The following is a 57,671-nucleotide window of genomic DNA, read 5'->3' as shown; positions in this document are numbered from 1 at the left end:
ACCGCGGTTCCGTTGAGCGGCCGGCCGACCTGGGGTTTCTGCACCAGGAGATGACGTTCCCGGGCTCGGCGACCGTCGCGGACGTGCTCGACGACGCGGTGGCCGAGGCGCGCGAGGACGTGGCGGAGCTGGAGCGTTTGGCCGGCCTGATCGCCGAGGGTGCCGATCTGCTCGCGGACTACGCGGAACGGCTGGAGCTGGCGCAACGGCACGAAGCGTGGGACGCGGACCGCCGCGCCGACATCGTCCTGGACGGACTCGGGCTCGGTGACGTCACGCGCGACCGCACGCTCGGGTCGTTGTCCGGTGGCGAGCGCCGCCGCCTCGCGCTGGCGGCGCTCGTGATTCGCAGGCCGTCGGCGTTGCTGCTGGACGAGCCGACCAACCACCTCGACGACGATGCCGCCGCGTTCCTGGAGGAGCAGCTGCGCGGCCTGCCCGGCACCGTCGTGCTGGCGAGCCACGACCGGGCGTTCCTCGACGCGGTCTGCACGGACCTGGTCGATCTCGATCCCGCGGTGGAGGGCCCGGTCCGGTTCGGTGGCACCTACAGCGAGTACGTGCGGCAGAAGCGCTTGGACCGCGACCGCTGGGAACGTCGTTACCTGGAAGAGCAGGAGGAACTGGCCTCGTTGCGGGACTCGCTCGGCCTGATCGCGGGGCGGGTGGCTCCGAACAGGACGATGCGCGACAGCGACAAGATGGGCTACGGCGTGCGGGCCAACCGCGTGCAGAGCCAGATCTCCCGCCGCGTCCGCAACGCGACCCGGCGTCTGGAGGAGCTCGAACGGCGCGCGGTGCCCGCTCCCCCGCGCCCGTTGAGCTTCGCCGCTCCTGGTTTGACGCTGTCCGCCGAGCATCTGGTGTCGCTGCGGAAGATCCGGGTACCCGGACGGCTCTCGTTGGACTTCCTCGACGTGCACGACGGTGATCGGCTGCTGGTGACCGGTCCCAACGGCGCCGGCAAGTCGACGTTGTTGCTCGCTCTGGCCGGCCGGGTGGAGGTGGCGGGCGTGCGACGGCACCCGGATCTGCGAGTCGGCCTGCTCGACCAGGACACGTCGTTCGCCAACCCGCGCCTCACCGCGCGGGGCACCTACGGCCGGGCTCTCGGCGCGGAACGGGTGGCCCAGGTGCCGCTGGAGTCGTTGGGACTGCTGCACCGGCAGGACCTGGGCAAGGCGGTGGGCACGCTGTCGGTGGGCCAGCAGCGGCGGCTCGCGCTCGCGTTGCTCGTGGCGTCGCCGCCGCACCTGCTGCTGCTCGACGAGCCGACCAACCACCTGTCGCCGACGTTGTGCGACGAGCTGGAGGACGCGTTGGGGCCGGGACCGGGCGCGATCGTGGTGGCGAGCCACGACCGGTGGTTGCGGAAGCGCTGGCAGGGCGCGGAGATCGGGCTCTGAACGAACAGCCGGTGCCGCCTGGAGGAATTCGGTTCCCGCGGTGATGTCGAGAACGCGGTTCTGGCTTCGACTCCGAGGTGAAAGGGAAGAAACCGCACCTCACGGAGGACGAAACCATGACCGGACGCCCACCCGTCGTCGACCTGGACACCTGGCAGAAGGCCCGCGACGAGCTCCTCGTTCGCGAGAAGGCCCACACCCGCGAGGGCGACGCGATCGCCGCCGCGCGCCGGCGGCTGCCGATGGTGGAGTTCGACGGCAAGGTCGAGATCGTCGGCGCCGCCGGCCCCGTGCCGTTCATCGACCTGTTCCAGGGCCGCGAGGAGCTCGTGGTCTACAAGCACATGTGGTGGGACGGCGCGCCGTTCCAGGGCCAGTGCGAGGGCTGCACGCACATGCCGTTCCACTTCGACAACGCCGCGTACCTCAACACCCGCGGGGTGTCGTTCGCCTACCTGACCACCGGCGCGTGGGACGAGGTCGCCCCGTTCGTCGAGTTCATGGGCTACTCCGAACCCTGGTACTCGGTGCGCGGGGTGGACGGCCCCGCCGGTGGGGAGATGGGCTACATCACCAGCTACCTGCGTGACGGCGACCGCACGTTCCTCACCTACTCGACGACGGGCCGCGGCACCGAACGGCCCAACGGGTCGCTGGGGTTGCTCGACATGACCGTGCGCGGCCGGGGTGAGGCGTGGGAGGACCACCCGGAGGGCTGGCCGGAGGGGCGTCCCGCGTGCTGGTTCTGGCGGACGGACGCGGAGGGGAACCCGACCTGGGACGGGACGAGCAGGCCGGTTCCGCAGTGGACTCGGCCGGGCGTGACGCCGGAGACGACGCTGGGGCGGCAGGGTCACTGCCACTGACGGGTCGTGGGCGCGGCGTGGGCAACCGGCCACGCCGCGCCCACGAGTATCAGCGGCAAGCGGTAGCGAACACCCGGCGCAGGTCGTCGAACTGGCCCAAGACCCGCCGCGCCTCGTCCTGCATCGACCGAATCGCCGGGTCGTCCGGCGCGTCGACGGCCAGCGCCTCGTCCCACATGCGCTTCTCGACGACCCGCCACTCCGGTTTCCCGACGACCTCGACGGCGGTGAACCCGGCCTCGGGCAGCAGCCTGGCGAGGTCCAGGTCCCGCATCAGCGGCGACACGCTCTCATCGCCCACCACAACAGCCTCCCAGCAGGTGATCACCAGCCGTCCACCCGGCCGGAGAACCCGGAAGCACTCCTCCAGCGCCGCCGGCTTGGAATCCGCGAACTGCAGAGCGTCGACGACGACCACGGCGTCCACAGAGGAGGACTCCAGGCCGGTCGCGGTGAGCGTGCCCACCCGGAAGTCCGCACGAGCGGAGCGCTGCCGGGCCTTCGAGATCGCGACGGCCGAGAAGTCCACGCCGATGAGCTGGCACCCGGTGCGTCGCGCGATCTCCAGCCCGTACCCGCCGCGGCCGCACGCCAGGTCCAGCAGCACCTCGCCGGGGCGCAGATCCAGGGCACGCACCACCTCGTCGAGTCCGGCGCCGCTCAGCAGGCTGGTCGACTCCAGGTCCGGCGGGAGGTCGAGCACGCGGCGAACGAGCTCGTCGGCGAGCGGCGACTCGGCGCGATCGGCGTACCACTGGTCGAATCCCTCGGCGGTCGGCACCCCTCCGACCATGCCACAACGGCGCGCGCACGTGTTTTGATCGACGTCTGGACCAAAGTATGACGGCGCGTTAGGCCCAGGTATGACGACGTGCGAGCGGCGGCGTCGTTATTGTCCGTTGCGGTGGTCATCATCGTGGTCACCTCATCCTTTCCGCCGAAGGGACAGCCGCGTCATGAGGGACGTTCTGCAGTCAGCGACCGACGTCAGGTCGCGCGTGACGGGATGGATGGGGCGGCGGTTCCTCGCGCACCTCAGCAAGTCCGGGTTCGACCTCGGGTCGTCGTGGTTCGTGCCGTCGAAGGTGCTGGCGCCGCTGCGCCGCAACGGGTTGAATCCGGTGCCGGAACTCGCGCGGATGCAGGCCCACGGGCCGGTGACGCGGCTGCCGCTGCCGGTGACGGTGTGGCTGGTGACCGGGTACGAGGCGTCGAAGCGGGTGCTGGCGGATGCCGAGGCGTTCAGCAACGACTTCAGCCACTTCCGGGAGATGGGCCTGTTCGCGGACGAGGCGCCGGGCGGACTGGGGTTCAGCGACCCGCCGGAGCACACGCGGCTGCGCAAGGTCCTGACGCCGGAGTTCACCATGCGGCGGCTCTCCCGGCTGATCCCGCGCATCGAGGCCATCGTGGCCGACCAGCTCGACCTCATGTCCATGAAGGACGGCCCGGTCGACCTCGTCGAGGACTTCGCGATGCAGGTGCCCGCCCTGACGATCTGCGAGCTGCTGGGAGTGCCCGCGGACCAGCGCGAGGAGTTCCAGCGGCGCAGCGTGGCGCGCTTCGACCTGGGCGGGGCGGCCACGGCGTCGTTGTCCGCCGTGTCGCAGTCGATCGTGTACTTCCGCGAGCTGGTGCGGGCCCAGCGCGAGGCGCCCAACGACGGGCTGCTCGGCGAGCTGATCCGCAAGCACGGTGACGAGCTGGACGACGACGAGCTCGCCGGTCTGGCCGACGGGTTGCTCACGGGCGGGTTCGAGACGACGGCGAGCATGATCTCGCTGGGCACGCTCGCGATGCTGCGCTCCCCCGATCTACTCGCCCGCGTGCGCGACGACGACGAGGCCGTGAGCGGGGTGATCGACGAGCTGCTGCGCCACCAGTCGGTCGTGCAGGTGGCGTTCCTGCGCATCGCGCGCAAGGACGTCGACATCGCCGGGACGAAGGTGCGGGCGGGCGACATCGTGGCGTGCTCGCTGTCGCAGGCGAACCGCGACCCGAGCGTGTACCCCTCGCCGGACGCGATCGACCCGGACCGGTCCGCGGGCCAGCACCTCGCGTTCGGCTACGGCGCGCACCGGTGCATCGGCGCGGAGCTCGCCAAGATGGAGCTGCGGATCGCCTACCCGGCCCTGGTGCGGAGGTTCCCGGAGATGCGGCTCGCGGTGCAGCCAGGCGACCTGTCGTTCCGCAAGCTCTCGATCGTCTACGGGCTGCACTCGCTGCCGATCCACCTCGGCAACCACACCAGCCCGATCCAGCCGGGTCTTTAACAGAGGCGTGTGGGGGATGGTCTGATACACCTAACTTTCGCGAGTCCGGGTTGAGGGCTCATCCCTCATGCCTCCACGTCTGCGCTCCGAGAGTCTTTACCTGCCAACGCAATCCGCGAACGGAAGGTAAGGACCATGATCCGCAAGGCCATCATCGCCGCCACCCTCTCGACCATCGCGCTCCCGGCCGTCGCCTCCGCAGACCCCGTCATCGGTCAGCCGGCGCCGTGCGTGCGGGTCACCGACCTGGCCGGACCCGACTTCGAGGTGAAGCAGTGCGGGATCAGCGACGTCGACCAGCACCGCGCGGGTCTGGAGAACAACGGCGGCGCCTATTGCGGCCCCGCGTCCCTGTACAACGTGCTGCACTACTGGGCCCACGAGAAGAACGCGCCGGTCGGCTGGCTCACCACGAAGGTGAAGAACCTCGACCCGAAGGACCAGGCCGACTACAACGTGATCACGAACTCGATCGGGCGGATCGGCGTGGACGCGAAGTACGACGGCGGCACCAGGATGAGCAACCTGCGCACCGCGTGGACCATCGCCACCAAACCGGCCCGCGACGTCGGCTGGACCGCGGTGACCGCCGGCGTGGACACCAACGGTGCCGCGGACTTCGGCGGTGACCTGGCCAAGAAGCTCGCCCGCGGTCCCGTCCAGATGGTCTACGGCCGTTACTCGGCCGGTCCCCAGAACAGCCTCCAGCGCGGCGGCGGCCACATCGTCACGCTGGTCTCGGTCGAGGGGTCGTTCGGCGGCAACACGCTGCAGGTCCGCTACATGGACCCCGGTCGTGCCGGTGACCACGGCGTCGGCGACTACCTGAAGACCCAGTCCGACTACCAGACGCTCAACGCCACGATGACGAAGAAGGCCGTCTACGAGTACACCCCGGTCAAGGACGACCCGGAGACGCCGATGGACGAGAGCCTCACGCCGGGCACGTACCGCTGGGTGACCCGCTGGCAGATCACCACGCCGGGCTCGACCGCGCCCACCACGCAGCTGGTGGAGGGCTACAACTGGTTCGAGATGGCGCCGCCCGTCGGCTGACCGCACGCGGAACAGGCCACCTGGATCTCCAAGTGGCCTGTTCGTCACTCGCGGATGCCTATCGTCTCGATGGGCTTGGTGCGCAACGACAACCGCGTGGGCACCGCGATCGACACCAGGCCGAGCAGCGCCGCTCCGGCGAGCACGCCCAGGTAGACCCAGATCGGCCCGGCGGGCACCGGGACGCCGGTGAGGCCGATCGCCAGCAACGCCAGCGGCACCGCGGCCACCGCCGAACCCAGCACCGCCGCGAGACCGACGGTCAGCACCGCCTCGGCCCGCATCATCCGGACCACCTGCCGTCGTCCGGTGCCGACCAGGCGCAGCAGGGCGAACTCGCGGCGCCGTGCCGCCGTCGTCATCACCAGCGTGTTCGACACCGAGATCGCGACGTAGCCGAGGATCACGCCCACCGCGACCAGGTTCAGCAGGAACTGCGTCCGCTGCTCGCCCTGCTCCTGCGCCGCCACCCCGCTGGTCACGGCAAGGCCCGGATACCGGCTGGTCAGGTCGTTCAGCGCGGTCACGTCCGCCGACTTCACGAGCACGGCGGTATCCGTCCCGGCCACCGTGTGGGCGCGGGCGTCCGCGGAGGACAGCACGTAGTCGCCGAACGCGAGGTCGTGCCGGTAGGTCGCGACCACCCGCAGGCTGGCCGGGCGGCCGTCGGCGAACCAGAAGTCGACCGTGTCGCCGACCTTCTTGTTCTCCCACTTCGCGTGCGCGTCGCCCAACGCCACCGTGCCCTCGGTGAGGTCGGTCAGGCTGCCGGACACGAGGCCGAGGTCGACCACGCCCGCGGCGGTCGGGTCGAGCCCGTTGGCCGGTCGGCTCTGCACGTCCACGCTGTCACCTGTCTTGGCGGCGGTGATCACCTGGGTGCGCACCAGCGAACTCGCCGTCACGCCGGGGATTTCGCGCACGGCCTTCGAGATCTCTGCGGGCACGCCCACCACGCCGGTGATGACGTGGTCCGCGGTGATCGACCGCGCGGTCTCCTGCTGCACGGCGGCGGTCATCGTCGTCTGGCTGTAGTAGTTCACGACGGCGAACCCGATCGCCAGCATCAACGGCGTCACCGCCGCCGCGAGCCGCCGGGAGTTCTTGACGACGTTCGCGGACGCCAGGTAGCCGGACAACCCAGGCAGCTTCGGTGCGACGACGCGGACCATCGCGCCCACCACCCGCGGGCCGGTCAGCGCCAGACCGATGATCATCACCAGCGCGGCCATCACCGACATCGCCGCACCGAGCGGACCGCGCAGGAACAACGGCAACGTCGTCGCGCCGAGCCCGATCGTCAGCAGGACCCAGCCGATGACCAACCTGACCCGTCCGACGTCCTTGCGTTGCACGGCGGCCTCGCCCAGCGCCTCGACCGGGTTGATCGACGACGGACGGCGGGCCGCGCTCCAGGCCGCGAGCCGTGCCGCGCCGATCCCGATCAGCAGGGCGGCGACCAGCGGAATCGGGCTGATCGAGAGTGCGAAGTCCGCGGGCACCACACCGATCCTCGCGAACGCCGCGCGCAGCCCGAGGCTCACCGCGATGCCCGCCACGCTCCCGAGCACGCCGGCCACGACGGAGACCACCGTCGTCTCGACGCTGATGAGCTTGCGGATCTGGCGCGGCGTCGCGCCGACGGCCTTGAGGAGCGCGAACTCGCGGCGGCGTTGCTCCACCGTCAACGCGAGCGTGCTGGCGACCACGAAGATCGCGACCAGGATCGCGTACCCGCCGAACGAGCCGGCCAGGATCGCGAGGATCGACTTGGTCTGGCTGACGTCGTCGAACTCGGCCGCGCTGCGGTCGGCACCCGACGAGACGGTGACGTGGTCGTTCGCGAGAACGTCGTCGAGGCGCTGGGCGAGGTCACCGCCGCCCTGCACGCCGATGGCGCTCACCTGGCCCGGACGTCCGGCGAGCTCGGAAGCCTTGGCGGAGCTGAAGAACAACGACGCCTGCCGATCTCCCCGGCCTTCCGCGACGCCGGCGACCCGATAGCTCACCGGCGCCGAACGGGTCGTGATCCGCACCTCGCCGCCCACCCAGACCTTCGCCTGAGCCGCGAGGCCCGAGTCGAGGACGACCTCGTTGTCCGCCGTGGGCGCGCGTCCTTCCACCAGCGTGAACGGCGCCAGCACGGCGGAGTCCCAGTTGTGGCCGAAGGACGGCTTGTCCGCGAGGACCTGCCCGTCCGGCCCGACCACGACGGCGGGGAAGGTCTGCTCGGGCACGGCGGCCTTCACACCGGGCACGGCCGCGATCTTGGCGACCAGGTCGGCGGGGATCGCCGGCTGCTCGGCGGCGTGCTCGAACGCCAGCACGTCACCACCGGGCGGCCGCACGATCCGGTCGCCGGTGACCACGACGTCGGCGGCGGCGTAGCGCTGGGTCGGCACGCCACCGCGCAGGCCGGACTCCATGAGGATCCCGCAGGCCGCGACGAGCGCGGTGCCGCACAGGACGGCGACGAACGCGCCGATGAAACCGCTGGTGCGGGATTTGACGGTCTGCCAGGCGAGGCTCAGCACGGCCTACCACTCCCCCAGGTGCGTCATGCGCTCCGCGACCTTCTCCGGCGTCGGCGAGACCAGTTCCCCCGCCAGCCGCCCGTCCGCCAGGAACAGCACGCTGTGCGCCGCGGACGCCGCCACCGGGTCGTGCGTCACCATCAGCACCGTCTGCCCCATCTCGTCCACAATGGACCGCAGCAGCACCAGCACCTGGTGCGCGGTCCGCGAGTCCAGCGCCCCGGTAGGTTCGTCCGCCAGCACCACCTCCGGTCGCGCCACCAGCGCCCGCGCGATCGCCACCCGTTGCTGCTGACCACCCGACAGCTCGGCCGGCTGCCGGTCGAGCCGCCCGTCCAGCCCCACCCGGCCGACGATCGTCCGCAGCCACTCCTGGTCGGCACGGCGACCCGCCAGCCTCAGCGGCAGAGTGATGTTCTGCTCCACCGTCAGCGACGGCAGCAGGTTGTAGGCCTGGAAGACGAACCCGATCCGGTCGCGGCGCACCGCGGTCAGCGCGGCCTCCTTCAACCCGCCCAGGTCGGTGTCGCCGAGCAGCACGCGGCCGGACGTCGGCCGGTCCATGCCCGACGCGCAGTGCAGGAACGTGCTCTTGCCCGAGCCGGACGGGCCCATCACCGCGGTGAACGTGCCCCGCCGGATGCCGACGGTCACCTCGTCCAGCGCGGTGACGGCACCGCCACCCGAGCCGTACACCTTCCGCACCGCCTGCAACGACAGCGCGTCTGCCCTCATCACGTTTTCTCCTTAGCGAGCAACAACTTCTGAGAAGAACGTAGGCAACCCGGACGTCAGGAACGATCACGCAGGCTGCCCGGACCGGGGTGGAGCCTGCTCTACCCCTCCTCGACAGGGTTCGTCGGGACGGACAGATCCGCGAGGCCAGATTCGTCGGGCACGACGAGGTGGCGGCAGGGGCGCCGACCCTAGCGTTGCCGGTGACCGGAGTCACGTCGAGGTGGATGAGGCGCGGATGTCCAAGCTGAGCGAGATCAACGACTGGCTGCAGGAGAACCTCCCGAAGCTGGCGGCGCAGTACCAGGTGCCGGGCGCGACCGCGGCCGTCACCGTCGGCGACGAGGTCGTCGAGGCGGCGGCGGGTGTGCTCAACAAGAACACCGGTGTGGAGACGACGACCGACTCGCTGTTCCAGATCGGGTCGATCACCAAGGTCTGGACGACGACGCTCGCCCTGCAGCTCGTCGACGAGAAGCTGCTGGACCTCGACTCGCCGGTGCGGACCTACCTGCCCGAGTTCCGCATCGCCGACGAGGACGCGGCCGCGCGGATCACCGTGCGGCAGCTGATGAACCACACGTCGGGCTTCGAGGGTGATCTCTTCACCGACACCGGCCGCGGTGACGACTGCGTGGAGAAGTACGTCGCCACGTTGCACGACACGCCGCAGCTGTTCGCGCCCGGCGAGATGTTCAGCTACAACAACGCGGGCTACTGCGTGCTCGGCCGGATCGTGGAAGTGTTGCGCGGCAAGCCTTACGACGACTGCCTGCGCCAGCACCTGTTCGCGCCGCTCGGACTCGCGCACGCCGCCGCCGACGCCTACGAGGCGATCATGTTCCGGGCTGCCACCGGACACCTCACCCAGGACGAGGAGACCGGGCCGCAGGTGGCTCCGGTCTGGGCGCTGGTGCGGTCGAACGCCCCTGCCGGCTCAATGCTCGCCATGTCCGCCCGCGACCTGCTGACGTTCGCGCGGATGCACATCAACGGCGGCAAGGACGTGCTCTCGCCGGAGAGCGTCCGCGCCATGCAGGAGACCCAGGTGCAGGTGCCGGACCTCGCGCTGATGGGCGACGCCTGGGGGCTGGGCTGGGAGCTCTTCCACTATCCACAAGCGACGGTCATCGGTCACGACGGCGGCACGATCGGCCAGAACGCCTTCCTGCGCCTGGTTCCCGAGCACGGCGTCGCCGTCGCGCTGCTCACCAACGGCGGCAAGACCGTCGACCTGTACCAGGCGATCTTCCGGCACGTGCTGCGCGAGCTCACCGGCGTGGAGCTGCCCGCGATGCCCGAACCCGTTCCCCAGCCCGACCGTGTCGACGGTGAGCGGTTCACCGGCGTGTACGTCTCGTCGGTCGGCGAGCGCGTGGTGACGCAGGACGCGGACGGCCGGATCTGGATGGAGGTCATCCCGAAGGGGATCATGGCCGAGCTGAGCCCGGAGTCGGCGGGCAAGACCGAACTGGTGCCGTGGCGCGACGACACGCTCGTTGCCGCAGAACCCGTGCACGGCATCCACATGCCGCACGCGTTCGTCGGTGACGACGGGCACGGGCGCGCGCTGTTCCTGCACACCGGCCGCGCCGACCGCCGGGTGGCGCAGTGAACACCTCTGCGAACGGCCTCGCCGAGGTGTTCGCCGACGCGGGCGTGGACGGGTTCGTGCACGCCCGCGAGGTCGGCGTCGAGAACGGTCCCGAGGTCTGTCACCAGGCCGACGACCAGGTCGTGCTCGCGTCGGTGTTCAAGATCCCGGTGGCGGTCGCCTACGCCGCCGAGGTCGCCGCGGGACGGCTGGACGAGACCGAACGGACTCGTGTCACGTCCCGGTACCGCATCGGCGGGATCGGCACGGCGGGTTGTGCCGACGACGTCGAGATGAGCTGGCGCGACCTCGCGCTGTTCATGATGACGATGAGCGACAACGCCGCGACAGACGTCGTCTTCCACCGCGTCGGCCAGGCCGCGGTCGACGAGGTGCTCGCGAACCTCGGCCTGCACCGCACGCGGATCATGGGCTGCTGCGAGGACCTCTTCGCCTCGATGACCGCGGACCTCGCCATGAGCATGCAGGAAGCGGAAGACGTGCTCGGCGCTCCCACCTGGGAGGTCGTCGAGAAGCTGTCCATTGTGGACCCAGCACGCACGACTTCCTCGACACCGAGGGAGATCACCACGCTGCTGGACGCCATCTGGACCGACCGGGCCGCCGCCCCCGAGGCGTGCGAGCAGGTCCGCCGGATCATGGCCCAGCAGATCTGGCCGCACCGGCTGGGGTCAGGCTTCCCTTCCGACGTCCAGATCGCCGCCAAGACCGGCACCCTGCCCAGCGTCCGCAACGAGGCGGGCGTCGTCACCTACCCCGACGGCCGCAGCTACGCCGTCGCCGTGTTCACCCGTGCGCAGGCGCTCGAACCGCGGCAACCCGCCGTCGACGCGGTCATCGGCCGCGCGGGACGCCTCGCCGTCGACCACCTCCGGAGCACATCATGAAACGTGCGGCAGCCCTGCTCGGAGCCGTCGTCCTGACCGGGTGCGCGACGTCGGGGAGCTCTGGTTCCGGCACCGCGGACCTGGCCGACGGCAAGACGTTCACGATGTCGATCAGCGCCGACCCCGGCACCCTCGACCCCGCGCTCACCGTCCTGTCGCCCGCCCGCACGGTGGGCCGGTTCCTCTACGCCAGGCTGATCGAGCGCACCTCCAGCGGTGACATCGTCGCCGGGCTCGCGGAGAAGTGGGACGCCACGGCCACTTCGGCGACCTTCACCCTCCGCCAGGGCCTCACCTGCGACGACGGCACGCCGCTCACCGCGAAGGACGTCGCGGCGAACATCTCGTTCGTCGGCGATCCCGCGAACAAGTCACCGCTGGCCGGAGTCCAGGTCGTACCGGGCACTTCGGCGACGGCGGACGAGGCGGCCCGCACCGTCACGGTGACCAGCGGCGCACCGGACGCCTTCCTGCTGACCAACGTCGGCACGCTGCCGATCGTGTGCGCCAAGGGCATGAGCGACCGCACGGTGCTCGCCAAGGGCCAGCAGGGCACCGGCATGTTCAAGATCTCCGAGATCGTGCCCAACGACCACTACACGCTGGAGCGCCGCAAGGACTTCGCGTGGGGACCCGGTGACTGGCAGCAGAACCAGCCGGGCCTGCCCGAGAAGGTCGTGATCAGGGTGATCGCGAACGAGACGACGGCGGTGAACCTGTTGCTGTCCGGACAGCTCACCGCCGCCCCGGTGGCAGGTCCCGACCAGGAGCGCCTGTTCGCCCAGAAGCTCGGCCACGCCGACACCGCCACACCGCTCGGCACGCTGACGTTCAACCAGGCCGCCGGGCATCCCGGCAAGGACCCCGCCGTGCGCCGTGCGCTGGTCCAGGCACTCGACCTCGCCCAAGTGGGGAAAGTGCTGACCAACGGCAAGGGCCGGCCGTCCAAGAGCCTCGTGACGGTGGAACCGCGTCCCTGCACCGGCGACAACGTGACCGCGAGCCTGCCGCGGTTCGACAAGGCCGCCGCTGCCGCCGCACTGGACGGCGCGGGCTGGCGGGCGGGCCCGGACGGCACACGGGCCAAGGACGGCACGCCGTTGTCGATCAAGCTGCTCCAGCCGACCGTGGTCGGGCCGACGCTGACGGCGGCCGCGGAGCTGATCCAGCAGGCGTGGCAGGGCATCGGCGTGAAGGCGGAGATCCAGCCCGCCGACGCGGCAGGCGTCAACCAGGCGCTGTTCGGCACCGGCGCGTGGGACGCGTCCATGACGCCGCTCACGCTGTCGTTGCCCAGCCAGCTGACCCCGTTCGCATCCGGCGCGGTGCCGCCGGAGGGCGTGAACTTCGCCCACATCACCAACTCCGAGTTCGAGGCGGAGTCGAAGCAGGCCGCGTCGATGCCGGGGGCGGCGGGCTGCGAGCACTGGAACAAGGCCGAAGCCGCGCTGGTGAAGGACGCGAGCCTGGTGCCGTACTTCGACGCGGTGGTGCCGACGTTCGTCAAGGGCGCGAAGTTCACGATCAGCGACAGCATCGACCCGGCCTCGATCCGGATGCTCGCCTCATGATCACCGTCGAACGGGTGCGGGGCAGCGCGTGGCTGCCCTTCGCCCGGCGGCGGGCCCTGCGGTTGCTGACCTCGTTGTGGGTGCTGGTGACCGCGGCGTTCCTGATGATCCACCTGATCCCCGGCGACCCGGTCCGCGAATCGCTCGGCCTCACCGCGCCGCCCGAGGTCGTCGCCGCCCGGCGCGCGGCGCTGGGCCTGGACGATCCGCTGGTCGTGCAGTACTGGCACTACGTCAGCGGCCTGTTCCGCGGCGAGTTCGGCACCTCGCTGGTCAGCGGCACGCCCGTGGCCGACCTGATCGGCGACCGGCTGCCCGCGACCGTGCAGCTCGCGGTGCTCGCGTTCGTGGTCGTGATCGTCGTGGCGGTGCCGGTCGGTGTCGTGATGGCGGTGCTGACGAAGGGCGGCCGCCGCCGCGGTGGCGAGCTCGCGTTCACGTCGGTGAGCGTGGTGCTCGCGGCGATTCCGGAGTTCCTGCTGGCGGTCGCGCTGGTGAGCCTGTTCGCGGTGCAGCTGGGGGTGCTGCCGGTGGCGGGCAACGACGCCGCGGGTTCGTGGGTGCTGCCGGCGCTGGCGCTCGCCGTCGGACCGGCGGCCGTGCTGGCCCGCATCGTCCGGGTGGAGCTGCTTTCGGTGCTGGGCAACGACTTCGTCCGCACCGCGCGGGCGAAACGGTTGCCCGCGCGGCTGGTCTACCTGCGCCACGCGCTGCCGAACGCGCTGACCGCGACGTTGACGCTCGGCGGAATGATGCTGGCCGCCCTGGTCGCGGGGACCGTGCTGGTGGAGAACGTGTTCGCCTGGCCGGGACTGGGGTCGACGATCGTCGGGTCGATCCAGCAGAAGGACTATCCGGCGGTGCAAGGGATCGTGCTGGTGTACGGCGTGGGAGTGCTGCTGGTGAACCTCGTCGTCGACGTGGCGCTGGCCCTGCTCGATCCCCGTTCGACGATCAGGGAGGCGTGATGCGCCCGGTTCTCCGCTCCCCCGTCGGCGCCGCGTCTGCCGTGCTGCTCTGCCTGCTCGTGGCGTTGGCGGTCTTCGCCCCGATCCTGTGGGGTGACCGCGCCGCCGCCATCGACACCGACGCGTTGCAGCAGGGCCCGTCCTCCGCCCACCTGCTCGGCACCGACCAGCTGGGCCGCGACATCTTCTACCGCGTTCTCGTCGCGACCCGGCTGACGCTGGGACTCGCCCTGCTGGCGACCGTGATCGGCGTGACCGGCGGCCTGCTCCTGGGTTCGGCGCCCTCGGTGCTGCCGAGGTGGGCCGCCCGGATCGTCACGTCGGCGGTGAACATCGCCGTGGCGTTCCCCGGACTGCTGCTGGCGTTGTTCTTCGCCGTCATCTTCGGCACCGGCACGGTCGGCGCGGTGCTCGCCATCGCGTTCGCGATCACCCCGTCGTTCGCCCGGCTCACCCAGACCCTGACGGCGTCGGTCAGCGGCCGCGACTTCGTCAAGGCGGCACGGGTGTGCGGCGTGGGCCGCTTCCGGTTGCTGGTGCGGCACGTCCTGCCGAACATCGCCGAACCGCTGGTGATCAACGCGACCATGGCCGCGGGGACGGCGTTGATGGCGGTCGCGGGGCTGTCGTTCCTCGGCATCGGTGTGCAGGCACCGTCCTACGACTGGGGACGGCTGCTCGGCGAGGGCCTCAACCGGATCTACCTCTCCCCCGCACCCGCGCTGGGACCCGCGATCGCCGTGGTCGTCGCAGGGCTCGCGTTCAACCTGTTCGGCGAGGCCGCCGCGTCTCTCGCCGGGCGCCGGCAGCAACAGCGGCAGGAGCCCGTGACTCATGAGTCCGTTGTGGACACTTCCGCCGGTGGCCTGCTGACCGTGCGGAACCTGCACGTGACGTTCCCCGGTGGCGTGAGGGCCGTGCGCGGCGTCTCCTTCACCGTCCAAGACGGGGAAATGGTCGGCGTGGTCGGCGAGTCGGGGTCGGGCAAGAGCCTCACCGCGCTGGCCGTGTCCCGGCTGGTCGAGCACCCCGGTGTGGTGTCGGCCGACCGCCTGGAGTTCAACGGCACACCGCTGGCGCGCACCTCCGACCGCGAGCTCGGCACCGGCCTGGCCATGGTGTTCCAGGACCCGATGACGTCGTTCAACCCGGCCTTGCGCATCGGCCGGCAGGTGGCGGAGGTGTCCGAGGTGCACCAGGGCCTGTCGCGCAGGGCCGCGTTCGCCAAGGCGGTCGATCGCCTGCGGGCGGTGCGGATCCCGGAGGCGGACCGGCGCGCGCGGCAGTACCCGCACGAGTTCTCCGGCGGCATGCGGCAGCGGGCGATGATCGCGATGGGCCTGATGGGCGAGCCGCGCCTGGTGATCGCCGACGAACCCACCACGGCTCTGGACGTCACCGTGCAGCGCGAGGTGCTCAGGCTGCTGGCGCGGATCAGGGCGGAGCGGTCGGCGGCGGTGTTGCTGATCAGCCACGACATCACGGTGGTCGCGCAGACCTGCGACCGCGTGCTGGTGATGTACGCGGGGCGGATCGTCGAGGAGCTGCCGACCTCCGAGCTGTTCACGTCGGCGCGGCACCCGTACACGACGGCGTTGCTGGCCGCGGTGCCTGATCTGGACACGGACCGGGACGCGCCTTTGGCGGTGATTCCCGGGCGGCCGCCGGAGCCCGGGGAGATCGCGCGGGGGTGTCCGTTCGCGCCGCGGTGTCCGGTGGCGGAGCAGAAGTGCCGGCTGGAGGAGCCGTCGCTGGTTTCGGTGGATGAGGGACATCAGGTGGCTTGCTGGAAGTTGGACGCAGAGCTGGTGGAGGCGGCCGTGGGAGGTGCCCGGTGAGCGAACTGGTCTTCGACCACGTCACCGTCCGCTACGGCCACCACACGGCCGTTGACGACGTCTCCCTCACCGTCCCGTCGGGCCAGGTCGTCGGCCTGGTCGGCGAGTCGGGCTCCGGCAAGTCCACCCTCGCCGCCACCGCGGTCGGCCTCGTACCGGTCACCTCGGGCCGGGTGCTGGCGGACGGCAAGGTGCAGATGGTGTTCCAGGACCCCTACTCGTCGCTGGACCCGCGCATGAGCATCGGCGGCTCGATCTCCGAGGCCGTGCCCAGGGGCATCGACCGCCGCGCCGAGGTCGCGCGGCTGCTGGAACTCGTGAACCTCGATCCCGCGCGTGCCAAAGCCCTGCCGTTGAAGCTGTCCGGCGGCCAGCGGCAACGGGTCGCGCTCGCCAGGGCGCTGGCCGCAAGACCCGAGGTGATCGTCGCCGACGAGATCACGTCCGCGCTCGACGTGTCCGTGCAGGGCGCCGTGCTGAACCTGGTGCGCGACCTGCAACGGCAGTTGGGGCTGTCGATGCTGTTCATCTCGCACAACCTCGCCGTCGTGCGGTACGTGAGCGACCGGATCGCGGTCATGAAGAACGGCGCGATCGTCGAAGAGGGGCCGGCCGAGCGGGTGCTCGCCGACCCGCGGCACCCGTACACCCGCGAGCTCCTCGCGGCCGCGCCCAAGCGGCACACCAGGCTGGAGGTTTCATGATCGACGACCTGCACGGGCGCAGCGTCGTGGCGGACACGCACAACGACCTGCTCGATGCGATCGTGCACCGGCCCGTCGAGCGGTGGGTGCCGCACTTCCGCGAACGGTGGCTGCCGCAGTTGCGGGCGGGTGGGGTGAACCTGCAGGTGCTGCCGGTGTTCATCGACGACCCGTACCGGCCGGAAGGCGCACTGCGGCAGACGCTCCGGATGATCGAGGCCGCCCACCGCATCGCCGAGGCCAACCAGGACACCGTCCGGCTCTGCCTCGACGGGCGCCAGATCGACGCGGCGCTCGCCGACGACCGGATCGCGCTCGTGCTCGCCCTCGAAAGCGCGCCAGGGGTCGGCGAGGACGTCGAACTGCTGGAAACGCTGTACCGGCTGGGCGTGCGGATCGCGTCCCTCGCCCACTTCGGCCGCACGGCACTGGCCGACGGCAGCGGCGAGGACGCCACCGGCAGCAGGCTGACCAGGGCCGGTGTCGCCGCACTGGCCGAGATGGAACGGCTCGGCATGATCTTCGACGTCAGCCACCTGAGCGCGGCGGGCGTGGAGCACGTGCTGGAGCTAGCGACCCGTCCGGTGATGGCGACGCACTCGTCGGCACGGGCGTTGCGCGACCACCACCGCAATCTGACCGACGACCAGTTGAAAGGCATCGCGGCCAACGGTGGCGTTGTGTGTGTGAACTTCTTCGCGCCGTTCCTGCACGAGAGCGACTTCACCGTCGACCGGTTGATCGACCACATCGAGCACATCGCGGGCGTCATGGGCGTCGACCACGTCGGTCTCGGCCCGGACTTCGTCAAGGAGGTCATGGAGGACGTCACCCCGCCGTGCTGCGAGGCGCAGTTGATCGAGGGCGTCCCGACCGACCGTTTCCTGCCAGGGTTGGCAGGGCCGGCGGGGCTGCCGCTGGTGACCGAGGCACTGCAGAAGAGGGGCTGGCCGGAGGAGGACGTCGTCCGCGTCCTCGGCCAGAACGTGCTCGACCTGTTCCGAACCGAGCTGAGGGGACCCGCATCGTGACCAGCATCGAGGACCTGTACGGCCACGCGCTGCCCGAACAACCCGCGATCTCGCCGGACGGCGGCGTGATCGTCTACGTCCTGCGCACCACCGACCGGGAGAACGACCGCGACGAGCGAGCGCTGTGGCGGGTGTCCGGAGGCGAGGCGAAGCAGCTCACCAGGGGCAAGGCCGACGTGGCACCGGCGTGGTCACCGGACGGCGGCAGGATCGCGTTCCTCCGCGCGCAGGACGGTCCGCCACAGGTCTGGCTGCTGCCCGCCGACGGAGGCGAGCCGGAGCAGCTGACGACGTTGCCGCTCGGCGCGGGTGCACCCGTGTGGAGCGCGGACGGCCGGAAACTCGCCTTCACCGCGCCTGTCGACATCGCGGACGCCAAGGCGCCGGTCGTCGCGGACCGGCTCGCCCACAAGGCCGACGGCTCCGGGTACCTCCGCAGCATCCGCGCCCACCTGCACGTGCTCGACCTGGAGAGCCGCGAGGTCCGGCAGGTCACCGACGGCGACTGGCACGCCGGTTCTCCCGCCTGGTCCCCGGACGGCACGCGGCTCGCGTTCACCGGAGCGCGCGACGAGGACGCCGACCTCACGTTCCACGCGCCGGTGCACGTCGTCGAGGTGGCCGGGCGTGCGGAACCGAAGCTCGTCGGGCTCGCCGAAGGACAGGCCGCGACCGTCACGTGGGCCGGGGACGATCTCCTCGTCATCGGACGGACCACCGTGGGCGCCGGGCACCTCAGCCTGCTGCACCTGTCGCTGGACGGCGAGGTCCGCGACCTGTCCTCGGCGCTCGACCGCAACGTCATGCCCGGCATGTCGGGCTATCCGGGCGGGCTCCCCGCGCTCAGCGGCGACACCGTGTTCTTCTGCGCCCGCGACCGGGGCTGTACGCAGCTGTACGCCGTGGACCTCGAGGGCGGCGAACCGCGGCTCGTCCTGGGTGGCGATTCCCGTGTGGTCGCAGGGCTTTCGGTCGCCGGCGGAGTCGCGGCGGTCGTACTGGGTTCCCCGACCTCGTACGGCGAGATCGCCACCGTCGACCTGACCACCGGTGACACGACCGTCCACACCGGACACAACGCGCCGGACTTGTTCGTCCGCGAGGAGCGGGAGTTCACCATCTCGGACGGCACGGTCGTGCACGGCTGGCTGGTCCGCGACCCGGAGCGCACCGGCCCGTCACCGTTGCTGCTCGACATCCACGGCGGCCCGCACAACGCGTGGAACGGCGCGGCCGACCCGGTCCACCTCTACCACCAGGTGCTGGCGGAGCAGGGCTGGGCGGTGCTGCTGCTCAACCCGCGCGGCAGCGACGGCTACGGCGAAGACTTCTACCAGGCGGCCCTCGGGGCGTGGGGCAAGGCCGACGCCAAGGACTTCCTGGAGCCGATCGACCAGCTGGTAGCGGAAGGGCTCGCAGATCCGCAGAAGCTCGCGGTCACCGGCTACAGCTACGGCGGCTTCATGACGTGCTACCTGACCAGCCGCGACTCCCGGTTCGCCGCGGCCGTCGCCGGTGGTGTGGTCAGCGACCTGACCAGCATGGCGGGCACGTCCGACGGCGGGCACTACCTGACCAAACTGGAGCTGGGCGGCGGGGGCGACCACATCGCGGAGCTGTCCCCGTTGACGCTCGTCGGCGACGTCCACACGCCCACGTTGATCTACCAGGGCGCCGCGGACGACAGGTGCCCGGCGGGCCAGGCCGAGCAGTGGTTCACCGCGCTGCGCGAGAACGGGGTGCCGGCCAGGCTGGTGCTCTACCCCGAGGAGTCGCACCTGTTCATCCTCAACGGCAAACCCTCGCACCGCGAGGACTTCAACCGCCGCGTGGTCGACTGGGTGCGCGAGCACGCCGAAGGGCGCAAGCCGCTCGACGCGAAGCACTGGCAGCGCAGGCTTTCCGCCCTCGCGACCAAGCACGGCGTGCCCGGTGCGGCGCTCGGAATCCTGTACCAGGGCGAGACCGTGCACGCGCACCACGGCGTGCTGAACCTGTCGACCGGAGTCGAGGTCACCGACGACACGATCTTCCAGATCGGCTCGATGGGCAAGGTGTGGACGACGACGGCCGTGATGCAACTCGTCGACGAGGGACTGCTCGACCTCGACGCGCCGATCGTCGACGTGCTGCCCGAGCTGAAGCTCTCCGACCCGGTGACCGAGCAGAAGGTGACCATGCGGCACCTCCTCACGCACACCAGCGGCATCGACGGCGACATCTTCACCGACACCGGCCGCGGCGACGACTGCCTGGAGCGCTACACGGAACTGCTCGCCGACGCCGCCCAGAACCACCCGCTCGGCGCCACCTTCTCCTACAGCAACTCCGGTTTCGTCCTCGCCGGCCGGGTCATCGAGAAGGTCACCGGCAAGACGTGGGACGTGGCGATGCGCGAACGGCTCTTCGTCCCGCTCGGGCTCACCCGCGCGGGCACGTTGCCAGAGGAAGCGCTGCTGCACCGCGCCGCGGTCGGCCACGTCACCAAGGACGAGAAGCTCGAACCGGTGACGGTGTGGATGCTGCCGCGTTCGGTCGGCCCGGCCGGAACGATCTTCGCGAGCACCGCGGACGTGCTGAAGTTCGCGCGGATGCACCTCAGTGGCGGGCTGGCGGAGGACGGCACGCGGGTGCTGTCGGAGGCGTCGGTGGCGGCGATGACCGAGAAGCAGACCGACGTCCCCGACCCGAACAGCCTGGGCGACTCGTGGGGCATCGGCTGGATCCGGTTCAACTGGGATGGCCACCCGCTGATCGGTCACGACGGCAACACCATCGGGCAGTCCGCGATCCTGCGCGTGCTGCCGGACCAGGACCTCGCGGTCACGTTGCTGACCAACGGCGACAGCGTGCGGGACGTGTACCTGGAGCTGTACCGGGAGATCTTCGCCGAACTGGCCGGAATCGACATGCCGCGCCTGCTGGAGCCGGCCGCCGAACCACCCGCCGTGGACGTCTCGCGGTACGTCGGACGGTACGAGCGTGCCTCGATCGTCCTCGACGTCACCGAGGGCGAGAACGGGCTGCGGCTGGAGATGACGCCCACCGGTCCCCTGGCGGCGGTGATCCCCAAGCCGCCGACGATCGATCTCGTGCCGATCGACGAGTCGTTGTTCCTCTACCGGATGGCCGAGGACAAGAGCTGGTCGTCGCTCGTGTTCTATGCCCTGCCGACCGGGGAGCAGTACGTGCACATGGGTGTCCGCGCTACGCCGAAGGTGTCCTGAAGATGAACCTGCTCAACGACATCGAGCGACTCGTGATCTGCGAGTCGCCGTCCACCGACCTGGCCGCCGTCGCGCGCAGTGCGGAGGTCACCGCCGAGGTGGGCACCGCACTGCTCGGCGCGTCGCCGGAACGGATCGTGCTCGACGGCCGCACGCACCTGCGGTGGCGCCTGGGTTCCGGGCCGCGCAAGGTGTTGCTGCTCGGCCACCACGACACGGTGTGGCCGATCGGCACCCTGGAGCGGATCCCGTTCGAGGTGCGGGACGGCGTGCTGCGCGGACCCGGCTGCTTCGACATGAAGACCGGCGTCGCGATGATCTTCCACGCCGTCGCGGCGCTCGACTCCCCCGACGGCGTCACGGTGCTCATCACCGGCGACGAGGAGATCGGGTCGCCGTCGTCGCGCGGGCTGATCGAGGCCGAGGCTCTGCAACACACGGCAGTGCTCGTCACCGAAGCCTCCGCGGACGGCGGCGCCCTGAAGACCGAGCGCAAGGGCACCTCCCTCTACGAGGTGACGCTGCACGGCCGCGCCGCACACGCCGGGCTCGAGCCCGAACGCGGGGTGAACGCGACGATCGAGGCCGCGCACCAGGTCCTCGCGGTGTCGCGGCTGGCCGATCCCAGCACCGGCACCACCGTCGTGCCGACTGTGCTTTCCGCCGGCACGACGATGAACACCGTTCCCGCGCAAGGGAAGTTCACGGTGGACGTGCGGGTGCGCAACCTCGCCGAGCAGCAGCGCGTGGACGAGGCGATGCGGGCGCTGGAACCCGTGCTCGACGGAGCCAAGGTCGAGGTGACGGGCGGGCCCAACCGCGCACCGCTGGAGCTGTCGGCGTCCGCCGCGTTGTTCGAGCTCGCGTCCGGACTGGCGGACTTCGAGCTCACCCAGGCCTCGGTCGGCGGTGCCTCCGACGGCAACTTCACCGCGGGCGTGGGTGTTCCGACGCTGGACGGGCTCGGTGCGGTAGGCGGTGGCGCGCACGCCGAGAGCGAGCACGTGCTGGTATCGGAGCTCGTGCCGCGGACCACGCTGCTCGCGGCGCTCGTGAGGGAGCTGACATGATCGTCCGGCAGCTCATCGAGCACAAGGAACTCCTTGCCGCGCAACGGTTGTACGAGTCGATCTGGCGCTCGTCGACTCCCCCGGTCACCGCGGAGCTGATGCGGGCACTGCTCAAGTCCGGCAACTACGTGGCCGGCGCGTTCGACGGCGAGGACCTCGTCGGTGCGTGCGCGGGGTTCTGCGCGCCACCGTCGCAGAGCACGTTGCACAGCCACATCGCCGGGGTCGCGCCGGGCATGCGCGGGCGCAACATCGGCCACGCGCTGAAGCTCGACCAGCGGGAGTGGGCACTGGCGCGCGGGATCAAGGTGATCACCTGGACGTTCGATCCGCTGGTGCGCCGCAACGCCCACTTCAACCTCGCCAAGCTGGGCGCGACCGCCACCGAGTACCTGCCCGACCTGTACGGGCAGATGTGCGACGACATCAACAGCGGCGGGGCGAGCGACCGGCTCCTCGTCACCTGGGACCTCACCGCCGCTCAGCCGCGGGTCGTCAGCGCGACGGGCGTGGTGGCGCTGGGGATCTCCGACGACGGGCTGCCCGTGCGGGGAACGTGCGCGGGCGACACCGTTCTGGTCGCGGTGCCGTCCGACGTCGAGACGCTGCGGGCCACGAACCCGGCCGCGGCGACCGAGTGGCGTCACGCCGTGCGCGAGGTGCTCGGCGGGCTGCTCGCGGCGGGTGGCCGCGTGACCGGGTTCGACAGGTCCGGGTGGTACGTCGTCGAGAGGAACGAGTCGTGAAGCTGACCGGGGTGGAGCTCCGCTGGGTCGAGATGCCGCTGAAGTCCCCGTTCCGCACGTCGTTCGGCACACAGACCGTGCGGCAGTTGCTGCTGCTGCGTGCCGTCACGGACGAGGGCGAGGGCTGGGGCGAGTGCGTCGCGATGGCCGACCCGGTGTACTCGTCGGAGTACCTCGAAGGCTGCGCGGACGTGCTGCGGCGGTTCCTGGTCCCGGCGCTGACCGGGCCGGTCGACGGGGTGTCCGTGGCTCCCCGGCTGGCCAGGTTCCACGGGCACCGGATGGCCAAGGGCGCGTTGGAGATGGCCGTGCTCGACGCCGAACTGCGCGCGCGTGGCGTGTCGTTCGGCCGTGAGCTGGGCGCGGTGCGCGACCGGGTGCCGTGCGGGGTGTCGGTGGGGATCATGAACTCGATCCCGGAGCTGCTCGACGCGGTCGGCGGGTACGTTGACGAGGGCTACGTCCGGATCAAGCTCAAGATCGAACCGGGCTGGGACCTCGACCCCGTGCGCGCGGTCCGCGAACGGTTCGGCGACGTGCTGCTCCAGGTCGACGCGAACACCGCCTACACCCTCGCCGACACGCGACACCTGGCGAAGCTCGACCCGTTCGACCTGCTGCTGATCGAGCAGCCGCTGCCTGAGGAGGAACTGCTCGCGCACGCCGAGCTGGCGAAGGTCGTGCGCACGCCGATCTGCCTGGACGAGTCGATCACCTCGGCGTCGTCGGCCGCCGACGCGATCAAGCTCGGCGCCTGCCAGGTCGTCAACATCAAGCCCGGCCGGGTCGGCGGCTACCTGGAGGCGCGGCGGATCCACGACGTCTGCGCGGCGCACGGGATCGCGGCGTGGTGCGGCGGCATGCTGGAAACGGGCATCGGCCGTGCCGCGAACGTGGCGCTGGCGGCGTTGCCCGGCTGCACGCTGCCCGGCGACACCTCGGCGTCGGACCGGTACTACGCGATGGACGTCACCGAGCCGTTCGTGCTGGACGACGGCCATCTCGTGGTGCCGACCGGGCCGGGGCTCGGCGTGACGCCGCTACCGGACGCGCTCGACGCCGTGACGGTGAAGACGGAGTGGATTCCTATCGCATAATCGCGGCACTGACCTGCAGAAATAGAACTCTTGCAGGTCAGTGCGGCTCCGTTCGAATTCGTTGAGGGACACGTACTGGCCCGTTCAACACATGGTTCTGCTCCCCCCTGCTCCCGGATCGTGCTCCCACAGCCGACGACCGGCTCCGTCGGCCTTGATCGAACCGCCCCTGCGTTCAACGAGGTGCTGCAGGGCGGAACTGCGAAGGCGGGAGCGCGTCCGGGAACGTCCGGGATTTCCCCGCGGCCAACGGGACGTGCCGACACTCGAACGCGTCTGAGCGTTGTCGGGGGAGAACAGGGGATCAACATGTTGAGGGAATGGACGGGAGCGGCCACCGCGGTGATCGCCGCTTGCGCCGCCGTGGTCGGGTTGACCGCGACGTCGGCGCAAGCGGCGCCGCAGGAGTCGGGTTCCGTGCTCGTCATGGTCGACGCACCGCGCGACGGGGAGGTCGCGCCGCTGGGCACCTCGTGTGGCGGGGTGCTGAACCCGTGCGGGATCGCCTACAACCGCACGGGCAGCACGTTGCAGTTGAGCCGTGATGCCAGCAGCCACCTCTACTGCGGTGCGGTCGGTCCGTACCGCGACCTGCCGAGCGGGCAGAACTCCAACGCCTACGGCTCGCCGAGGTGGCCCGACGTCGACTGCGTGCGTTCCAACACGCGGTGGATCGTCACCAACGGCCGGGTCTACCCGCCCGGCGAGTGGATCAGGATCTGGACGTCGAAGTGGTTCTACGGGGCGTGACGCGGGCGTGATCGGCCGCCGGTGAGGGGTCGGCGGCCGATCACGGCTGTTCCAGCGCGGCGAGGCGGGCGCGGATCTCCTCGGCCTGCGGCATGCCGAGGTCGGTGTAGAGGGCCACGGCCTGCTCGTAGTGCTGACGAGCGAGCGCGGCGTCGCCCATGGCGTGGTGGGCCTGGCCGAGGCCGGCGTGGGCGCGGGCCTGCTGATCGCTGGTGCCCAGGTCGGTGGCGATGGTGAGGGCGGCCTCGTGATGGGCGAGGGCCCAGGCGGGACGGCCGGTGGCGTTGGCGACTTCGCCGAGGCCGTTGAGCGCCCAGGCTTCGCCGGGCTGGTCGCCGGTCTCACGGAAGAGGTCCAGGGCCTGCTGGTGCCGTTCGAGGGCTTGGGGCACCTCGCCGAGCTGGGTGTGCAGCTTGCCGAGGCTGTCGAGGGTCCAGCCCTCCCCCGCGCGGTTGCCGACCTGTCTGCACAGAACCAGGGCCTGCTGGAGGTGGTCGGCGGCGGGCCCGTAGCGGCCGAGCAGGACCTCGATGCCGCCGAGGCCGATCAGCATGTAGGACTCACCGGCCCGGTCGCCCGCCGCGCGGAACAGGTCCAGGGCCTGCTGGAGGTGCTCGGCGGCGGAGTCGTAGCGGCCCAGTTGCCCCTCGACGGTGCCGAGGTTGCTCAGCGTGTAGGCCTCGCCGGTCCGGTCGCCTGCCTGCCGGAACAGGGCCTGGACCTGCTCGTAGTGCTCGGCGGCCCGCTGGTAGCGGCCCAGCAGCTGCTCGATGTTGCCCAGGTTGCCCTGGGCGCGGGCCTGGCCTGCCAGGTCGCCGGTCTGCCGGAACAGGACGAGTGCCTGTTCGAACTGGTCGGCTGCGGTGCGGTACCGGCCCAGTTGACCGTTGGTGGTGCCGAGGTTGAGCAGCGCGGTGGCCTGCCCGGCCGGGTCGTCGGCGTCCTGGGCGGCGCGGCAGGCGTGGCCGTGGACGGCGAGGGCGTCGGTGAAGTGGCCGCCGTCGAAGTAGCGGGACATGATCTCCGCGAGCCGGATGGTGTGGGTCTGCCAGCCGTGGGTGGCGCTGTGCGCGGCGACGGCGACCAGGTTCGGGCGTTCGACGTCCAGCCACCGCTTGGAGGTGTCCGGGTCGGTCAGGGCTGGGGCCGGGTCGACCGGGGAAGGGACTTCCGCCTGGGCCGGGTAGAGGTGGTCCATCGCGGTGCCCACGGTGGCCAGGTAGTAGTCGAACAGGCGGGTCAACGCGGCGCGGCGGTCGGCAGGGCGGTCCTCGTCGGCCGCCCTGGTCGCGGCGTAGGCCCGGACCAGGTCGTGGAAGGTGTAACGGCCGGGAGCGGTCTGCTGGAGCAGGTGGTCGGCGCGCAGTTGGTCGAGCTGGTCGTGAACGGTGCGCAGGTCCGTGCCGGTCAGCGCCGCGGCGGCGTGCGCGTCGACGTCCTGGCCGGGATGCAGCGCGAGCAGTCGCAGCAGTCGTCGTCGGTCGGCTGGCTGGTCCTGGTAGGACAGGCCGAGCGCGAGTTCGACGCCGGAGTCCAGCCGCTGGTCGCGGTGGCGTTCGTCGAGCCGGTCGGCGTGGTCGGTGAGGGTCCAGCCGGGGGTCGCGGCGATTCGCGCCGTGACGAGGCCCAGTGCCAGCGGCAGGTAGCCGCAGCGCAGCGCGATGCGCGCTGGAGCCGCCGGGTCCGGGCCGACGGGCACTGCGGGCGCGGCGTCGGCGAGAAAGCGCACGGCCTCCTCGGGGGTGAACACGTCCACCGGGAGGTGCGTCGCGCCTGCCAGGGCGGTGAGGCTTCGGCGGCTGGTGATCAGGGTGGGGCAGCCGGGGGCAGTGGACAGCAGGGGGCGGACCTGGTCCTCGGTGGCGGCGTTGTCGAGGATCACCAGGGTGCGGGTGTTGTGGAGCCGGTCGCGGTAGGCGGCGGCGCGGGCGTCCAGGTCGTGCGGGATCTGATGGCCGGGCACGCCGAGCAGGCGCAGGAACCCGTCCAGGACGGCGGCGGGGTCGGCCGGTGGTTGGGCCGGGTCGGGGTGGAAGCCGCGCAGGTTGACGAACAGGACCCGGTCGACGAGGTCCGCGTCAGCGAGCAGATGCCCGGCGTGGATGGCGAGCTGAGTCTTGCCGATCCCGGCCATGCCCTCCAGCGCGGAGATCACCACCGCGTCGCCGTCGCGCAGCGCCTCGCGCAGCCGATCGAGTTCGGCGGTGCGGCCGGTGAACTCGGCCAGGTCCTCCGGCAGGGTGTCCTGGACGCGGACCTGGGACGCCGCCTTGGTTTCGCCGCCGACGACGCGGAGAGCCTGCCGCCACTGCGCCGCGTAGCCGACGTCGGCGTGCAGCGCCTGCACGACCGCCACGACGAGATCGTTGTTCCACCGCCGCCTGCCGGGCCGGAAGCAGTCCGCGACGGTGTTCTTCCGCGCCAGGTCGCTCTCCGGCCGTCCGGCCGCGGTCCACGCCGCGTTGACGCGGTCCTTGATGACCTCGTAGGACGGATCGCCCGCCCAGACCTTCAACAACCGCAACAAAAGCACGAGGTCGTCGAGGCTGCTCGCCGGTCCGGGGTCGGGCGGCGCCGCGAAGACGTCGGTCGGTTCCCGAGACGATGGCATGACGTGCCTCCAACCTGTGCGGCCTGTCTTTTTGAGGCCACCCTGTGGAAATCCAGGTTCACCACCTGGAAGTGGAACTGCACCGCTCAGAGCGGCGATGACGAGAAGAAGCAAGAAGGTTCTTGGATCCAGTCGCCGAGGATCCTGCTTCTCAGTGAATCGGCTCGGAAAGCAGTTCCAGCGAAGGGATCATGCGACTCGGATCGGTGCTTCGTCCAGCACAAGGATTCCTTGGCCGGGGTCACGAACGAGCGTGGCGGCCAGTGCACGCAAGCTCTGCGGGTCGTCAGCGCCTGCTCTGACCACAACACCGCTCTTCGAGTCCATCATCGAATCCCATCTGATCCGCCACTGGCGGTGGCGGTCACGGGCGAGCTTCAGCTGAAGGCTTCGCACCACCACGTGATAGCGCACACCAAGCGGCATCCGGGTCACATCATCGGGATCGGCCGACCACTGGTCAACGGGAAGATTGATCAACTCCGTGGAGAGCACGAACTCCAGCCGGATGGTCTTCGCGTATTGCACCCAATCGGCCTCGGCCCACTCGACAATCAGCGCAACCTGGTTGCGCACTTGGTCCATGTCACCGACGAAGTCACGCCCCCTCATCGGATTGATGGTCGCGTTGGTCGCCGCGACTGTCACGAACACGGCTGCAGGCAGTGGACCTCGATCTGAGCCGCCCGCTCGAGCTGTTCGGTCTCAGCCATCGGCCTGTTCTAGATACCCGACAACGGGTCAGTGAATTGGGGGTCTCCGCGTGCGCAGGCGGGCTCGGCCTTGCACCGAGCCCGCTCCTCCAGCTCCACCCGTTCCCGATCGCTCGCCCGGTTGGGCGTACGTCGTTCCCGCGAACGTCCGGAACACCGGAGCCGGACCTGCGTCACGTCACCGGCTAGCGCTGCAGTGTCAGCAGGCCCGGCCGGTAAGGCAGGAGGGCGTAGTCCATGCCGTCGGAGCTGGGGTCGCGTCCCTGGTACAGGAACTGCAGGTTGCAGGGGTCAACGGTCTTGGTCTGATCGGGGTTGGTGCGAATCAGATCGCCGTGGCTGATGTCGTCGGTCCAGGTGGCGCCGCTGTTGGCCTTGCCGGCGAAGGGGTTGCTCTCGGTGACGGCCTGCGGTGTCCACGTACCGTCGAGGCTGGTGGCCGTGAACGAGCGGAAGTAGCGCTGCGCTTTCGGCCACGCCCCTCGCGCCTCGACGATCATGAGGTACTGGTTCTGGCCCTGGACCTTGTAGACCTCGACCGCTTCGAACAGGTTGTCCTGCGTGTCGCTCATGATCGTCGTGTAGTTCGAGCCGAAGCTGCCCGGGAAGTTCCCGATGGGCATGCTGGCGCGGTAGATGTTGCCGTTGTCGCCGGCGAAGAACAGGTACATGTTCGTGCCGTCGGCAATGAGGGTCTGGTCGATGGGGGCGGTGACGGGGATGCTGCCCGTGAACAGCGTCTGCGCCGCGGACCAGCCGTTGGGGTTGGTGGGGTCGCTCGAGGTGCGGTAGGAGAAGGTCGGCCCGTCCCACTGGTAGGCGAGCACCCAGATGTTCTTCGGGGCGAAGTAGAACAGCGTCGGCGCGATGGCGTTGAACGACATCGAGTTCTGGGTGGCGGTGGCCATGTCGGACCAGTTCGTGAAGGGGCTGAAGCTCATCGACTTCCAGTTCGATTGGCTGTCGCTCGTCGTGCCGTAGACGACGTGCTGGCCGTTGTGGACGACGTGGGTGAGGTCCTTGAGCGAGACCCACCCCGACTTCGGAGTGGCCAGCGGGCCGGTCGACGTCCAGCGGTACGTCGACGGCAGCGAGCAGGTGCCACTGCCCCCGTCGACCCGGACGAGTTGCCACTGCTGGTTGCTGCCGTTCCAGTCGCCCCACTGTGCGACGCCGGCGCCGTCGGCGGTCGACAGGCCTTGCACCTCGACGACCTTGTTGCTGTTGCGGTTGACCAGCCGGACGTAGCCGCTGTCGGAATCGGCCAGCCGGAACTGCTGGTTGGCGCCGTTGCCGTCGGCCCACTGCACGATCGCGGCACCGTCTGCGGTCGACCAGTTGAAGACGTCGAGCACCTTGCCGGAGTGCCGCGCGCGCAGCCGGTAGTAGCCGCCGCCGGAGTCCACGAACTGGAACTGCTGGTTGGTGGCGTTGGTGCGGGTCCGCTGGACGAGGTTGGCGCCGTCGGCCGTGGACGCGCTGCTGACGTCGAGGGCCTTGCCGCTGTTGCGGTTCACCAGTACGTACCAGGCGGTGGTGTCCACCGTGGCGGCCGACGCTGGCGTCATGGCCACCGTGAGCAGCCCACCCACGAACGCCGCCGCCGCAGCGGCGGCCAATCCCGACCGCAACCGACGGCGCCACCTCGCGGTGCGCGCAAACCCAACCGACATAGCGTCTTTCCTTTCACCATTGGGATCGCCGACATGAGGCGGGCCGCATCGGCGCGGACGCCGGCGACACCCGCGCACGGGAAACTGCCTCGAAAGAGAGTGTTAGCGCTAACACTTTCCGAGGACGGTCCGTACAGGAATGCGAGCGAATATAGGTGTTGAGTAGCCAACCTGCGGTGCGGCTGAATGCACCACGTGGACTGTGAACGATAACATCGGCCGCGTCAAGATGTTACGGGCAGGTTTTCGCAGGAAGACCCATACGAGACGCTGCACCCTGCCGAGGCGGCAACCGTTGAGCTGACCTCAGCCTTTCGCCACCGTCGATCAAGGCCGCGATCCGGGCAGCACGCTCGGTCCCGTCGCGGACGATCAGCGGGGAGGCCGAGTACCGGTAGCCGAGCTGCCCGACGGCCTTGACGATGCGCTGCGGGGTGCCAAAACACGGCCGACCGGACGAAGCCTGGTGATCACCTGGGTATCGCGAACGTGTTCATCACCCGTGCTCCCACACTGCTCCCACCATGCGCGAACGCTTGGGCACCCGGAGCCACTGAAGGACAGCTGACCAGCCAGAACACGCTGGTGCGTCGGTAGGCTCCGATCGTTGAACACTCAGTGGATTCCTGTGGCATCATCGCTGCGCTGACCTGCGGAAATGCAACTCTTGCAGGTCAGCGCAGCTTCGTTCAAATTCGTTGAGGGACGTACTGGCACGTTCAGCGCATGATTCTGCTCCCTGTTGCTCCCGGATCGTGCTCCCACAGCTGACGACCAGCTCCATCGACCTTGTCCAGCCTGAGAGCCATGCCCCGCGCACCCACTCGCAAGACACATGTGCGACATGCTCCCCAACGCAGAACATTGGAGGGTGTCCGTCTGGGAAGCCCAGGAACTCCAGCACGCGATCATGGGTTACCTGCCCCGCTACGCGACTCCGCACATCGTTTGCGACGTTGCCCTAGGTGGGCAAGAGGTGGATACACAGCTCGCCGAATACGACAGCGAGCTGGGCATTTTCTACTGGACGAGAACTACCGGACCGGGCTCGAGCTCGATGACCCGAGGCGCTCGACCGCCGCTACCCCTCCTACGACCCGATCTCCACCCTCGGCGAGGCCCGCCAGAAATGGTGGTCGGGCCAGACTTGGCAAGTCGCGATGGGGCCGCTTGAGGGACAACTTCCAAAGACGACCCCTTCGACATGTTTACCTGTTCAGACCCGTTGTGACTCGTCGAGCCTCGACGACAAGGACCCAGAAGGGGCCTGGAAAGTCCCAAGTAGACAAACAATGCAGTTCGCAAAGACTGTCTTCGTCGCCCATTGGCCTAGCACGACTCACCACACCAGAACCGACGCTGCCGTGCTGCAACTTCTCGGCGTAGGCCTCGCCTTCATCGCGGCCAGCGCCACATGATTCAACCCAACAGCTTGCAGCGGACGGGGCGACCACCAGACTGTTCAGCTAAGGGCAACCGGTGGGTAGCATCAGCACGCAGGTCGGCGGTGCGGTGACGTCCTTGACGTCGGGCAACCGCAGGATCGTGATCGGCCGTTGCTCACCCGCCCGGCCCTGCCCGAACTCGACCTTGCCGGATGCGCCGTCGTAGGACATCTCCAGGAGCTCGTGCGAGATCGCTGCCCGATTGGGCACAAGTTCGGTCGGAGCGATCCGCTTCCGGTCGGTGCGGTTGCGCGCGACGGCGTCGAGGAACACGCCGGCGCTGTCGTAGGCGATGCCGACGCGTTCACCGATCCACGGCACACCTGCCCGCTGTAGCAGCACGCCGAGTGTGCTCCACGCGGGTCCGTGTTCTGGTTTGTTGTCGCGAAGGGCGCGCAGTCCCGCGCAGAGCGGTGCGGCTTTCTGTTTGCTGGACAGGCATTCCCGGTTCTGCAGCACCACGACGCCGCCCAGGGACACGTACAGGATTGACTTGCCGTCGTAGGTGGGGTTGTCACGTTTGTCGGTCTGCGACACGAACCTGGCGACCGAGTCGTCGCCGAGGATGATCGGCAGTTTTCCTGCGCAGTCGGCGATCACTCGGTTCAGGAACCCGTCGAAGTCCGCCTGGCGCCCGGCGAAGAATGCGATGCGGTCGTTGCCGCAGACGGGTTTCACATCGGCGACCTCGCCGTCCCACAGCTTGAACGAGGGTTCGCCGAACAGCGCGGTGAGCTCCTTGCGCAGCGACTGGAGGTAGCCGTCGCCGGTGATGTCGCGCGGCTGGTGGATGTCCACCTGCTTGCCCTCCCGCCGCACGAACTCGTGCACCAGCTGTGCCTGCGCCTTGTTGCCCGGCACCAGCTGGAAGTACATCGGCGAACGGGTCGGCAGGCTTTCTCCGGTGAGAGTGGTCGCCACGACGGGGATACCGAGATCGCCGAACACCCCGACGGCGCTCTCCACCGGGTCGACCGTGCGGCCCATGCCGATCACGCCGAGTAGCGTCGGGTCGCTCTCGAACAACGGCGCCAGAAGGGAGTCCGTCACCTCGCGAGCGCGGGCCATCTCGAAGCCACCGTTGGCGACCACGATACGCAGCAGTGGAGTGTTGTGGTCGCTGCGGACGTTCGCCTGTGCCTGGCGCAACAGCAGGCCGGTCAGCTGCTCGGTAACTGAATCGGCGGAGCCCACCTCACCTTCGCGCCTGGTCATCTCGGAGAAGTGGATCAGGCTAATCAATGGGCGTTCCGGGTCACCTTCGTGCAGGCGATTGGCTTCGTCATTGAGCTCGAAGATCGCCCGCTGCGCGGCCAGCATCCGTTCGTCATCGCCGAAGAGCTGCGCGGAACTGTCGCTGTAGCCGATGCACTCGCCACCGCGGCTGTCCACGACCCACCGCACGGCGACACCCGCTCGCGGCGATGGCAAGCAGCTCCCAGCCGCTCGCGGCCACAACCACATCCCGCCCGTGAGCGTGGCCGCGACGACCAGCGCGACGACGGCCACCGTGAGGAAGGAACGGCGTGCCAGAAGAGGAACCGGACGCGGTCGGATGCTGGTGGACCACGCCGACTCGTCCGCGTCGCTGGGAGTTTCGCCAGAGGGCATGCGCAGTGCGATGAACCGGGCGTCCTCGCGCAGCGACTGCCTGCGCGCTGGCAACATCTCGTTCCACTCGTCGAGCGCGGCCTTGATCTGGTGCAGCGGCCTGCACTTGGTGAGCCAGGCCGGCAGCTCGTCCGCGGTGGCGACTACCAGCAGCGGATCATGCTCGGCCGACTCGTTGCGCACGTCGTTGATCAGCCGTAACAGCTGCCAACCGGATTCACCGATGTTTTCCAGCAGCACCAACGGATACATGGTGCGCTGCCAGCGCCGCAACCGGAACCTGCCGGCGCCGTAAGCGATCCGCAGGTCCTGCAGGAAGGCGTGAACCAGCAGTTTCCGCCGCTCGTCCTCGCTCTCCTCGTCACCGCGGGCGATGCGCTCGGCGAAGCCGACGAAGCTGGTCGAGTGGCCAGGCACCATGAACCGCTGCCGCATCAGCCAGCGCGGCTCCGATCCAAATGGCCACACCCCGTGCGTCCACAGCCAGAACCGCAACGGCCGGTGCCACGCGGTGAACAACGCGATGACCACCTGCGCCCACGCCGGGAGCACATTCGTGGCCGCACCGGTCCCAGGTAATCGCGGCGCACCAGCACGGCCGTGGTGGTCCGCCAGCAGCTTCATGGTGTCGCCCTGCCCGGTCGTCAGCAGGTGCACCAGATCTAAGTGCCGGAACCGGCGCATCCGCTGGTCACCGAAGCGGTCTTCGGCCAGCCGTTGCTGCAACCTCTTCAGCAACACACCCGCGTCCTCCTCCGCGTCCACCTTGGCGAACAACACCTTCGGTGTCTCGGTGTGCTCCAGTCGCCGCGCCAACTCGGCGCCGAACTCCATCGCGGACGGCCTGCCCACCAAGCAGATCAACGGCAGCGGCCGGTCCGTCCCCGCCCTGTCCAACAGCTCCGCGATGACACCCAACAGACCTGACAGGCCACGAAAAACGATCACGCTTCCCTCTCTTCCACAGGCGCCACGGAGATATCGCTGCCAACCTCACGACCGTCGCGCAGCCGCCCGATCACAGCCCGGCGCCATACGCGCGATCTGGCATCCCTCGCCGCCGCTCCTCGCGATGTCGCTACTGCTCAACGACCTCACGCGCTTCTCAGCGTCGAACGCGCGCACGAGCACATCGGAGAGGTGGGCGCGTGACCACAATTTGAACGCGCTGTGGTCACGCACCACAGACGCCTGCCAGTTGCTTGGCATGGTCGCAGTACGTGGCGCCAGCGAGCGGCTCGGTGATGATGCCATCGGCGAGCTTGATGGTGGCCATCTGTCCCACTTTCGGTGCCGGATCGGACCTGCTCCAGTCATGCAGCTGCACAGAGGTGACGGTGACTGTCGCCGTTGCCTCGGCTGGACTCCACTGTGGGTCGGACAAGGTGAACGTCAGGTCGATGACCGGGTTACAGCAACCGCTACCGACGTGTTCGGTGGCCCGTCCGTCTGCAGTGATGGTCAAAGACCGCGTATGGCCCATCCATTGGCCTGCGAAGGTCGAGAGACTCATGGCCGGCTTCTCTCGCGCGACCTCGATGCGATAGATGCTGTTGCCGTTGAACTGGTCGACGATCGCGTTCCACTGACTGTTGAAGAACGCGACGATCGGCCCGGCGACCATGACGGGAGCCAGCAACAGTCCCTTGTAGCCGAACGTGTCCATGATCTGCTTGGCGTCGAGACAGCCCGCGATCATCCCTCCGCTGCCTTTGCCGAGACTGCCGAGACACGACTGGCTCTGGAGCATCTTGTTGAAGGTGTCGACCGCTTTGACCCCAGACCCGGCTCCGAAGCGAGTGAGGATCTGCACGAGTGCCGTGACGCCGGTCTGCAAGGCGTAGAGCGACTGGCCGATCGCGTCTGCCTCGGTCGTGATGCGCGCGCTGGTGCCGGGTGCCAGGTCGGCGTTGAAGGCGACCGTTCCGCTCGGAGCGATGACCGCCTTGTCTCCGGCGATGACTCGGCTCAGGGAGGACAGCTGTCCCCAGTCGATGGCGTTGTCGATGACGTCCAGGCCGCCGTGGGAGGCGAGCAGTGGATAGCGCCGATTGTTCGTCACCTTGAGGACCCGATGCCCGGCGTTGTCGGCTCCGAGACACCAGAGCAAGGCGTCACCTGAATCTGAGGTGATGGAGTACCCGTCACCCCGCGCGCGCTGGTCGTTGTCACACGTCGGCCTGTCGGCAGTCTGGGTCAGATTGCCGGTCAGGCCGTCGACGAAATCGCGTTTGAACGCGTCGATCGCCTTGCCCAGGTCGAACCCGAGCAAAGCGAATTCGCTGAAGTGGTCGGTGGTGAACGAGACCGAGGCACGGTCCTGGGCGATGGTCGCCGGCAGGTACTCCCACTCAGCGGTGCTCGCCTGTCTCGTCGCGACTACGACAACGTCGCCTTCCGGGACCGGGTTCCGCAGGCGGACCGTTGCCGTTGCCGTCGCCGACGACGGCAACGGGCCAGACGGGCTCAGCTCGTAGAGGTTCGAGAGGAAGTGCACCTCCGGCGTCGGCGCAGTAGCTGCGCCCAGGTCACGCGTCGTGACTTCGACGCCGGGTGCAACGACCTCGAGCACCGCAGCTGGAGCATCTGGCGGACGTGTCGCGGTACAACCGCTCAACGCCAGCAGGACGCACAACGCTACCGCCATGCGGTGGCGAAAGTTGACGGTTCCCATCACGGCGTCCCTCCACTCTGCTACTGAGGTCTCTGGTTATGGCGGCGAGCCGCGAACCCGTTACATGTGTCCCCGTGGCGCGGAATTTCCGGAGTTCTTGAGCGAAGGGGGAACCTCACTGCTCACCGAGGACCGCACCCTGACTAACAACGCACGACGCCACGCACCCCGGCCGGGGTCTGCTGCACGAGTAGGTGACAGTAGTGACCAATCCGTGCAGCAGACCCCGATCATGGGCTACCTGCCTGGGTATGCGACGCCGCGCATCGTCTGCGACGTGCCCTACGTGGGCAAGCGGTGGGTGCACCAGCTCGCCGAATATGACCGTGAGCTGGACATTTCCTACTGGACGAAGAACTACCGCACCGGGATCGAGCTCCAGGATCCGGAGGCGCTGGACCGCCGCTACCCGTACTACGACCCGATCTCGACGCCGGGCGAGGCAGGCCAGAAGTAGTGGGCCGACCAGACTTAACAGGCCACGATGGGGCCGTTTTCGGGACATCTTCCAAAGGCGGCCCCATCGGCATGTTTTGCCTGGTCAGACCCATAAAACCTCATTGGACCCCGACGTCAAATTTCCCCAGAATGCCCCAGGAAGTCCACAAAGGACACCATTGACCGTCTACATTGGACGTTTAAGGAGTTGGCAGTTGGAACGGACGTGGGCAGATTGCCCGCTTCCACATGCACTCCCGGAACGGGCCATACTGTCACCACGTCCCGGACAACCGTTCAGAACTTGAGTGAGCGACGGAAGCCGCTCAGACACGGTCGCGTCCTAAATGCACTGGCTCGGCCACAAGATAGAACACAGCCAGCTGGCAGGTCAGTCGGTCAGGTTGAGGGGCTTGATTCCCAACGTGCCCGCCAACAGCTCACCGAGCAAACTCGGAAGACTGGCAGGAAGAAATTTGTCCGTCGTCTGGCGGAGGTCGGAGGTCAGCCACCAGCGCCGTTCGATCAGTCCGGCTTTCTCGTTCTCAGTGGGCTTGAGCGCAACCTTTGGCGCTGTGTCGGTGATACGCCCCAGGAAGACGTGATCAATCCGGTGGTGGTCGAGTCCCTTGTAGTGGAACCGGGATTCCCGGATCCACAGCTTGCGTCCCAGCGCTGAAAGAACGATCCCGGTCTCCTCCGCTACTTCGCGGAGAGCGGCGTCGACCGGTTCCTCCCCCTCGTCGAGGCCGCCGCCGGGCAGCTCCCACCAGTGGTGGCCGCGGTCGTGGGGATCGCAGGCGTGGATGAGCAGCACGCGGTCGTGGGTGTCGAGCAGCAGCACTCGAGCGCCGATGCGTGGGGTGAGGGTGGTGGACATCCGGCGGGCGTTCCTCGCGGTCGGCTGACTGGGCGGCAGCCTGCGCGGGTGGTGCCGGAGTTCAGAACAGCGTCGGTTCCGGCTCGTTTTGCGCGTCGACCGCCGTGGCGGGGTCCGACGTTAGCGGCGTCCTGTTCGCGGTCAGCGACAACCGGACGGCGAGTCCCGAGTGATCGGTCAGCCGCGTGCCGTCTGGCGGTAGTTCCCTGGTCTCGTGCACTTGGTCGGCGTGTCATCAACACGACCAGCGGAGGCGTCGGCACGATCATCGGTAGCGACTACGGCACTGGTATCGAGCACAACCGCGGCGACTGTCGTCCCATCATGATCGCATCGCACCGTTGGAGTTGCGCACGGCAACGCCAACGGTCGTGACGCGACGGCTCCATCGCCGTCAACCAGCGTTCTCTGAGACCGCGAGCCGCGCGGCCATCCAGACCGCGATCTCCTTGAGCAACTCCGGGTCGACCGGCCGCCGCAGCTGTTCGCGTGTCGGCGGTGGAGTCGATCCGGGGTAGCGCCGGAGCATGTGGGTCAGGTCAGGGAACCGCAAGACGTCCACCGGGCCTTGGGAGAGCTGGGCGATCTTGTCGAGGTCGTCGGGGTCGACCTGGATGTCCTTGCTGCCGGTGATGGCGAGCATGGGCACCTGAACCATGGCGAGGTCCGGCCTGGTGTCGTGCAGCAGGAACTCTCGGAACCATTGCGGCAGCTTGAAACCGAACACTCGAGTGTGGCCCTGTTGGATCTTGTCGGCGATGCGGCGCAACTGCTGCGCCGGCGTGCGTCGGAGCAGCCGCAGGAGGAGTCGGATCAGTGCGGGGATCTCGGCATCGGGGTGCTCCGCCCACGCGATCATGCCGTCGGCTCCGGTGGTGGCCGGGCATCCGACGAGCACGATCGCCGCGACGTCAGCGTGCCGGGACACCCAGGTGGCGTTCACGGCGCCTTCGCTGAAGCCGACCACGCCGACCGAGGCGACGTCCGGCCGTGCCGCGATCGCCCGCACCACTTGGGCGTCATCAGTGCGGTGTTGATAGAAGCCGCCTTGCTTCCATTGTCCTGGCGTGGCCCCGATGCCTCTGCGGTCGAACCGGTAGGACGCGACGCCGTGGTCCGCGAGCGCGGCGGCCAGGGGGCGGCCGAACACGATCGGCCACTTCCCCACGTTGCCGTCCCGGTCCAGTTGGCCGGCACACAGGACCACCGCTGTCGGGTGTGGACCATCGCCCGGTGGCTGCAGGAACGTGCCGGCGACGGAGAGTCCGTCCTCCAGCGTCACGGTCAGTTCGGTTTCTCGGATCTGCACGCCGTCCCCCAAAGCGAATAGTTCCAACTTTGGGAACAGTACCAGTCATGGAATCATTGAGGCGTGGATACGCTCGAACTGCTCCTGCACCCGATCCGGCTGCGCATCGTCTGGACCCTGTCCGGCGAGCGGGTCCTCACGACCTCCGAGCTGGGCGCCGCTTTGGCCGATGTCCCCCGGACCAGCGTGTACCGCCATGTCGGGCTGCTGGCCGACGCCGGCGTCCTCGAGGTAGTGGACGAGCAGAAGGTGCGTGGTGTCGTCGAGCGCTATTACCGGCTTCGTCCCGAGCAGGCTCGGATCGACGCCGAGGCGGGTGGCGCGATGTCGCTGGAGGATCACCGGCACGGGTTCGCGGCCGCCATGGCGGCGATGCTGGCCGAGTTCAACGCCTATCTGGAACGGCCGGGCGCCGATCCGGTCGCGGACTCGATCGGCTATCGGCAGGGCACACTGTGGCTGAGTCCTGACGAGCTCGCCGAAATGATCGGTGAGCTGCGGCAGGTCTTCGGTTCACGGGCGGGCAACGAACCCGCGCCGGGGAGGCGGCCGCACCTGGTCAGCGGCGTCTTCTTTCCTTCAGGCGACGCCGAGAAGTAGCGGCGGGCGCTATTGCTCCAGCTCGGCCAATACGTCGGCGGCGTCGCTGTTGCCCAGCGCAGCCAGCCTGCGCAGCTCCTCGAAGTCCTCGCGTTCGCCCGCCAGCTCCACGAGGACGTCCACCGCGTCGGAGCTGCCTGAGGCGGCCAGGCGCCGCAGCTCGTCCATGTCTCCGGCCTCGCCGGCGAGCTCCACCAGCTGGTCGACCGCGTCCTGATCGCCGCCGTCGGCCCGGCGGCGCAGGTCCTCTCGCTCATCCATGACGCACCTCATCCAGTTCGCGGACGGCCCGCGCGACGGCCGCGGAGTCGTTGCGCAGGATCTTGCTGTGGTTGCTCGCGACCTTCGCACTCAGTGTGACTTGCGGGTTGGTGGTGAGCACCTCGTCGAGCACTTTGCGACCCTCCTCCATCTCGCCGGCCTCGCTGCCGAGGCTGTCGCCGGTGGCCAGGACGAACCGGAGCGGGCGGGTCAGGCGAGTCAGGAGCGGCACGCTGTTGGCGGCGATCTCGTTGAGCTCGATGTTGATGTCGGCGTGCTGGTCGGCGCTCATCCGGGCGCCCAGGCCGAGGCGGGCGGCGATCGGGAGCAGCAATCGGTAGCTGCGGAACGTCTTGCGGATTCGTTCGCGGCCTGCCTCGCCGGTCAGGCCGACCGGGAAGGCGTCGACGATCACCGCGCCCGCGACGCGGTCCGGGTGCCGGTCGGTCCAGTGCCAGGCGAGGATGCCTCCGAAGGACCAGCCGACCAGCAGGACCGGCTGGTCGATGGCCCTCGCCTCGAGGACGGCGTCCAGGTCGCGCAGGGCTCCTTCGAACGAGTAGTCCTTGGAGCGCTTGGACTTGCCGCGGGCGCGTTCGTCGTAGGTGATGTGGCGGTAGCCGGGGCCGAGGTCGGCGATGACGCGCTTCCAGTGCTTCTGGTCGGCGTAGGCGCCGTTGAGGTAGACGACGGGACGGCCGGGGCCGCCGGTGTCTCGCACGTACAGCTCGGTGTCGTCGACGGGCAGCATGCCGGTCCACGCGTTCATGGTTTACTCCTAAGTAGACAGTCGGTCAGGCCCAGGTGACCGGGAGTTCGTGGACGCCGTAGATGTTCATGTTGGTGCGGAGCTTCACGTCGGCGGCCGGGACAGCGAGTTCCAGCGTCGGGAAGCGGCGCAGCAGACCCTCGAAGCCGGCGCGCATCTCGATGCGGGCAAGTTGCTGGCCGAGGCACTGGTGGATGCCGTGGCCGAAGGCGACCTGGCCGCGGACCTTGCGGTGCACGTCCAACGCATCCGGGTTCTCGAACCGCACAGGGTCGCGGTTGGCGGCGAGCAGCGAGACGACGACGGTCGAGCCCGCGGGGATGGTTTCACCGCCGACCTCGAGGTCCTCGGTGGCGTAGCGGTAGAAGATGTCCGCCACGGAGAGGTAGCGCATCAGCTCCTCGACCGCGTCCGGCAGCAGCGCCGGGTTCGAGCGCAGCTCAGCCAGCTGCTCGGGGTGCTCCAGCAACGCGAACGTGCCCAGCGCCAACATGTTCGCGGTCGTTTCGTGGCCGGCGAGCAGCAGCAGGAAGGCCATGCCGGTCAGGTCTTCGATGCTGAGTTCCTCGTCGCGGGCCAGGTCCGAGAGGATGTCCTCGGCGGGGTCGGCCCGCTTGGCGGTCACCAGTTCCGTCAGGTATCCGAACATGGCACCGATCGCGGCCATCTTGTCTTCGAGGGTGATATCGCGCTCCATGAACCTCGAGGAGTTCGACTGGAAGGTCTCGCGGTCGGCGTACGGGACGCCGAGCAGTTCACAGATCACCAGTGACGGCACGGGAAGCGCGAACTCCTGCACCAGGTCGACCGGCGGGGTGAGCTTGGCCAGTTCGTCCAGCTGTCGCTCGGTGATGGCGATGATGCCGTCCTCGAGCTGCTTCATCCGCTTCACGGTGAACGCGCCGGTCAGCTTGCGCCGCAACCGGGTGTGGTCCGGCGGGTCCATGCTGATGAACAGACCAGGCACCTGCGGGGATGGCTCGGTCTGCTCCGGCATGCCGGACACGTCGAACGGCACGTGGATGATGCCGAGGTCCTGGCGGCTGCTGAACCTGGTGTCGGACATGACCTGGCGCACGGCGTCGTAGCCGGTGACCAGCCAGCCCTCATGGCCGTCCGGGAAGGTCATCGGGCTGACCGGCCGCGTCTCGCGCAACGCCGTGATTTGGCTGGGCGGGTCGAACGGGCCCGCGTCGCGGTCCGTCGGCAGGACCCGCAGGACGATCTGGCTCATCGGATTTCCCCTCGTGGTGGTGTGTTGCCACCACGATCACCGAGAGGCCAGACACGGCCCTGTCATGACGCTGACACGGCACGAGAGCGATGTCAGGGAGCCAAAGTCACCGCGACCAGCTCGTCCCAGCCCGTCTCCACACCCTCCCGCATCGCCGCGTCGAACGCCGCGTCGCCCAGGTGGTGCCGGGATGCCTGCTCGACCTGGGACACGTACGGATTGGACCGATCGGCGAGGCCGAGCACGCTCGCGCTCGCCGCCAGCAGCCGCGCGGCCTGCTCGTACTGCTCACGTCGCACGGCCAGGCCCCCGACCTCGACAATCATCTGCGCGATCACCGGCGCGTGCCCCGTCTCGCCCGCCGTCCGACAAGCCGCGGCCAGGTGGTCGCGTGCCTCGTCCAGGTCGTCGGTGAAGTGACCGTGCAGGGCGTGCGCCACCGCACGCAGGTGTGGCTGCGTTGCTTCGTCGCCGAGCAAACTCCTTGCGACGTCGAGCTGCTCGAACGCTTCTGAGGCGTTGCCGTTCCACGCGGCGAGCTCGACCTTCGCCAGGGCCAGTGCGGCCAGCGTGCCGGGCCAGGTAACGCCTTCGGCACGGCGTTCGGCTTCAGCCACGGCGGCCGCGCTGGCGTCCTTGTTCCCCATCAGCCAGTACAGCCGTGCCTGTCGTATGCGGAACTGCACGACGTCGTCGACCGCGTCGAGTTCGGTGACGACCGCGATCGCGTGTTCGAAGTGCTCGCACGCCTCGGCGAACTCGCCGCGCAGGGCGATGCGATCGGCCAGCTCGGTTTGCGCGAAGGAGGTGCCGAACCGCTCGCCCAGCACCCGGAACTCGACGAGCGACTCCTCGAAGTGCGCTTCCGCGTCCTCGGCGCGGCCGAGCATGATCAGCATTTTGCCGATGTGCAGTCTGGACAGCGCACGGGCCCAGGGATCCTCGTCGTCCAGCAACGACCCCCACGCAGGTAGGACGGCGTCCGGCTCCTCGCCCAGCAGCATTTCGAGCGGGACGACCAGCCTCAACGCCGGGTGGTAGTGCCGGTTGCGCCGACCGAGCTCGTAGGCCTTGTGCACCCACTGCGCTGCTTCGGACACGTCGCCGGGCCCGGACGTGACGAACATCGACGTCATGGCGCAGACGACCGCCCTGATCTCGTCCGGCACCTCACCTGGCGTGTTGATCGCGGCGGTGATCAGCTCCATGCCCTCGGACTTGCGGCCGACGAGCCACCAGTACCAGGCGGCGGCCGCGGCGAGCCGCATCGCCGCGTGCGCATCACTGGCAGCGAGCGCACCGCGCATCGCCGAGCCGATGTTGTCGTGCTCAGCCTTGAGCATGGCCAGCCATTCCAGTTGCTCGGCGCGGCGAAGACGTGGTTCCGCGGTCTCGGCGAGCTCGGTGAAGTACGCCAGATGTGTCTGCCGGGCGAGCTCCGTCTCCCCCGCTTCTTCCAGCCGCTGGGCGCCGTACTCCTTGATCGTGCCGAGCATCCGGTACCGCGGTGCGCCCTCGCCGGACGCGACCAGCAACGACTTCTCGGTCAACGCCGTGAGCAGCTCCAGAACCTCGTGCTCCTCGACGAGATCGCCCGTGCAGACTCGCTCGGCCGCTTCCAGGCTCGCGCCACCGGCGAACACCGACAGCCTGCGCAGCACCACCCGTTCGGCGTCGGTCAGCAGCTCCCAGCTCCAGTCGACCATCGCACGCAAGGTCCGGTGCCGAGGCAACGCCGTACGGCTACCGCCGGTCAGCAGCCGGAACCGGTCGTCCAAGCGGTCAGCGAGCTGGTCGACGGACATCGTGCGCAACCTCGCCGCCGCGAGCTCGATCGCGAGCGGCATCCCGTCCAGCGCGGTGCAGACACGCTCGAGCGTTCGCTCGTCGACGGCGAGGTCCTTGCGGACGGCGATCGCCCGGTCCCGCAGCAATTGGACAGCCGCCGGCAGGGCCAGCGGTTCGACGGGCCACAGCGCTTCGCCGGTGATGCTGAGCGGTTCCCGGCTCGTCGCGAGGATCCGCAGCCGCGGACACTCCCCGAGCAGCCGATGGGCGAGCGCGGCGACAGCCTCGATCACGTGCTCACAGTTGTCCAGGACCAGCAACGTGTTCCGGTCGCGGATCGCGGCAACGAGCCGGTCCGCGGGCTCCACGTTCGACACCTCTCCGAGCAGCGCGTCCCGCAGACCCAGCCCGGACAACGTCGCCTGCGCCACGTCACCGTCGGTGCCGATGGCAGCGAGCTCCACCAGCCACACCCCGTCCGGCAGGTCGTCGAGCAACGTGCGCGCGGTTTCCGTTGCCAGCCTTGTCTTCCCGGAGCCGCCGGGACCGGTCAAAGTGGTGAGCCGGTGATCGGCGACGAGGTCACGAACCGCGGCGACATCGGTCTCCTTGCCGACATAGCTGGTCAGCTCGGCCCGCAGGTTGGTCTTGCGGTTCTCCTTCTGCTGTTCGACCTCGCCGCGCAGCAACGCGACGTGCAACGCGGACAGCTCAGGCGACGGGTCGACGCCCAACTCGTCGGCAAGGGCTTCCCTCGCACGCTGATACGCCTGCAGCGCCTCACTGTTCCGACCAGCGGCGACCAGCGCGCGCATCAACGCCGCGACCAGCTTCTCCCGCACGGGATGCGCGGCCACCAGATCGGTCAGCTCCGTGACCAGTCCGGCGCCGTGGCCAAGGCTGATCTCGGCCTCGAAGCGGTCTTCCGTCGTCGCGAGGCGCAACGCGTCGAGCCTGGTCGCCGCCGCCTCGAACGCCTCGCTGTCCTGCAGACCGACGTCCTGCATGGCCGGACCACGCCACAGCTCGAGAGCGTCGCGCAGGCGCTGTACCCGCAGCGGCCCTTGATCATTGCGGGCCTGGGCGCCGAGCCGTTCGAACCGCACCGCGTCGACCGCGTCGGGATCGACCGTCAGACGGTAGCCGTCCGTCAACGCCTCGACGACCGCCCCGGGAACCGCCTTGCGCAACCGGGAAACCAAGCGCTGCAAGGCGTTCACCGCATCGACAGGCGGGTTCTTACCCCAGATCCAGTCGACGAGCGCGGCCTTCGAGACCACCCGACCGGGGCTGAGCGCGAGAGCGACCAGCAGCCCTCGCAGCCGTGCACCGGGCACGTCCGCGAGAGCGCCGTCGTCCGCACGAACCTCGAAAGGTCCCAGAATCCCGATCTGCACCTGCCCGATCCTGCCACGGACACCTGGCAGGTCGCTGACACTCAAGCAGCGACGGGGTGGATGACGATGTCGTCGAGCCTCGTGCGGGCGTGGACCCTGACCTGACCGTCCTCCTGGCTCGGCAGGGAGCTGCGCACCAACCCCTTCGTGCTCTTCGCGTCGACCTGGACTGCGGTGCCCTCAGTGATGCCGACCTCGATTCCGCCTGAGGCGTTCATGAGCTCCAGCTGACCGCGTGTGACCTGTCCGATCCGGATCGGACAGTTGGCGGCCTTCGCGGTGACGCTGCTGTCCGCTCGGCCGATGTCGAAGCTGCCGCTCGAACCGCCCAGGTCGACGTCGGAGCGGGCGTGGCCGATCCACACCTTGCCGGACGTTCCCTGGTAGCGGACGATGCCGTCAGCCTCGCCGATCCGCACCCCGGCCGAGCTGCCTTCCAGCACGGTGGTCCCGGCGACGTGGCCGACCACGAGTCCACCGGTCCCGAGGTTGCCCTCCAGTGCGGCGACGCGGTCGAGTTGGACCTGCCCCGAGCCGATGTTGACCTCGCAGTCACCGAGAACGCCTTCGGCCTGCACTTCCGTCCAGGCGGTGTGGAGGATCAGGCTCGATCCGGCGGGCAGCTCGATCGTGATGGTGACGGAGCCGTTCTGGTCGCCCGACTTGGTCGTCTTGACGACCAGGACACCGTCTGCGAAGTCGACCTTGGTCTTCTCCGCGACCTTCACGTCCTTCGAGTTCGCGCTGTTGACTGGCTCGACCAGCACCACGGTGTCGGTCCGCTCGGTCGCGGTGATCCGGACACGGGCGCCTGCTGTGGTCAGCGTGGCGGTGATCGGGTTCGGTGTGGTGAACGTGGACATGTCGTGTCTCCCTCGGTGGCCTTCGTGGTTGTTGCGACCACATTCGCCAACAGGTCAGACATGCGACCGTCACGGCCCTGACACCAGCTACAACCGATGTCAGGGCCTGTGTCAGCGCAAACCGATGGTGATGCTCCAGCCGACCTCGGACTGGCCGCGCAGGAACACGAACCGCACGGACAGCTCCCTCGCCTCCGCGCCGATGGCCGGCTGACCGGAGATGGTGCCCGAGGTGTGCCGACCGTCCTCACTCACCCCGCGAGCACCGCCGAAGTCGGCGTACTCGTGGCCCTGGTCGTCGACGGCCTCGATCCACATGAACACCGGTTCTCCACCCAGGGGAGGCGTGATCGTGTAGTCCAGCGCGAACGAGTCCTCACCGCGGGTCAGGCTCAGCACACGCAGCTCGTGCTGTCCGTCGAGCACGGACACGGACTTGTCCACGGGGATCACGGTGAACTCCTCAGGCGCTGCCGGGCGTCGGCGCCTGGCAGGTGATGTAGCGCGGAAAGAGTGTGCGGAGGTGATCACCTCCCACTCGATCGTGTCTCGCGCGACGAGATCCTCGCAAGGCCGCGCGCATAAGGATGTCGTCAGGATTTCTTTGCGTTTGATCTTTCACTGCGCTGTGCCGGGGCGATCGTGCCACCAGCGCTCGACGGCCTGGACGAGCTCCTCGCCGATGCGGTCGAGGAACTCCGCCGCCTCGGCGACACGAGCGCCCGCCGGAGTGGCGGAGCCGAGAATGGCGACGGTGCGACGGGCGCTCTCGGCCAACGCGGTGTTGCGCTGAGCGGTCGCGAGCAGCGACCGGTACCAGAGGTCACCGCCCAGGACGTACTGCTCGCGCCGGCTCGACGCGTCGCGCTCTCGCCGGACGAGTCCTTGCGACTCCAGGAAAGCCACGGCCTTGGAGATCGAAGCTGGGCTGACCCGCAGCTGCCGCACCAGTTCGGCGACGGTGAGGACGCCGGAGTCGGTGACGTACAGGCTGGCGAACACGTTCGCCGCCATCTGCGGCAGGCCTGTCTGCGCCAGCATGGAGGTGAGTTCCTCGAACGCGTCGGCCACCGCATCGGGATCGCGTCCGTACGGGTCTGCGGGCACCGGCGCTGAACGTGTCGAGGCGTTCTTCGGCCGGCGCGCGCGTCGGACGGAGGCCCGCTGTGCCTCCCCCGGCCGGTAGTCGGCGGGTCCGCCGTTTCTGGCGATCTCCCGGGAGATCGTCGAGGTGGACCGCCCCAGACTCCGGGCGATCTCCCCGTACCCGCGCCCCGCGGCCAGTCCAGCGGCGATGCGCTGCCGGTCCTGCTGACTCAGCCTGCCTTCGGACATGTCCCGACTGTACGCGGTCATCGCAACACCACCTCGTTGCGTTCATCGGCAGCACCAGCGCACGGATCAAAGAAGTCTGACCAGCTCAAAGGGCCATGTGCGGTCAATGAGCTCGTTGACCGTCCTGTGAACGCTTCATAGCTTTCACAGGACGTGAAGATCGAGCCGAACAGGACCCCGACATGACAACCGAACCTGCCCCAGCCGGCCGTTCACTGGCCCCGGACCTCGCGCGCGGCCTGATGCTGTTGCTCATCGCGCTGGCGCACGCGCCAGGGTTCCTGAGCTCCTGGCGGTCCGGGACGCCGTGGCTCGACGACGCCACGCTGTTCGTCAAGTCGTTGATCGCCGACAACCAAGCCCGTGCGATGTTCGTGTTCCTGTTCGGCTACGGGATGGGCCAACTCGCCCACCGCCACCACGCCCGCGGCGGCGACTGGCCGGGACTGCGCACCCTGCTGCGCCGCCGCAGCATCTGGCTCGTCCTGATCGGATTCGCCCACACCATCCTGCTCGTGCCCATCGACATCGTCGCCATCTACGGACTCGCACTACTGCTGTTCACCCCGCTGGTACGCGCCACGGACAAGACGCTCGGCTGGACCGCCGCCTTGACCCTGGTCCCGGCGACACTGCTGCTGGCCTGGCAGAGCGTGAACGCTCAGCTCGGCGTCGCGGCCGGCACACCGGTCACCTTCGCCCAGTTCATGGAGCCCAACTACGGCGCGCACGTGCTCGCCAACGTGACCAAGCCGGCACAGTCGCTGCTCGGCGTCGTCATGGTGCTGCCGGGAATGCTGCTGGGAATCTGGGCAGCCCGCCGCCGGTTTTTGGACCAGCCCGCTGAGCACCGCACCACGCTGCGCCGTGCCGCTCTCGGCCTGCTCACCCTGGCGTTGATCGGCCGGCTGCCGGCCGCCCTGCTGGCCGCCGGGGTGTGGTACACCGACTCCACGGGTCTGCAGTGGACGGTCGCCGTCGCGCACGACCTCACCGGGTTCGCGGGCGGCATCGGTCTGGCCGCCGCGGTCGGCTTGGCGTCGGCTCGGATCGGGACCAGGCCCGGACGGCTCGCCACCGCACTGGCCGCGCTGGGCCAGCGGTCACTGACCTTCTACCTGTTCCAGTCCGCCGTGTGGCTGGCACTGTTCTACCCGTTCACCTTCAACCTGCGCGACGAGGTGAGCCTGGCCGGCAGCTACGGCATCGCCGCCGTCGTCTTCGCCGTGTCGGTACTGCTCGCCGAATGGATGCGCCGCACCGGACAGCGCGGACCGATGGAGGTGCTGGTGCGCCGGATGTCCTACCCACGCGCTACACCGATTCCTTCTCGGCCGGGATCCGCTTCGTAGCACCGATTCCCCGCCGAACCTCGCCTGGACTGTGCACCACGCGATCGGGGTCGCGGCGAGTCGTGGACGCGAGCTGCCACGGCACGCTTGTCACCATCACCCCAGGCTCGAACAGCAGACGGCCCTTGAGCCGCAACGCACTCTGGTTGTGCAGCAGGTTCTCCCACCACCTGCCGACGACGTACTCGGGGATGTAGATGCACACGACGTCGCGAGGACTGCTGCGCTGGAGGTTCTTCACATAGTCGAGCACTGGTCGAGTGACTTCCCGATACGGCGACTCGATCACCTTCAGCGGGATCTTCATGCCGCGCGCATCCCATTCCCGTTGCAGGGCACGGGTCTCCGCGTCGTCGACGTTGACGGTGATCGCCGCCACCGTGTCCGGTCGCGTCGCGCGGGCGAACGAGATTGCCCGCAGTGTCGGCTTGTGCAAAGTCGACACCAGCACGAGAGCGTGCACCCGGCTGGGCAGCGTCTCGGTGTCGGTGCCGGCTCGCAGCTCCTCGCGCACCTGGTCGTAGTGGCGGTGAATCGCCCGCATCATCAGGTAGAGCAGCGGGATCGCGATGACGACCAGGTACGCGCCGTGCGTGAACTTGGTGACCAACACGACCACCAGCACCACTCCGGTGAAACAGGCACCGAGCGCGTTGATCCACCGCGCACGATGGATCCGGCGCCGCTCGGCACCGGTCGTGGCGTGCACCAACTCCCGGTTCCAGTGCCGGACCATGCCCGCCTGGCACAGGGTGAACGACGTGAACACGCCGACGATGTAGAGCTGGATGAGCCGGGTGGCGGAGCCGTCGAACGCGTAGATCAAGGCACCCGCGATGGCCGCGAGCACCACGATGCCGTTGGAGAACGCCAGCCGATCGCCGCGCGTGTGCAGCTGCCGCGGCAGGTAGCGATCCTGCGCCAGGATCGAGCCCAGCAGCGGGAAGCCGTTGTAGGCCGTGTTCGCGGCGAGGATCAGGATCAGCGCGGTGGCGGCCTGGATGTAGTAGAAGAAGAACGTCTGGTCGCCGCCGAACACCGCCGCGGCGAGCTGGGCGATCACCGTGCGCTGCGGATCGGTCTCGCAGTTGCCCACGAACCCGATCAGGTCGCAGGTGTGTTCGGTGAACCGCACGTCGGCGATGAGCGCCAGCGCGGTGACACCGACGAACATGACGACTGAAATGCCGCCCATCAGCAACATCGTCACGGCGGCGTTGTGCGACTTGGGCTTGCGGAACGCGGGCACACCGTTGGAGATCGCTTCCGCTCCGGTCAGCGCGGTGCATCCGGACGAGAACGCGCGCAGCACCAGGAACGCGACCGCGAGAGTGCTCAGCCCTACCTGTTCGGGACGGATGTCGTAGCCCGCGCTCTCCGCGACCGGCGCATCACCGAAGACGGTGCGGACCAGCCCAACAGTGATCATCAGCAGCACACCGGCGATGAACGCGTAGGTGGGCACGGCGAACGTCCGGCCGGACTCGCGCACACCGCGCAGGTTCATGGCGGTCAGGAATGCGACAAAACCGAGGTTGATCGCCACGCGGTACGGGTTGAGCTCTGGGAGCGCGGAGATGATGTTGTCCACGCCCGCGGCGACGGACACCGCCACGGTCATGATGTAGTCGACCATCAGCGCGGCCGCCACCACCAGCCCCGCCGAGCGGCCGAGGTTGCGTGAGGCCACCTCGTAGGAGCCGCCACCGCTGGGATAGGCACGCACGACCTGCCGGTACGAGATGACCACCACGGTCAACAGCACCGCCACGGCCAGTCCCACCCATGGCGCGAGGTGCAGGAACGCCAGCCCGCCCAGGGTGAGGATCAGCAGGATCTCCTGCGTCGCGTAGGCGACGGAGGACAGCGGGTCGCTGGCGAAGATCGGTAGCGCGAGTCGTTTGGGCAGCAGGGTCTCGCCCAGCCGGTCGCTGCGGAACGGTCGTCCGAGCACCAACCGCTTGACCCACGAGGTGGAGGACGGCACGCCGCCAGCATGAATGGTCGACCCTGGTCACGCCTGCAAAGAACCCGTCAGGATCCAGCCACTCGGCGTTGGGATTGCGTAAAGACCGGCTGTCGCTGGACGGGGAGACGCAGAGCAGCCGAGTCGCCGTCGCGCAGGTGCAGCACGGGAGTCAATGCGGCACGCAACAGCGAGACGAGCACCAGCACGCCGAGCGCGTCGAATGACGAGAGCATCATGGCCCGCTTGGCCGACCAGTGCGAGATCTCCGTGCCGGCCGAGCACGAAACCGTCGTGCAGGAACCAGCAGACCACCGCGGTTCCGAGTGCGGCCGGCCAGGTGGAGAACAGTGCGATCACGTTGACCACGACCACCATCGCGATCACGGACAGCACCGGCTGACTGGCTGCTCCGGTGGCGACGACCAGCATGGTGGCCGCGACTCCGAGCGCCGCCCCCAAGGGGAAGCCGAACCCTCCAGGTATCCGTTGCACCTCACCAGTTCACAGCGGGGCGACACGGAAAGGGAAGGTCCTTGGCGAGCTTCCAACGGTCAGAACGAAAATCCTGACGCGATCCTTGCGCTCACAGCTCAAGCCGGTAGCCCATGCCGGCCTCGGTGATCAGGTGCCGCGGCTGCGACGGATCGGTCTCCAGCTTGCGCCTGAGCTGTGCCAGGTACACCCGCAGGTACTGGGACTCCCCGATGTGCGTCGGGCCCCAGACGTCCTGAAGCAGCTGCTTCTGCGACACCAGACGACCGGGGTTGCGGGCCAGGATCTCCAGCAGGCCCCACTCCGTCGGCGTCAGGTGCACCTCGGCGCCGTCCCGATGCACCTTCTTCACTGCGAGGTCGACGGTGAACGTCGCCGTCTTCACGATCGGATCCTCAACGGCCTGCGTGGTGGCCCTGCGCACGGCGGCGCGCAGCCGGGCGAGCAGTTCGTCCATTCCGAACGGTTTGGTCACGTAGTCGTCGGCGCCCGCGTCGAGTGCCTCGACCTTGAGCCCGGACTCGGTTCTGGCGGACAGCACGATGATCGGCATGGACGTCCAGCCGCGCAGGCCGACGATGACATCCACGCCGTCGATGTCGGGAAGTCCGAGGTCGAGCACGACGACGTCCGGTTTCTCGTCCACGGCGATGCGCAGCGCGGTTTTGCCGTCGTAGGCGGTGAGCACGTCGTAGCCGCGTGCGGAGAGGTTGATGCGCAGCGCGCGGACGATCTGCGGTTCGTCGTCCACAACCAGCACAGTGGTCATTCCAGGTGCTCCTCAACGTGCTCGTGAGCGGGCAGGGAGATGACGATGGTGAGCCCGCCACCTGGGGTGTCCTCGGCGTGGATCTCGCCGCCCATGGCTTCGGTGAAGCCCTTGGCCACGCTGAGGCCCAGCCCGACACCGGGCGTCGCGTCGCGATCCCCCAGCCGCTGGAACGGCGTGAAGACGCGGTCCGCGGACTTGCGCGGCAGTCCGGGGCCGTGGTCGACCACCCGCAGCTCCACGTGGTCGCCGTGTGCGCTGGCCCTGACCGCGATCTCCGGCTCGTCGTCGTCAACCCGCCCGTCTCCGTCCACGTCGATCAGGCGGCGCGGACTGAGCCTGCCGTGGCGCAGCGCGTTGTCGATGACGTTGGCCACCACGCGTTCCAGCAACCCTGCGTCGGCGACCACCTGAGGCAGGCTCTCGTCGACATCGACCGCCATCGTGTTGCGTTCGTCGATGCCGGTGAGCGACCTGGCCACGATCTCGTAGTAGCTCACCGGCCGCAGCTGGGGCGCCACCGATCCGGTGGCCAGCCGCGACGAGTCGAGCAGGTTGCCGACCAGGCCGTTGAGCCGGTCCGCTGACTCCTCCACGGTGGCCATCAGTTCCGATTTGTCCTCTTCGGACAGTCGGAGCTCACGATCGCGGAGACTGCCGATCGCGGCCTTGATGGACGTCAACGGCGTGCGCAGGTCGTGTCCCACCGCGGACAGCAGTGCGGTGCGCAGTTCGGTCGTCTCGACCTTGCGTTGTGCGTCCGCCGTCTCGGCCGCCATGCGCTGTTGCCGCAGTGCCATCAACGCCTGTCCGGCAGCGGCTTCCAGCACTCGCTGGTCGCTCGCCGGCAGGGTTCTTCCCCGCAGTGCCAGGTGGATGTCGGAGGTCACCGCGATGTCGGCGTCGGCCTCGTCCGGCTCGTCGCACGGCCGAGGGCCCACGCACGCGACGCGTTCCCAGCCGCCGTTGCGGCGTTCCAGCAAAGCGACCGAGTCGAGGCCGAAGTTCTCCCGGATCTTCTCCAGAAGCCGCGACAACGGGTACGGGCTGGTGAGCACCGTGCGGGAGTAGGAGGCGAGCAGCGCGGCCTCCGTGCGAGCGCGGGCACCTTGCTCGGCCAGCCGTGCGGCGCGGTCCACCACCAGCGCGACGATGGTCGCCACGATCACCATGGCCACCAGGGTGATCACGTTCTCCGGCGTGTTCACCGCCAGGCTGTAGTACGGCGGCGTGAAGAAGAAGTTGAGCAGTCCTGCGCCCAGAAACGCACTGACGAGCGCTGGTCCCAGGCCGCCGACCAGTGCCACGACGCAGGTGGCGAGCAGGAAGCCGATGAGGTCGGTGGAGTAGTCGATGTCGTCGCGCCAGAACAGGCCGAGCACAGTGGTCAGGGCCGGTAGCAGTACGGACGCGAGCCAGCCCGCGAGCTGCCGTCCGTGGCTGAGCGCGTTGCGGCCGATCTTCCAGCGCAGGCCTCGCTGTGCCGCGTCGTGCGTGACCATGTGCACGTCGATCGGGCCAGAGTCGTGGATCACGGCCGCGCCGATGCCCTCGTCGAGCGCCCGTGCGAGCCGTGACCTGCGCGAGGTGCCGAGCACGAGCTGGGTGGCGTTGACGCCACGGGCGAACTCCAGCAACGCGGTCGGCACGTCGTCGCCCACGACCTGATGGAACGTGGCGCCGAGATCTTCGGCGATCTTGCGGCACTTCGCCACGACCTCGGGTGAGGCACCGGCCAGCCCGTCGCCACGCATCACGTGGACGACAAGGAGCTCCGCACCCGCTCGCAGGGCGATGCGCCGGGCGCGACGGATGAGAATCTCGCTCTCCGGTCCGCCGGTGATCGCGGCGACGACGCGCTCACGGGTCTCCCAGGTATCGGTGATCTGCCGGTCCTGGCGGTAGCGCTGCAACGCGACGTCGACCTGGTCGGCCACCCACAGCAGCGCCAGCTCGCGCAGCGCGGTCAGGTTGCCGACGCGGAAGTAGTTGCCCAGCGCGGCATCGATCTTGTGGGCGGCGTAGACGTTCCCGTGCGCCAAACGCCTTCTGAGGGCTTCCGGGGTGATGTCGACGAGCTCGACCTGTTCGGCGCGGCGCACGACCTCGTCCGGCACGGTTTCCCGTTGCGTGACACCGGTGATCCGTTCGACGACGTCGTTGAGCGACTCCAGGTGCTGGACGTTCACCGTGGACAGGACGTCGATGCCGGCGTCGAGGAGCTCCTCGACGTCCTGCCAGCGCTTCTCGTTGCGCGAGCCGGGCACGTTGGTGTGCGCGAGCTCGTCGACCACCGCGACCTCGGGCGCGCGGGCCAGCAGCGCGTCGACGTCCATCTCGGTGAAGTCGACGCCGCGGTGGTGGATCTCCTTGCGGGGCAGGACCTCCAGGCCGTCGAGCAGGCTCTGGGTCTTCTGCCGCCCGTGCGTCTCGACGAGGCCGACGACCACGTCGGTGCCGCGCTCCCGGCGCCGGTGAGCCTCGCCGAGCATGGCGAAGGTCTTGCCGACACCGGGAGCGGCACCGAGGTAGATCCTCAGCTCGCCGCGGCGCTTCTCAGTGGGCTGCGTCGATGGCACGGTTCAGCGCCGTCACGTTCACGGTCGTGGTGAAGGTGCCACCGGTGTTCGCCTTGACCAGCTCCCGGACCTTCTCCACGGACAGACCGCTGGCCCGCGCCACCCGTGACACCTGGATCTCCGCGTACTCCGGGCTGATGTCCGGGTCGACGCCTGAAGCCGACGCGGTGACGGCGTCCTGTGGCACCTGGTCTTCCGACACGCCCTCGCGCTGGGCGATGGTCGTGCGCAGTTCGTTGATCTTCTTGGTGTAGTCCTCGTTCAGCTCGCCCTTGTTCGAGCCGCCAGAGGCGGGCAGCGTCGCGGCAGACGGACGCGGAACGAAGTACTTGTCGCCTTCACGGACGACCGCGACCAGCGTGGTGTCAGTCGCCTCGGCATTGCCGTGCAGGCCGGGGATGCGGGAAACGCCCCACACCGCCATCGGGTAGAGCACCCCGCAGACGACCGTGAGAGCGAGCAGGATCCGCAGACCCGCCCACGACTGCTTCAGAAAGTTGTCCATGTCAGCCGATCCCCGGGATGAGTCGCACGAGAAGGTCGATCAGCCAGATCCCGGCGAACGGCGTCACGATGCCGCCGAGGCCGTAGATCAGCAGGTTGCGCCGCAGCAACGCCGACGCGCTGGACGGCCGGTACCGGACGCCCTTCAGGGCCAGCGGGATCAGTGCCACGATGATCAGCGCGTTGAAGATCACCGCCGACAGGATCGCGGACTGCGGCGTGGCCAGGCGCATGATGTTGAGCTGCCCCAGGGCCGGGTAGATCGCCGCGAACATGGCCGGCAGGATCGCGAAGTACTTCGCCAGGTCGTTCGCAACGCTGAAGGTCGTCAGCGCACCTCGCGTGATCAGCAACTGCTTGCCGATCTCCACGATCTCGATCAGCTTGGTCGGGTCCGAGTCGAGGTCGACCATGTTGCCGGCCTCCTTCGCGGCCGACGTGCCGGTGTTCATCGCGACACCGACATCGGACTGCGCGAGCGCCGGGGCGTCGTTCGTGCCGTCACCGGTCATCGCGACCAGTCGCCCGCCCTCCTGCTCCTTGCGGATCAGCGCCATCTTGTCCTCGGGCTTCGCCTCAGCCAGGAAGTCGTCGACACCCGCCTCAGCGGCGATGGCCTTGGCGGTCAACGGGTTGTCGCCGGTGACCATGACCGTGCGGATGCCCATCGCCCGCAGCTCGGCGAACCGCTCCTTCATGCCGGGCTTCACGACATCGGAGAGCCTGATGACACCGAGCACCTCGTCGTTCTCGGCGACGACCAGCGGTGTCCCGCCGTCCTCGCTGATCCTGTCGACGATCGCGCGCACCTCGTCGGAGGTGGTGAACCCGCTCGCGGCGCCCTTGCGGATGCTGCGGCCGTTCAGGTCGATGCCGCTCATCCGAGTCTGCGCGGTGAACGGTACGAACTCGCCGGTCTTCTCGGCGTCCGTCGGCTCGGCGGACAGACCGTACTCCTCCACGCACAGATCCACGATGCTGCGGCCTTCCGGCGTGCCGTCGGCGAGGCTCGACAGTCGGCAGGCTTCGGCGAGTTTGCGGTCGTCCGTGCCGTTGGCGGCGATGAACTCCGTGGCGCGGCGGTTGCCCCACGTGATGGTGCCGGTCTTGTCCAGCAGCAACGTGTCGATGTCACCGGCCGCCTCGACCGCCTTGCCCGACGTGGCCAGCACGTTGCGCTGCACCAACCGGTCCATGCCCGCAATGCCGATCGCGCTCAGCAGGGCACCGATAGTCGTGGGGATCAGGCAGACCAGCAACGCGGTCAGCACGATCACCGACTGCCGGCCGCCGGAGTAGATCGCGAACGGCTGCAGCGCCACAACCGCCAGTAGGAAGATGATCGTCAGCGTGGACAGCAGGATCGTCAGCGCGATCTCGTTCGGCGTCTTCTGCCGTTCCGCGCCTTCCACCAGTGCGATCATCCGGTCGACGAACGTCTCGCCAGGCTTGGTCGTGATCTTCACGACGATCCGGTCCGACAACACCGTGGTGCCGCCCGTGACGGCGCTTCGGTCACCGCCGGATTCGCGGATGACCGGCGCGGACTCACCGGTGATCGCCGACTCGTCCACGGTCGCGATGCCCTCGACGACGTCACCGTCGCCGGGGATGACCTCGCCCGCTTCGACGACGACCAGGTCACCGATGCGCAGGTCGGTGCCCGGCACGCGTTCCTCGGAGCCGTCCTCGGTGAGCCTGCGCGCGACCGCGTCCTTCTTCGTCTTGCGCAGCGAGTCGGCCTGCGCCTTGCCCCGGCCTTCCGCGACGGCTTCGGCGAGGTTCGCGAACAGCACGGTGAACCACAGCCACACCGCCACCGCGATGGTGAAGACGCTCGGGTCGCTGAAAGCGAACACCGTGACCAGCAGCGAGCCGACCCAGACCACGAACATGACCGGGTTGCGCAGCTGGTAGCGCGGGTCGAACTTGCGCAGCGCGTCCGGGAAGGACGTGAGCAGCTGCCTGGGGTTGAAGATGCCGGAGCCGACCTGGTGTCCCAGGTTCTGCGCGTGCCGGTCGCGGATCTCTTCGGGAGTCCGCTGAAGTGTGCTGGTCACAGCAGTGCCTCCGCGATGGGACCGAGTGCGAGAGCGGGAACGAACGTCAGCGCGGCGACCAGCACGATGCCGCCGCTCAGAAGGGTCGCGAAGAGCGGGCCGGTGGTGGGCAGCGTGCCCGCCGTCACCGGCACTTTCTTCTGCGCTGCAAGGGATCCGGCCAGTGCCAGCACCGCGATGATCGGAATCAGGCGGCCGAACAACATGCACAGGGCGAGCGATGACTGGAACCAGTCGCTGGTCACCGTGATGCCCGCGAACGCCGAGCCGTTGTTGTTCGACGCCGACGCGTAGGCGTACAGGATCTCCGACAGGCCATGAGATCCCGGGTTGTTCAACGCCCCTTGCGTGCTCGGCAGGATCGCCGCGATGCCCGCACCGATCAGCAGCACCGTCGGCATCGCCAGAATCGACACCGCTGCGGCCGTGACCTCCTTGCGCCCCAGCTTCTTGCCCAGGTACTCCGGCGTGCGGCCGACCATCAGACCGGCCAGGAACATCGCGATGATCGCCATCACCAGAATGCTGTACAGCCCCGTGCCCACACCGCCCGGCGTCATCTCACCGAACAACATGTTCAGCAACGTGCCACCGCCGCCGAGTCCGGTGAAGCTGTCGTGCAACGAGTTGACCGCGCCGGTCGACGTGCTCGTCGTCGAGTTCGCGAAGAGCGCGCTCGACGGGATGCCGAAGCGGAGTTCCTTGCCCTCCAACGGCCTGAGGCCGTTCTCCTCCGCGATCCAGATGACCGCGAGCATGGCCGACCAGATCAGGCCCATCACGCCCAGCAGGACGTACCCCTGCTTCTTCTCGCCGACCAGCTGCCCGAACGTACGGGTCAGCGCCACCGGGATCACCAGCAGCAGGAAGATCTCCAGCAGGTTCGACCACTCGTTCGGGTTCTCGAACGGGTGCGCGGAGTTCGCGTTGAGCACGCCGCCGCCGTTGGTGCCGAGCTCCTTGATGGCCTCTTGGCTGGCAACAGGCGCGTTCGCGACGACCTGGCCGTCAACGCTCACACCGGACTTGAGACTCATCGTGACGCCGAGCGCGATCAACACGATCGCGAACACGAACGCCAGCGGCAGCAGAATCCGGATCGTGCCGCGCACCAGGTCGACCCAGAAGTTGCCGAGCCGGTCGGTCTGGTGCCGGACGAACCCGCGCACCAGCGCGACCGCGACAGCCAGGCCGACCGCGGCAGACACGAAGTTCTGGACAGTCAGACCGATCATCTGGACCGTGTGGCCCATGACCGTTTCCGGCACGTACGACTGCCAGTTCGTGTTCGTCACGAAGCTGATGGCGGTGTTGAACGCCATGCCGGGCTCGACGTTGCCGCGGCCGAAGTTGAACGGCAGCACAGCTTGGATCCGTTGCAGCACATACAGCAACACGACACTGACGAACGAGAAGCCCAGCACGCCGTACGCGTACGTGCTCCACTTCTGCTCTGTGTCCGGGTCGATCCGCCCGACGCGGTAGATCGCCAGTTCCAGCTTGCTGTGCTTCTCGGCGCGGAACACCCGAGCCATGTAGTCGCCGAGCGGCCGGTAAGCCGCCGCCAAGGCCGCGACGAGGATGCCGACCTGGAGCAGGCCGGCCGCAGTGGGAGACATCAGAACTTCTCCGGCCTGATGAGAGCGATGAACAGATAGACGATCAACAACAACGCGAGAACGCCACCGACGACGTTCGCGAGCAGACCGGTGCCGCTCACAACTTCTCCAGTCCACGCACGGTGAGACCCAGCACCAGGAAACCCCCGACCAACAGCAACGCGTAGGCCAGATCGGCCATGACGCGCTCCCTTCCCAACAACGATGTGGCCTTGACTGGCGCAAGCGTGCACGGCGAAAACCCGCACGTCAGGGGAGTCTGACGACAAATTGACACCCTCAACGGCCTTCCTTACGAGTTCTTGATGCCGTGCGACCTGGGTCTCACTCCAAGGTGGCATTCGTGGGTAAC

Annotated in this window: 42 protein-coding genes and 3 pseudogenes (1 of these 45 only partly in view); 20 read left to right on the top strand and 25 right to left on the bottom strand. The window is 68.8% G+C overall.

All coding sequences use genetic code 11. The annotated features are described in order from the left end of the window. Positions 1 to 1,406: the 3' portion of an ABC-F family ATP-binding cassette domain-containing protein gene (locus AOM45_RS21825; protein ID WP_030465252.1), read on the top strand. It extends 172 nt beyond the left edge of the window; only the last 1,406 of its 1,578 coding nucleotides appear in the window; its start codon lies beyond the left edge, outside the window; it ends in the stop codon at positions 1,404 to 1,406. A gap of 116 nt (positions 1,407 to 1,522) precedes the next feature. Beyond that, positions 1,523 to 2,272 (top strand): DUF899 family protein, encoded by a 750-nt coding sequence (locus AOM45_RS21820; RefSeq protein ID WP_030465251.1) that lies wholly within the window; start codon positions 1,523 to 1,525, stop codon positions 2,270 to 2,272. Between the two features lie 49 nt (positions 2,273 to 2,321). Here AOM45_RS21820 and AOM45_RS21815 read toward each other — a convergent pair whose 3' ends face one another. Beyond that, positions 2,322 to 3,053: a class I SAM-dependent methyltransferase gene (locus AOM45_RS21815; RefSeq protein ID WP_162185602.1), complete on the bottom strand. Its 732-nt coding sequence runs from the start codon at positions 3,051 to 3,053 to the stop codon at positions 2,322 to 2,324. A gap of 175 nt (positions 3,054 to 3,228) precedes the next feature. Here AOM45_RS21815 and AOM45_RS21810 point away from each other — a divergent pair, with 175 nt between their 5' ends. Both AOM45_RS21810 and AOM45_RS21805 read left to right on the top strand, forming a co-directional pair. Beyond that, positions 3,229 to 4,545, top strand: a complete 1,317-nt coding sequence (locus AOM45_RS21810; RefSeq protein WP_030465249.1) for a cytochrome P450 — start codon at positions 3,229 to 3,231, stop codon at positions 4,543 to 4,545. A 135-nt stretch (positions 4,546 to 4,680) separates the two neighbouring features. Continuing rightward, complete coding sequence (locus AOM45_RS21805) at positions 4,681 to 5,601, top strand: hypothetical protein (RefSeq protein ID WP_030465248.1); 921 nt, start codon at positions 4,681 to 4,683, stop codon at positions 5,599 to 5,601. A gap of 44 nt (positions 5,602 to 5,645) precedes the next feature. Here AOM45_RS21805 and AOM45_RS21800 read toward each other — a convergent pair whose 3' ends face one another. Both AOM45_RS21800 and AOM45_RS21795 read right to left on the bottom strand, forming a co-directional pair. Continuing rightward, the gene (locus AOM45_RS21800; RefSeq protein WP_030465247.1) at positions 5,646 to 8,135 is read right to left on the bottom strand and encodes an FtsX-like permease family protein; all 2,490 of its coding nucleotides are present in this window, start codon (positions 8,133 to 8,135) and stop codon (positions 5,646 to 5,648) included. A gap of 3 nt (positions 8,136 to 8,138) precedes the next feature. Continuing rightward, positions 8,139 to 8,870 (bottom strand): ABC transporter ATP-binding protein, encoded by a 732-nt coding sequence (locus AOM45_RS21795; RefSeq protein ID WP_030465246.1) that lies wholly within the window; start codon positions 8,868 to 8,870, stop codon positions 8,139 to 8,141. Between the two features lie 238 nt (positions 8,871 to 9,108). Here AOM45_RS21795 and AOM45_RS21790 point away from each other — a divergent pair, with 238 nt between their 5' ends. The 12 genes and pseudogenes from AOM45_RS21790 (at position 9,109) to AOM45_RS21735 (ending at position 24,374) form a co-directional block, all read left to right on the top strand. Continuing rightward, positions 9,109 to 10,485 carry a serine hydrolase domain-containing protein gene (locus AOM45_RS21790; RefSeq protein WP_030465245.1) on the top strand — a complete coding sequence of 459 codons (1,377 nt, stop codon included), beginning with the start codon at positions 9,109 to 9,111 and terminating at the stop codon, positions 10,483 to 10,485. Further along, the gene (locus AOM45_RS21785; RefSeq protein WP_030465244.1) at positions 10,482 to 11,372 is read left to right on the top strand and encodes a serine hydrolase; all 891 of its coding nucleotides are present in this window, start codon (positions 10,482 to 10,484) and stop codon (positions 11,370 to 11,372) included. Before AOM45_RS21790 ends, AOM45_RS21785 begins: the two co-directional genes overlap by 4 nt. Continuing rightward, entirely contained in the window at positions 11,369 to 12,943 is a 1,575-nt protein-coding gene (locus AOM45_RS21780) for an ABC transporter substrate-binding protein (RefSeq protein ID WP_030465243.1), read from the top strand. Before AOM45_RS21785 ends, AOM45_RS21780 begins: the two co-directional genes overlap by 4 nt. After that, complete coding sequence (locus tag AOM45_RS21775; protein ID WP_030465242.1) at positions 12,940 to 13,911, top strand: ABC transporter permease; 972 nt, start codon at positions 12,940 to 12,942, stop codon at positions 13,909 to 13,911. Before AOM45_RS21780 ends, AOM45_RS21775 begins: the two co-directional genes overlap by 4 nt. Further along, positions 13,911 to 15,749 carry a dipeptide/oligopeptide/nickel ABC transporter permease/ATP-binding protein gene (locus tag AOM45_RS21770; RefSeq protein ID WP_030465241.1) on the top strand — a complete coding sequence of 613 codons (1,839 nt, stop codon included), beginning with the start codon at positions 13,911 to 13,913 and terminating at the stop codon, positions 15,747 to 15,749. Before AOM45_RS21775 ends, AOM45_RS21770 begins: the two co-directional genes overlap by 1 nt. Next, positions 15,746 to 16,441 (top strand): annotated as a pseudogene (locus tag AOM45_RS21765) (ABC transporter ATP-binding protein); the annotation flags it as partial. The gene AOM45_RS21770 and the pseudogene AOM45_RS21765, both read left to right, overlap by 4 nt. 8 nt (positions 16,442 to 16,449) lie before the next feature. After that, entirely contained in the window at positions 16,450 to 17,484 is a 1,035-nt protein-coding gene (locus AOM45_RS21760) for a dipeptidase (RefSeq protein WP_030465239.1), read from the top strand. Then, entirely contained in the window at positions 17,481 to 20,711 is a 3,231-nt protein-coding gene (locus AOM45_RS21755) for a serine hydrolase (RefSeq protein ID WP_236703792.1), read from the top strand. Before AOM45_RS21760 ends, AOM45_RS21755 begins: the two co-directional genes overlap by 4 nt. A 2-nt stretch (positions 20,712 to 20,713) precedes the next feature. Beyond that, positions 20,714 to 21,781: a M20 family metallopeptidase gene (locus AOM45_RS21750; protein WP_030465237.1), complete on the top strand. Its 1,068-nt coding sequence runs from the start codon at positions 20,714 to 20,716 to the stop codon at positions 21,779 to 21,781. Beyond that, positions 21,778 to 22,527, top strand: coding sequence for a GNAT family N-acetyltransferase (locus tag AOM45_RS21745; protein WP_051782761.1), 750 nt, complete (start codon positions 21,778 to 21,780; stop codon positions 22,525 to 22,527). The genes AOM45_RS21750 and AOM45_RS21745 overlap by 4 nt, the downstream gene beginning before the upstream one ends. After that, positions 22,524 to 23,624 carry an o-succinylbenzoate synthase gene (menC, locus tag AOM45_RS21740; RefSeq protein ID WP_030465236.1) on the top strand — a complete coding sequence of 367 codons (1,101 nt, stop codon included), beginning with the start codon at positions 22,524 to 22,526 and terminating at the stop codon, positions 23,622 to 23,624. Before AOM45_RS21745 ends, menC begins: the two co-directional genes overlap by 4 nt. A gap of 309 nt (positions 23,625 to 23,933) precedes the next feature. Continuing rightward, positions 23,934 to 24,374, top strand: coding sequence for a hypothetical protein (locus tag AOM45_RS21735; RefSeq protein ID WP_156093564.1), 441 nt, complete (start codon positions 23,934 to 23,936; stop codon positions 24,372 to 24,374). Positions 24,375 to 24,414: 40 nt separating this feature from the next. On the opposite strand, the gene AOM45_RS21730 is transcribed toward AOM45_RS21735, so the two are convergent. The 3 genes from AOM45_RS21730 to AOM45_RS21720 form a co-directional block, all read right to left on the bottom strand. Then, complete coding sequence (locus AOM45_RS21730; RefSeq protein ID WP_030465234.1) at positions 24,415 to 26,985, bottom strand: tetratricopeptide repeat protein; 2,571 nt, start codon at positions 26,983 to 26,985, stop codon at positions 24,415 to 24,417. Positions 26,986 to 27,174: 189 nt separating this feature from the next. Continuing rightward, positions 27,175 to 27,639, bottom strand: a complete 465-nt coding sequence (locus tag AOM45_RS21725) for a VMAP-C domain-containing protein (protein WP_030465233.1) — start codon at positions 27,637 to 27,639, stop codon at positions 27,175 to 27,177. A 244-nt stretch (positions 27,640 to 27,883) separates the two neighbouring features. Further along, on the bottom strand, positions 27,884 to 29,371 hold the full coding sequence (locus tag AOM45_RS21720) for a non-reducing end alpha-L-arabinofuranosidase family hydrolase (RefSeq protein WP_030465232.1): 1,488 nt from the start codon (positions 29,369 to 29,371) through the stop codon (positions 27,884 to 27,886). A gap of 820 nt (positions 29,372 to 30,191) precedes the next feature. Here AOM45_RS21720 and AOM45_RS52950 point away from each other — a divergent pair. Continuing rightward, positions 30,192 to 30,516, top strand: a pseudogene (locus AOM45_RS52950) (lysine 2,3-aminomutase); the annotation flags it as partial. 321 nt (positions 30,517 to 30,837) lie between these two features. On the opposite strand, the gene AOM45_RS21715 reads toward AOM45_RS52950, so the two are convergent. Together AOM45_RS21715 and AOM45_RS21710 are read right to left on the bottom strand one after the other, a co-directional pair. Continuing rightward, complete coding sequence (locus AOM45_RS21715; protein ID WP_030465231.1) at positions 30,838 to 33,375, bottom strand: type 1 periplasmic-binding domain-containing protein; 2,538 nt, start codon at positions 33,373 to 33,375, stop codon at positions 30,838 to 30,840. A 226-nt stretch (positions 33,376 to 33,601) separates the two neighbouring features. After that, positions 33,602 to 35,101, bottom strand: coding sequence for a hypothetical protein (locus AOM45_RS21710; protein ID WP_156093563.1), 1,500 nt, complete (start codon positions 35,099 to 35,101; stop codon positions 33,602 to 33,604). Positions 35,102 to 35,321: 220 nt separating this feature from the next. Here AOM45_RS21710 and AOM45_RS21705 point away from each other — a divergent pair. Then, a pseudogene (locus AOM45_RS21705) lies at positions 35,322 to 35,558 on the top strand (lysine 2,3-aminomutase); the annotation flags it as partial. A gap of 372 nt (positions 35,559 to 35,930) precedes the next feature. On the opposite strand, the gene AOM45_RS21700 reads toward AOM45_RS21705, so the two are convergent. Both AOM45_RS21700 and AOM45_RS21695 read right to left on the bottom strand, forming a co-directional pair. After that, positions 35,931 to 36,419 carry an NUDIX hydrolase gene (locus tag AOM45_RS21700; RefSeq protein WP_051782760.1) on the bottom strand — a complete coding sequence of 163 codons (489 nt, stop codon included), beginning with the start codon at positions 36,417 to 36,419 and terminating at the stop codon, positions 35,931 to 35,933. Between the two features lie 394 nt (positions 36,420 to 36,813). Next, positions 36,814 to 37,728 carry an alpha/beta hydrolase gene (locus AOM45_RS21695; protein ID WP_162185601.1) on the bottom strand — a complete coding sequence of 305 codons (915 nt, stop codon included), beginning with the start codon at positions 37,726 to 37,728 and terminating at the stop codon, positions 36,814 to 36,816. A gap of 63 nt (positions 37,729 to 37,791) precedes the next feature. Here AOM45_RS21695 and AOM45_RS21690 point away from each other — a divergent pair, with 63 nt between their 5' ends. Then, positions 37,792 to 38,328, top strand: coding sequence for a helix-turn-helix domain-containing protein (locus tag AOM45_RS21690; RefSeq protein ID WP_030465225.1), 537 nt, complete (start codon positions 37,792 to 37,794; stop codon positions 38,326 to 38,328). A gap of 9 nt (positions 38,329 to 38,337) precedes the next feature. On the opposite strand, the gene AOM45_RS21685 is transcribed toward AOM45_RS21690, so the two are convergent. From AOM45_RS21685 to AOM45_RS21655, 7 genes are all read right to left on the bottom strand, one after another. After that, on the bottom strand, positions 38,338 to 38,589 hold the full coding sequence (locus AOM45_RS21685) for a hypothetical protein (protein ID WP_030465224.1): 252 nt from the start codon (positions 38,587 to 38,589) through the stop codon (positions 38,338 to 38,340). Further along, entirely contained in the window at positions 38,582 to 39,358 is a 777-nt protein-coding gene (locus AOM45_RS21680; RefSeq protein ID WP_030465223.1) for an alpha/beta fold hydrolase, read from the bottom strand. Before AOM45_RS21680 ends, AOM45_RS21685 begins: the two co-directional genes overlap by 8 nt. Before the next feature lie 25 nt (positions 39,359 to 39,383). Further along, positions 39,384 to 40,592 (bottom strand): cytochrome P450, encoded by a 1,209-nt coding sequence (locus AOM45_RS21675; protein ID WP_030465222.1) that lies wholly within the window; start codon positions 40,590 to 40,592, stop codon positions 39,384 to 39,386. Between the two features lie 92 nt (positions 40,593 to 40,684). Then, on the bottom strand, positions 40,685 to 43,777 hold the full coding sequence (locus tag AOM45_RS21670; protein ID WP_030465221.1) for an ATP-binding protein: 3,093 nt from the start codon (positions 43,775 to 43,777) through the stop codon (positions 40,685 to 40,687). 41 nt (positions 43,778 to 43,818) lie between these two features. Beyond that, positions 43,819 to 44,640, bottom strand: coding sequence for a DUF4097 family beta strand repeat-containing protein (locus AOM45_RS21665; protein WP_030465220.1), 822 nt, complete (start codon positions 44,638 to 44,640; stop codon positions 43,819 to 43,821). Between the two features lie 111 nt (positions 44,641 to 44,751). Further along, positions 44,752 to 45,093 carry a hypothetical protein gene (locus AOM45_RS21660; RefSeq protein WP_051782759.1) on the bottom strand — a complete coding sequence of 114 codons (342 nt, stop codon included), beginning with the start codon at positions 45,091 to 45,093 and terminating at the stop codon, positions 44,752 to 44,754. A gap of 165 nt (positions 45,094 to 45,258) precedes the next feature. Beyond that, on the bottom strand, positions 45,259 to 45,996 hold the full coding sequence (locus tag AOM45_RS21655) for a GbsR/MarR family transcriptional regulator (protein WP_201780038.1): 738 nt from the start codon (positions 45,994 to 45,996) through the stop codon (positions 45,259 to 45,261). A 161-nt stretch (positions 45,997 to 46,157) separates the two neighbouring features. On the opposite strand from AOM45_RS21655, the gene AOM45_RS21650 reads away from it, so the two are divergent. Continuing rightward, positions 46,158 to 47,327, top strand: coding sequence for a DUF418 domain-containing protein (locus AOM45_RS21650; RefSeq protein WP_030465217.1), 1,170 nt, complete (start codon positions 46,158 to 46,160; stop codon positions 47,325 to 47,327). Here AOM45_RS21650 and AOM45_RS21645 read toward each other — a convergent pair. From AOM45_RS21645 to kdpF, 8 genes are all read right to left on the bottom strand, one after another. Then, the gene (locus tag AOM45_RS21645; RefSeq protein WP_030465216.1) at positions 47,290 to 49,314 is read right to left on the bottom strand and encodes an APC family permease; all 2,025 of its coding nucleotides are present in this window, start codon (positions 49,312 to 49,314) and stop codon (positions 47,290 to 47,292) included. The genes AOM45_RS21650 and AOM45_RS21645 overlap by 38 nt on opposite strands. A gap of 27 nt (positions 49,315 to 49,341) precedes the next feature. Continuing rightward, complete coding sequence (locus AOM45_RS51835; RefSeq protein WP_169792643.1) at positions 49,342 to 49,725, bottom strand: hypothetical protein; 384 nt, start codon at positions 49,723 to 49,725, stop codon at positions 49,342 to 49,344. A 154-nt stretch (positions 49,726 to 49,879) separates the two neighbouring features. Further along, positions 49,880 to 50,557, bottom strand: a complete 678-nt coding sequence (locus tag AOM45_RS21640) for a response regulator (protein WP_030465215.1) — start codon at positions 50,555 to 50,557, stop codon at positions 49,880 to 49,882. Further along, positions 50,554 to 53,136 (bottom strand): DUF4118 domain-containing protein, encoded by a 2,583-nt coding sequence (locus AOM45_RS21635; protein WP_035908989.1) that lies wholly within the window; start codon positions 53,134 to 53,136, stop codon positions 50,554 to 50,556. Before AOM45_RS21635 ends, AOM45_RS21640 begins: the two co-directional genes overlap by 4 nt. Continuing rightward, positions 53,114 to 53,641, bottom strand: coding sequence for a potassium-transporting ATPase subunit C (locus AOM45_RS21630; protein ID WP_030465213.1), 528 nt, complete (start codon positions 53,639 to 53,641; stop codon positions 53,114 to 53,116). Before AOM45_RS21630 ends, AOM45_RS21635 begins: the two co-directional genes overlap by 23 nt. 1 nt (position 53,642) lies before the next feature. Continuing rightward, the gene (gene kdpB, locus AOM45_RS21625) at positions 53,643 to 55,700 is read right to left on the bottom strand and encodes a potassium-transporting ATPase subunit KdpB (RefSeq protein WP_030465212.1); all 2,058 of its coding nucleotides are present in this window, start codon (positions 55,698 to 55,700) and stop codon (positions 53,643 to 53,645) included. Continuing rightward, complete coding sequence (gene kdpA, locus AOM45_RS21620; RefSeq protein ID WP_030465211.1) at positions 55,697 to 57,319, bottom strand: potassium-transporting ATPase subunit KdpA; 1,623 nt, start codon at positions 57,317 to 57,319, stop codon at positions 55,697 to 55,699. Before kdpA ends, kdpB begins: the two co-directional genes overlap by 4 nt. After that, positions 57,319 to 57,420, bottom strand: coding sequence for a K(+)-transporting ATPase subunit F (kdpF, locus tag AOM45_RS21615; protein ID WP_030465210.1), 102 nt, complete (start codon positions 57,418 to 57,420; stop codon positions 57,319 to 57,321). Before kdpF ends, kdpA begins: the two co-directional genes overlap by 1 nt. Between the last annotated feature and the right edge of the window lie 251 nt (positions 57,421 to 57,671).

This window comes from Lentzea aerocolonigenes, from assembly GCF_000974445.1.
Classification (GTDB): Bacteria; Actinomycetota; Actinomycetes; order Mycobacteriales; family Pseudonocardiaceae; genus Lentzea; species Lentzea aerocolonigenes.
Note: the sequence above shows the minus strand (reverse complement) of the source record. Positions and strands in the feature narration are given on the sequence as shown.

Coding starts and splice junctions, on each gene's coding strand:
- AOM45_RS21820 (WP_030465251.1), top strand. CDS start 1,523: ATGACCGGACGCCCACCCGTCGTCGACCTGGACACCTGGCAGAAGGCC.
- AOM45_RS21810 (WP_030465249.1), top strand. CDS start 3,229: ATGAGGGACGTTCTGCAGTCAGCGACCGACGTCAGGTCGCGCGTGACG.
- AOM45_RS21805 (WP_030465248.1), top strand. CDS start 4,681: ATGATCCGCAAGGCCATCATCGCCGCCACCCTCTCGACCATCGCGCTC.
- AOM45_RS21795 (WP_030465246.1), bottom strand. CDS start 8,870: ATGAGGGCAGACGCGCTGTCGTTGCAGGCGGTGCGGAAGGTGTACGGC.
- AOM45_RS21790 (WP_030465245.1), top strand. CDS start 9,109: ATGTCCAAGCTGAGCGAGATCAACGACTGGCTGCAGGAGAACCTCCCG.
- AOM45_RS21780 (WP_030465243.1), top strand. CDS start 11,369: ATGAAACGTGCGGCAGCCCTGCTCGGAGCCGTCGTCCTGACCGGGTGC.
- AOM45_RS21775 (WP_030465242.1), top strand. CDS start 12,940: ATGATCACCGTCGAACGGGTGCGGGGCAGCGCGTGGCTGCCCTTCGCC.
- AOM45_RS21770 (WP_030465241.1), top strand. CDS start 13,911: ATGCGCCCGGTTCTCCGCTCCCCCGTCGGCGCCGCGTCTGCCGTGCTG.
- AOM45_RS21760 (WP_030465239.1), top strand. CDS start 16,450: ATGATCGACGACCTGCACGGGCGCAGCGTCGTGGCGGACACGCACAAC.
- AOM45_RS21750 (WP_030465237.1), top strand. CDS start 20,714: ATGAACCTGCTCAACGACATCGAGCGACTCGTGATCTGCGAGTCGCCG.
- AOM45_RS21745 (WP_051782761.1), top strand. CDS start 21,778: ATGATCGTCCGGCAGCTCATCGAGCACAAGGAACTCCTTGCCGCGCAA.
- AOM45_RS21735 (WP_156093564.1), top strand. CDS start 23,934: ATGTTGAGGGAATGGACGGGAGCGGCCACCGCGGTGATCGCCGCTTGC.
- AOM45_RS21730 (WP_030465234.1), bottom strand. CDS start 26,985: ATGCCATCGTCTCGGGAACCGACCGACGTCTTCGCGGCGCCGCCCGAC.
- AOM45_RS21720 (WP_030465232.1), bottom strand. CDS start 29,371: ATGTCGGTTGGGTTTGCGCGCACCGCGAGGTGGCGCCGTCGGTTGCGG.
- AOM45_RS21710 (WP_156093563.1), bottom strand. CDS start 35,101: ATGGGAACCGTCAACTTTCGCCACCGCATGGCGGTAGCGTTGTGCGTC.
- AOM45_RS21700 (WP_051782760.1), bottom strand. CDS start 36,419: ATGTCCACCACCCTCACCCCACGCATCGGCGCTCGAGTGCTGCTGCTC.
- AOM45_RS21685 (WP_030465224.1), bottom strand. CDS start 38,589: ATGGATGAGCGAGAGGACCTGCGCCGCCGGGCCGACGGCGGCGATCAG.
- AOM45_RS21680 (WP_030465223.1), bottom strand. CDS start 39,358: ATGAACGCGTGGACCGGCATGCTGCCCGTCGACGACACCGAGCTGTAC.
- AOM45_RS21675 (WP_030465222.1), bottom strand. CDS start 40,592: ATGAGCCAGATCGTCCTGCGGGTCCTGCCGACGGACCGCGACGCGGGC.
- AOM45_RS21665 (WP_030465220.1), bottom strand. CDS start 44,640: ATGTCCACGTTCACCACACCGAACCCGATCACCGCCACGCTGACCACA.
- AOM45_RS21655 (WP_201780038.1), bottom strand. CDS start 45,996: ATGACCGCGTACAGTCGGGACATGTCCGAAGGCAGGCTGAGTCAGCAG.
- AOM45_RS21650 (WP_030465217.1), top strand. CDS start 46,158: ATGACAACCGAACCTGCCCCAGCCGGCCGTTCACTGGCCCCGGACCTC.
- AOM45_RS51835 (WP_169792643.1), bottom strand. CDS start 49,725: ATGCTGGTCGTCGCCACCGGAGCAGCCAGTCAGCCGGTGCTGTCCGTG.
- AOM45_RS21640 (WP_030465215.1), bottom strand. CDS start 50,557: ATGACCACTGTGCTGGTTGTGGACGACGAACCGCAGATCGTCCGCGCG.
- AOM45_RS21630 (WP_030465213.1), bottom strand. CDS start 53,641: ATGGACAACTTTCTGAAGCAGTCGTGGGCGGGTCTGCGGATCCTGCTC.
- kdpA (WP_030465211.1), bottom strand. CDS start 57,319: ATGTCTCCCACTGCGGCCGGCCTGCTCCAGGTCGGCATCCTCGTCGCG.